This is a genomic window from Stenotrophomonas sp. YJH_SMC_130 (assembly GCF_059369035.1).
Window position 1 is genome coordinate 1 of sequence record NZ_JCAFSH010000023.1, and the last position, 42,818, is coordinate 42,818.

Sequence of the window (42,818 nt, forward strand, 5' to 3'; positions counted from 1 at the left end):
ACTACAACCAAGAGCGAATCAGATTGAAATTGAAGGGGCTAAGCCCGGTAAAGTACCGGGAACAGGCCCAAGCAGCCGCCTGACCCCACCGTCCAAGTCTCGGGGGTCACTTCATGGATGGGTTTACGGCGTGTCCTGCCCAGCCGCACCCTCCGCCTCCCAACGTATCAGGAAGGCGCTGCTTTGGCTTTGGCTGTGGCTTTGAGCTTCGAAAAGCGGACCGGCGGGCCGCAGGCCCGCCAGCGACACCCTCACCCGGCAACGATGTACTGCTGCAGTTGATCCAGCTCCCGCCGCTGCGCATCGATCACCGACTTCACCAGGTCGCCGATGGAGATCACCCCCAGCACCTGCGCGCCCTCCACGACCGGCAGATGGCGGATGCGATAATCGGTCACCAACTGCAGGCAATGCTCCACCTGCTCGCCCGGCGACACCGTCACCACCTGCGACGTCATGATCTCTGCCACCGCCGTATCGCGCGAAGAGCGATCACGCAACACGATCTTGCGCGCGTAATCACGCTCGGACAGGATTCCCACCAGCCGCGGGCCGTCCATCACCAGCACCGCACCGATGCCCTTTTCCGCCATCAACCGGATCGCATCGATCACCGCCGCATCCGGCGCGACCGCATGTACTTCAGGAGACTTGCCGTCCAACAGTTGCCGTACCGTGGTCATCTGCCTGCCCTCCCAGGGTGGGTTGCGGGACCGAGTCTGCCACGGACGATGCTAGCCAGGCGTCAACCAGGTACAACGGCCGCTGCTTGGACTCCTCGTACAGCCGCCCCAGGTACTCGCCGATCAGGCCAAGCGCGATCAGCTGCACGCCGCCCAGGAACAGGATCACCGCCATCATCGTCGGCCAGCCCGCCACCCGGTCGCCATACAGCGCCGCCTTCACGATCACCCACAGGCCGAACACGAAAGCGACGGCCGCGGTTGCCAGCCCGAGGTAGGTCGCCGCCCGCAACGGCACGGTCGAGAACCCGGTGATGCCTTCGAGGGCGAAATTCCACAGCCGCCACAGGCTGAACTTGCTGCTGCCGGCCACACGTGCGTGGCGGTGGTAGGGCACGGCGATCCGCTTGAATCCCACCCAGCTGAAAAGTCCCTTCATGAAGCGGTGGCGCTCGCGCATCCCGCGCAGGGCGTTCAGCGCGCGCGGTGACAGCAGGCGGAAGTCCCCGGTATCGGCCGGAATCGGTGTCCGCGACAGGCGGCCCATCACCCGATAGAACATCGCTGCCGTGGCCCGCTTGATCCAGGCCTCGCCATCGCGGGCCATGCGCGTGCCGTAGACGTTGTCATGCCCTTCGCGCCAGCGCGCGACGAACTGCGGCACCAGCTCCGGCGGGTCCTGGCCGTCGGCATCGAGGATCATCGCCGCACCCTCGTGCACCAGATCCAGGCCGGCGGTCAGCGCCGCTTCCTTGCCGAAGTTGCGCGACAGCTTCAGCGCCGATACGCGTGCATCGGCCTGGGCCAGCCCGGCGATCACGTCCCAGGTGCGGTCATGGCTGCCGTCGTCCACATAGAGGATGTGACCGTCGATGTCGGGCATGCCGTCGAGCACCGCGCACAGCCGTGGATGCAGCAGCGGCAGTGCCAGGGCCTCGTTGTAGGCGGCGATGACGAAGGTAAGCCGTTCGCGGGTCATGGCCGGATTGTACGTTGCCGGCAGGCGCCCGGCCCGTCGCCTGCCAATTGCAGCGCCGGGCTCAGTCCTCCGACAGATAGGACGCACCACCCAGCTGACGCGCCTGGCGTTGGATCCACGCGGCCCGCCGCTGCACATACGGCCCAGGCTTTGCCGCGTTGTAGCGACGCGGTGCCGGCAACACCGCGGCCAGGCGCGCGCTCTCGGCCGGACTCAGCCGGGCCGCGTCCTTGCCCCAGAATTTCTGCGCTGCCGCTTGCGCGCCATACACACCATCACCGAATTCGGCAATGTTGGCGTACATCTCCAGGATCCGCTCCTTTGGCCACAGCGCCTCGATCAGCACCGTGTACCAGACTTCCAGGCCCTTGCGGATCCAGCTGCGGCCCTGCCACAGGAACAGGTTCTTGGCCACCTGCTGGCTGATCGTGCTGGCGCCGCGCAGGCGCCCGCCCCTGGCGTTGTGGTCGCGCGCCTTTTCGATGGCCTGCAGGTCGAAGCCGTTGTGGTCGGGGAAGCGCTGGTCCTCGGCCGCCACCAGCGAGATCGGCAGGCTCGGTGCCATCTGGTCGAGGTCGCGCCACTGGTGATGCAGCCGATAGGACCAGTCGGCCTCGCCCAGCGCCTCGCCATAGCGCCACAGCATCACCATGGACACCGGCGGGTCGATGAACCGCAGCACCAGCACCTGCAGACAGCTGAAGGCGGCCAGCAGCACCGGCAGCCACAGCAGCCGCTTCCAGCGCCAGCGTCGCCGGCGCGGCGCGGCGACCACGGCCTCTACCTTGTGCTGCTCTCCCGCTGCCCCCATTACTGGTGCATCCTTCTTCTGTCTGGTTGTCGGCGCATTATCCGGCAACCGCCCCCGTTTACGCGCGATGTGAGCCGATGACCGCCAACCCCGATTCCCTGATCCGTTTCCTGCTCCCCGACGCCGGCGTGCGTGGCGTGCATGTGCACCTGCAGGCCACCTGGCAGGAAATCCTGTCCCATGCCGCCTACCCGGACGCCGCTGCCGAACTGCTTGGCGAGGCCTGCGCCGCCTCGGCGCTGTTCACCGGCCACACCAAGATCGACGGGCGCCTGTCGGTGCAGCTGCGCAGCAGCACCGCGCTGCGCACCCTGTTCGCCGAATGCACCGCCGCCGGCACCCTGCGCGGTATCGCCCAGCTCAGCGAGGGTGGCGACGCACCGCGTGACCTGTCCCGCCTCGGTGATGACGCAATCCTCGCCATCACCATCGAGAACCCCGGCCTGGACCCGCGCGAGCCGCAGCGCTACCAGAGCCTGGTCGCGCTGACTGCGCCGGAACTGGACGAGGCCTTCGAGGACTACTTCCGCCAGTCGGAGCAGCTGCCGACCCGCCTGCTGCTGGCGGCCGACCGCAACGGTGCCGCCGGCCTGCTGCTGCAGAAGCTGCCGGGCGACGAAGGCGACGAGGATGGCTGGGCCCGCGCCAGCGCCCTGTTCGAAACCCTGGGCAAGGCCGAACTGCTGGCGACCCCGGCCGAGCAGCTGCTGCACCGCCTGTTCCACGAGGAGCGGCCGGAACTGCTGGGCGACAAGCCGCTGTCCTTCGCCTGCTCCTGCTCGCGCGAGCGGGTGGCTGGCATGCTGCAGTCATTGGGCGAGGACGAAGCCCGCGCGGCCGCCGAGGCCACCGGCGCCGTCGAGGTGCGTTGCGAATTCTGCGGGCGTGAGTATCACTTTCCATTGACGGAGTTCGGCATACTGTTCCACGGCGCCCAGGGGGCTGTAGCGGCGCCTGAACGACTTCAGTAAACGGCAGTCTTGTACCTGGGGAGGATCAAGGCTTGTTAAGAATTCATAAACACCCTAGGATCGAGTTCCCGTCCCCACGGGAACTTCCGTTGTCCGTCCCTGTCTGAACTGGTCCGATGCGTACCTTCCTGCGTCTACCGCTGGCCCTGCTGATCGCCCTTGGCGCGATCACGGGCGTGCATGCGCAGAGCAAGGACACCCGCACCGTGTTGCCGGTATGGAACAAGGGCAGCGGCAAGGTCGAGGCGCTGCTGTACCTGGAGCCGACCGGCGAACAGGCAGCCGGCGCCCGCTGGCATTTCGGCCGCAATTCGCTGGACGCAGCCTTTGGCCTGTCCTCCGGCGATTCGCTGGGCCTGCTCTGCAACAGCAGCAGCGGCACCAGCATCAGCGGCCTGGCCAGCCATTGCATGCTGGCCAGCCTGGGCGACGAGGATGATCTGAACAGCCGTCGTTTCAGTGGTACCGCCGCGTTGAACCGGGGCAACAGCCGCTTGGGCATCACTGCCGGCACCGGCCGTGAAACCCTGCCCGCCTGGTTGTCGGGCCCGAACAAGACGCCCTCGCTGCGCGCCGAGCAGAACGATCTGACCGTGTTCGCGCAGAAGAACATTGGCCGCGAAGGCTTCGTCTCCATCGCCGGTACCTACGCCAAGGCACGCCTGGTACCGTTGGCCGACGCTTCGCCGGCCATCGTCGATCGCTGGGACAGCAAGAGCCTGAGCATCGGTGCCGGTTACGGCAACTTCACCGGCAGCATCATCGGCCGCGTGGTCGACGTGCCGGGCAAGCCCGGCAAGTTCGAAGGCCTGGGCATCGGCCTGACCTGGCGTACCCCGTGGTCCGGCCAGCTGACCGTCGGCGCCGAGAACGTGATCAGCCGCGGCAAGAATCCGTTCTCCCCGCGCAACGAAAGCAACGACGACGGCACCGTGCCGTACGTGCGTTACGAACAGGATCTCTGATCCCCTCAGTCAGGTTCAGCAACGACATTCCCGAAGGCGCCGAAAGGCGCCTTTTTGCATCTGCGTGCCAGCCTCGCACTCGCATGAGCGGTATCGACCGCAGAGCGTATCGACATATTGGGATACATATCAGTCGAAACTTTTTTCATCATTCTGCGTTAACAAACGAGGCAGATCAGCATGACCATACCAGCAACCCGTTGATTGGGCTGGAAAAAGCGCTTTTTTACCAAAATCACAGACTTCATTAACACAGCTTTAATTCTTGGCGAACGCCCGTTACTATCGGGTCAGCCTCGCGATTTGGGAGCGCTTTTTCGCTCCCCCGCCGGGCATTAACCCCAGCCAAGATTTCTTGGAGAGAGAGAGCCAATGAAACTCAAGTCCAGCCAGCTGCGTGACGCAGTTGTGATCGCGCTTGTCGCCGGTGCCACCACCGCGACGGCCCACGCCCAGGAAGCCACCAACCTCGACCGCATCGAGGTCACCGGTTCGCGCATCCGTCAGGTCGATACCGAAACCGCCCAGCCGGTGTTGAGCCTGAGCCGCGCCACCATCGAAAAGAGCGGCTTCAAGACGGTTGCTGACGTGCTGCAGAACATTTCTGCCGCCGGCAGCCCGGCCATCAGCCGTTCCGAACCGCTGTCCTCCGGTGAAATGGTCGGCGGCTACTACATCGACCTGCGCAACCTGGGTGCACAGCGCACCCTGATCCTGGTCGACGGCAAGCGCCTCGGCGCCAGCGTCAGCGGTTATCAGGACGTGTCGCAGATCCCGTCGGCGATCGTCGAGCGCATCGACGTGCTGAAGGACGGTGCTTCCTCGGTGTACGGTTCCGATGCCATGGCCGGCGTGATCAACATCATCACCCGCAAGAATTTCGAAGGCCTGGAAGTCAACGCCTACACCGGGCAGTACAGTGAAGGCGACGGCCAGAAGCAGAGCGCCGATTTCGTTGCCGGCTTCACCGGCGATCGCGGCTCGATCACCATCGGTGCCGAGTACTCCAACGAAAAGGCGGTGTGGGCAAAGGACCGCTGGTTCTCCGAATCGTCGCGCACCAATCGCCATCCGACCGCCGGCTGGACCTCGGTCAGCCAGTGGGGCTCGGTGTTCGACCCGACCGATCCGGACGCACCGTCGCTCACCCTCAACCGCGGCGGCAATCCTTACAACGCGGCGGACTTCCACGAAACCGACCTGACCCCGATCACCGGTGACGTAAGCAACTCCAACCAGCAGATGCAGCTGCTGACCCCGACAAAGCGTCGCAGCGTATTCGCCAACCTGCAGTACGACCTTACCGACAATGTCCGTTTCAGCGGTGACCTGCTGTACACCCGCCGCGAATCGGAAGCGCAGGTGGCCGGTTACCCGCTGCAGTCCGAAGCCTACGCCAACCTCGGTTCCATCTGGTCGGCCGACAGCTACTACAACCCGTTCGGCCAGGATATGGCGTATGTCCGCCGTGGCTGGGAAGTGCCGCGCGTTTCCAACAACAAGCTGACGACGTTCCGCTTCAGCGGCGCGCTGCAGGGCTCGTTCCAGTTCAATGACAAGTACTTCGACTGGGAAGCCGGCTACCTCTACCAGAACTCCGAAAACAACCAGAGCCAGACCGGCAACTACAACGTCCTGGCTGCCAACGCCGCCACCGGGGCCTCGTTCTACAACCCGGCAACCGGCCGCGTGGAGTGCGGAACCGCAGCGGGCCTGGCTGCGGGCACCAACCCGGCCTACGGCCCCGGCGCCGGCGGCTGCATCCCGTGGAACCCGGCCATTCCGTTCGGCCGCACCGGTGATGGCGGCTTGACCGGCAATCCGGACCTGCAGCAGTTCCTGTTCCCGACGACGCACAACGTCGGCGAAACCACGATGACGTCCTACTACGCCAACATTGCGGGCAGCATCCTGACCCTGCCGGCAGGCGACCTGGGCTTCGCACTGGGTTACGAGTACCGCGAGGAGAAGGGCAACTTCAATCCGGACGCGCTGTCGCAGTCGGGTTACTCCACCGACCTGGCGGCTGGCCCGACCGGCGGCAAGTACGACGTCAATGAAGTGTACCTGGAGCTGAACGTACCGATCCTGGCCGACCTGCCCGGTGCCAAGGAACTGAGCCTGAGCGCAGCCACCCGCTTCTCCGACTTCAGCACCTTCGGCAACACGACCAACAGCAAGTTCGGCCTGAAGTGGCGCCCGATCGATCAGCTGCTGGTTCGTGCGACCTACTCCGAGGGCTTCCGCGCGCCGACCATCGCCGACCTGTACGGCGGCAGCTCGCAGTCCTTCGAGTACTTCACCGATCCGTGCGATACCTCGTTCGGTCTGGCCGCAACCGACGCCGCCACGGCCCAGCGATGCGCTGCCGCCCTGGGTGCCCTGGCCCCGAACTTCCGCCAGCTGAAGCAGGGTTACGTCCCGGCTGAAGGCCCGGATGAGCAGAGCCCGGTGCCGTTCACCTCCGGCTCCAATCCGAACCTGACTCCGGAAACGTCCAAGTCCAAGACCGTTGGCCTGGTCTGGAGCCCGACCTTCGCCCCGGGCCTGAACCTGAGCCTGGACTGGTTCAACATCAAGATCGAGAACACGATCGTTTCCGATACCCCGACGGATCAGCTGAACGACTGCTACGTTCTGGGCATTGCTGAGCGCTGCAGCACCTTCACCCGTGACGCCACGCTCGGCTACGTCAACAACCTGACCTACGGCAGCCGCAATGCCGGCTTCATCGAAACCGAAGGCTTCGACTTCGATGCAAGCTACCGCTATGCGACCGACACCTGGGGCAGCTTCAACTTCAACCTGCAGAACACCTACGTCACCAAGAACGTTCTGAAGACGGCCAATGATGACTCCCCGGTGCAGATCTACAATGGCTTCGGCAGCAACTTCCGCCTGCGTTCGAACCTGACCGTTGGCTGGGAATTCGGCGACTTCGGCATCACCTGGGGCACCCGCTACTTCTCCAGCGTGAAGGAGCGTTGCTACTACGCCACCGAGTGCTCGCTGCCTGACTACGGCTCGCCGGATCCGGCTCGCAACCAGGCGCAGAACAAGCGCGGCGCCACCACCTTCCACGACGTCCAGTTCTCCTGGAACGCGCCGTGGAATGCGACCATCGCGGTCGGTGCACGCAATGTGTTCGACCACTACGGCCCGCAGATGTACTCGGCGCCGAACTCGCAGTACTCCTACTACGGCGGCTACGACATCGGTCGCCTGATCTACATGCAGTACAAGCAGAAGTTCTGATCGGGAACCCGATCAGCTGATGCAGCAACGGCCCCGAAAGGGGCCGTTGTTCTTTGCGCGCCATGGACGGGCGCTGGCCAGCGCACAACAAAAAAGGCCGCAGCATCGCTGCGGCCTTCCTTCGAGATCATTTCCGGGCGCTCATCCGTTCGGGATCAGCGTCTCGATCAGGTGCTCGACGTAGGCCTCGAAATCCTCGCGCGCCTGCTTGGGCTGCTGCAGCTGCAGCGACAACTGCAGGAAGCCGACATACGCGGCGTACGCAAGGCGTGCGCGATGACGCGCATCGGTCGAGCTGAGGCCGGCCTGGCGGAACGAGGCGACCAGATAGTCGAGGCGACGCTGCGAGACCCGGTCGATCACCGGCCGCACCATCGGATGATCCAGGGCCTTCAGCAGCTCGCTGTAGATGATGTGCGGCTGCACTTCATGCGCCACCATCTGGAACAGCTGGCGCAGGCGCACGCGCGGATCCGGTACGTCTTCCAGGCTGCCGAACACCTGTTCCTGTTCGAACAGTTCCCAGCGTTCCAGCGCCGCCTGCAGCAATGCATCGCGTGAAGGGAAATGCCAGTAGAAACTGCCCTTGGTAACGCCGAGCCGCCGTGCCAGCGGCTCTACCGCGACGGCGCCGACACCTTGTTCAGCAATCAGATCGAGGGCCGCCTGGGCCCAGTCTTCGGCACTCAGGCGGCTGTTGCGGCCGGCGCGCGGTTCGCCGGCGGAAGCGTCAGGTTGATTCATGGACTGATTTAACCATACGCCGGGGTTCGTTGCAGTACGCGGTTGCGGTCGAAACCGTCGCAGGCCCGTCGGAAGGGTCCCTCCACGCGCGTTCTGCAACGCACCATACCATGCAGTATTGACTTCCCCTCGAAGCTCTCCATACTAGCAAGTATGGTTATGTCCCCCACTCCCGCTGCGTTCCATGACCTGCGCCTGGACGCCGCCCATGGCGCCCGCCTGGCGGCGACCGTCAGCGACCATGGCCGGCGCGGCCGGGTCCTGTTTGCCCATGGCTTCGGCCAGACCCGCCACGCCTGGAATGCCACTGCCCGCGCACTGAACGCGGCCGGCCTGCAGACGCTGGCCTACGACGCCCGCGGCCATGGCGATTCCGACTGGAATGGCGCCGATCTGCCCTATCACGGCGAACAGTTCGCCGACGACCTGATCGTGTTGGCCGGCGAACAGCCGCGCCCGCCGGTACTGGTTGCCGCTTCGATGGGTGGCCTGTTCGGCCTGCTGGCCGAGTCGCGCTGGCCGGGCCTGTTCTCGGCCATGGTGCTGGTCGACATCACCCCGCGCTGGGATACCGCGGGTGTCGAGCGCATCCTCGCCTTCATGACCGCCCATCCCGACGGCTTCGCCTCGCTGACCCAGGCCGCCGACGTGATCTCGGCCTACATGCCGCACCGGCCGCGCAAATCCGAGCAGTCGCTGCGTGCGCTGCTGCGCGAGGATGGCCACGGGCGCTGGCGCTGGCATTGGGACCCGCGCCTGGTGGCCGAGCTGGCGCGCGACAGCGAGCAGCACCAGGATGCACTGGCCGAGGCCGCGCGGCAGGTGAAGTGCCCGCTGCTGCTGGTCAGCGGCGGCCGCAGCGACCTGGTCACGCCGCAGACCGTGGCCGAATTCCTGGCGTTGGCGCCGCACGCGCGCCATGTACAGCTGCCGCAGGCCACGCACATGGTCGCCGGCGATGACAACGACGCCTTTACCGCTACTGTGTTGGACTATCTGGACGTGTTGCCCGCAGCGGACGCTGCGGCTTCGTCCGCCACAAACGAGCACGTCACCGGAGCACGCTCATGAGCATCGTTCTTCCCTTCCTCGCCCTGCTGCTGGCAGGCGCGTTCGTCGCCTACCACCGCATGCGGCTGGTTACCTGGACGCTGATCAGCGTGGCCCTGCTGGCCGCCTGCTGGTTCATTCCCTACGTCAACCAGACCGCCACCATCGTCGCTGCGGCGGTGCTGGCGGTGATCGCCGTGCCGCTGCTGCTGCCGTTCATCCGCAAGCCGCTGCTGACCGGCCCGATGATGAAGGTGTTCCGCAAGGTGCTGCCGCCGTTGTCGCAGACCGAGCGCATTGCGCTGGAAACCGGCTCGGTCGGTTTCGAGGGCGAGCTGTTCACCGGTGACCCGGACTGGAACATCCTGCTCAACTATCCCAAGCCGCAGCTGACCGCTGAAGAACAGGCCTTCCTCGATGGCCCGGTGGAAGAGCTGTGCACGATGGTCAACGACTGGGAAATCACCCACGTCCACGCCGACCTGCCGCCGGAGCTGTGGGCCTTCATCAAGAAGAACAAGTTCTTCGGCATGATCATCCCGAAGGAATATGGCGGCCTGGGCTTCTCCGCGCTGGCCCACCACAAGGTGATCCAGAAGCTGGCGTCGGTGTCTTCGGTGGTCAGCTCCACCGTCGGCGTGCCCAACTCGCTGGGCCCGGGTGAACTGCTGGTGCACTACGGCACCCAGGAACAGAAGGACCAGTACCTGCCGCGCCTGGCCGATGGCCGCGAAGTGCCCTGCTTCGGCCTGACCGGTCCGTTCGCCGGCTCCGACGCCACTTCGATCCCGGACTACGGCATCGTCTGCAAGGGCGAGTGGAACGGCGAGCAGGTGCTCGGCGTCAAGCTGACCTTCGACAAGCGCTACATCACCCTGGCTCCGGTCGCTTCGCTGATCGGCCTGGCCTTCCGCATGTACGACCCGGATGGTCTGATGGGCGACACCCGCGACATCGGCATCACCCTGGGCCTGCTGCCGCGCGACACCGCCGGCGTCGAGATCGGCCGTCGCCATTTCCCGTTGAACTCGACGTTCCAGAACGGCCCGATCCGCGGCAAGGACGTGTTCATTCCGCTGACCCAGCTGATCGGCGGCGCAGCCATGGCCGGCAAGGGCTGGAACATGCTCAACGAGTGCCTGGCCGTGGGCCGCTCGATCACCCTGCCGTCCACCGCCAGCGGCGGTGCCAAGGCCGGTGCCGCCGTGACCGGCGCCTATGCGCGCATCCGCAAGCAGTTCGGCCTGTCGGTCGGCCGCTTCGAAGGCGTGGAAGAGGCGCTGGCCCGCATCGGCGGCAAGGCCTACAAGATCAGCGCGCTGTCGCAGGCCACCGCCGCGGCGGTCGATCGTGGTGACGTGCCGTCGGTGCCGTCGGCGATCGCCAAGTACCACTGCACCACCATGAGCCGCGAAGTGATCTCGGACATGATGGACGTGATCGGCGGCAAGGGCATCATCCTGGGGCCGCGCAACTTCGCCGGCCGCAGCTGGCAGGCCGCGCCGATCGCGATCACCGTGGAAGGCGCCAACATCATGACCCGCAGCCTGCTGATCTTCGGCCAGGGTGCGATCCTCTGCCACCCGTGGGTGCTCAAGGAAATGAAGGCCGCGCAGGATCCGGATACCCGTGCAGGCCTGCAGGAGTTCGACCGCAGCCTGTTCGGCCACATCCGCTTCGGCATCTCCAATGCCGTGCGTTCGTTCTGGTTCGGCCTGACCGGTGCGCGCTTCGGCGCCGCCCCGGGCGATGCCTACACCCGCCGCTACTTCCGCAAGCTGGACCGTTACTCGGCCAACCTGGCGCTGATGGCCGACATCTCGATGATGACCCTGGGCGGCAAGCTGAAGTTCAAGGAATCGCTGTCCGGCCGCCTGGGCGACGTGCTGAGCCATGTCTACATGACCAGCGCCATGCTCAAGCGCTACCACGACGAAGGTGCACCGCAGGCCGACCAGCCGCTGCTGGCCTGGGCCTTCCATGACAGCGTGCACAAGATCGAAGAGTCGCTGTCGGCCGCGCTGCGCAACTTCCCGATCCGTCCGATCGGCTGGCTGATGTGGGCGCTCATCTTCCCGTTGGGCCGTCGTGCCGAGGCTCCGGGTGATCGCCTGAGCCGCCGCGTCGCCGCCCTGCTGATGGCGCCGAATGAAGCCCGCGACCGTCTCGCCAATGGCGTGTTCCTGACCCCGTGCGAGAACAACCCGGGTGGCCGCATCAACAGTTACCTGAGCAAGGCGATCATGGCCGAGCCGGTGGAGCGCAAGTTCCTGAAGGCACTGAAGAGCAAGGGCATCGAGGCGCTGGACTTCAAGAGCCAGCTGGATGAGGCCGTGGCCGAAGGCGTGATCACCCAGGACGAGCGCAGCCTGCTGGAAGAGCTGCGTACGCTGACTCTGGACACGATCACCGTGGACGACTTCGACACCCACGAACTGCGCGCGGCCAGCTACTACGACCGCCAGCACAAGGACCCGCATTCGCAGGCGGCCTGATCGCCCGCGACACGCGTTGCCTTCGACGGCGGGCCTCGGCCCGCCGTCGCTTTATCCGCCGACCGGAATCCTCCTCATGTCCACGCCCCTGCTCTCGCTCTACAACCGCCTGCAGCGCTGGCCTGCCGGCAACTGGCTGTTCTCGCGCGCGGTGTGTTTCAAGGCGCCTTACTTCGCCAGCATCGCGCCGCGCATCACCCGCCTGGAACACGGCCGCTGCGAAGGTACGCTGGCCGACCGCCGCAGAGTACGCAACCACATCGGCACGGTGCACGCGATCGCGATGTGCAACCTGGCCGAACTGACCGCCGGGTTGATGGTCGACGCATCGCTGCCGAAGGGCATGCGCTGGATCCCGAAGGGGATGCAGGTGCAGTACCTGGCCAAGGCGCGTGGCACGCTGGAGGCGGTGGCGCTGCCGGCACAGCCGATTGTGGTCGCGGCCGAGGGCTATGCGCTACCGGTGACGGTGAGCGTGCGCGACCGCGCGGGCACGGAGGTGTTCAGCGCGGTAATCGACATGTGGTTGTCGCCGGCAAAGTAGTGTTCCGGCGAACGGCGCAGCCCCTCGTGGGTAGACGAAGCATGCGGTTTATCGGTTGGGCCGGAGGGGTGGGGCCGGGCGGGGACGCCGCAAGTACGTCCGTGTAGGCTTAGCCGCGCCATCCATGGCGCGGATACCCCGCCCGACCCCACCCCTCCGGCCTCGGACGGATCTCTGCGGCGTCTACCCACGCAAGAGAAAAAAGAAGAGCAGAAGCAGAAGCAAGAGCGGCCCACCGGCCGCTTTTTGCTGTTGCTCTTGATCTTCTCTTTCTTCTCCGTGGGCTGGCCGCACACGGAACCTGTCAGGGGTGTGGCGGGTGGGCCGTGCAGGGGCGTTGGCGCCATGGATGGCGCCATCGAGCTTACATGGACGTACTTGCAGCGTCCCCTGCACGGCCCATCCGCCACACCCAACACATGACCCGCTCTACGCGACCAACCCACGAGGGGCTGCGCCGTTGGCTGGAAACTACGCCAGCGCGCGAAACACCAGCGCCAGGATCGCAGGCACCGCCTGGATCATGAAAATGCGGCGGCTCACGCTGTAGGCGCCATAGCACCCGGCCACCACCACGCAGGCCAGCGAGAACGTCACCAGCACCGGCTGATCGATCACCAGCCCCACCACGATGCCCGCCGCCAGGAAGCCGTTGTACAGGCCCTGGTTGGCCGCCAGCACGCGCGTGATCTCTGCCTTCTCCGGCGTGTTGCGGAAGGTCTTCAGGCCCAGCGGGCGGGTCCACAGGAACATCTCAAGTGCCAGGAAATAGACGTGCAGCAGGGCCACGAGCAACGTCAGGATGAGTGCGATCCAGTACATGGGCGGTTCCTTGGACAGGGATGGGGGGTCGGAGCCCGGGAAATCATCGGTCGCGCGGCAGCTTCTTTTCTTCGCGCAGTACACCGAACGCGGCTGCGGTCATGCACGCGGCCACCAGCATGCCGCCGATGAACACTACGTGCGAGCCGAACAATGACAGGCCCTTGTGCACCCAGGCAAAGCTCAGGTCCGCACCGCGGTAGACCACGGTGTCGATCGCTGCGCCGGCCTTGTAGCGCCACTGCCGGTCCACGCGCGTGTAGATTGTCTCGCGCGCCGGCTTGGCCAGTGCGAATTCGCTGGCCCGGGTCATCACCTGCACTACCGCGACCATCAGCGGCATCGGCGAGGCCGCCAGCACCGAGAAGCCGATCAGGATCGCGAAACCGGGAATCAGCAGCGCCGGGGCGATTCCGTGCCGGGACAGCAACCAGCGGGTCAGGCCCAGCTGCATCAACAGCGCCAGCGCATTCACTGCCAAATCGATGCGCGAGAAAAACGCGGTGCTGGCTGCGGGGTCAGTGAACGCCGCACGCACGATCGCAGCCTGCTGGTTGTAGAGCAGCGTCCCCACGCCCACCCCGAACACCACCATGATCGCCAGCCAGCGCAGCAGCGGCTCGCGCACGATCAACTTCAGGCCGTCCAGCACACTGCCGCCCATCGGCTGCTCGCCGGACACCAGCTGCTGCTCGCGTTCGCGCAGCACCGCCCAGTGCCGCAGCCGCCAGATGCACAACAGGCACACGACCAGGAAAGCTGCGGAGACCAGCATCAGGTTGGCGATGCCCACGCTCTGCACCAGCGCACTGGTGATGATCGGACCAAGGAAGGCACCGACGGTGCCCGCCGCGCCAATGTATCCATAGAAGGCCCGGGCCTGCACATTGGAGAACACATCGGCCATGAAGCTCCAGAACACCGCCACCGCGAACAGGTTGAAGACGGTGATCCAGAAGAAGAAGGCCATGCCGCGGCCAGGCACGCCGCTGTCGAACATCATGTAGAAGCCCAGCAGGGTCACGATGAAGAACCCATACACCGCCGGCAGGAACACCCGTCGCGGGAAGCGGCTGACCAGCCAGCCGTACACCGGCTGCAGCACCAGCATGATCACGAACACGCAGGAGAACAGGAACTGCAGGACGAAGTCCTTCAACGCAATGCCGTGGCTGGCGAACCAGGCGATCAGCACGGGTGGGAACACCGTTTCCAGGTCTGCCGAGGCGGCCATGGCCTCACGCACCGGGCGCAGCACGTAGTAGCCGCTGAGCAGGCAGAAGAAGTACAGGAACGACCACCACAGCGCCGGCGACTCGCGCAGTGCCGACGCCAGGCCCTGCAGCGGCCCCTTCTTCCGTACCGCACTCACGCGGTGTCCCTCGCCTGAAGACGGCGGTTGGACAGCGGCATGGCAGGCTCCGGGGCGATGAAACGCGTACGTTAGCCAATGCACCGCAACATCGCCAGCGCGACGCGCCTTCCTGCGGGCGGATCGGCTCCGCTGATCGGCCCCGGATGACACGTTCCGATACATGCTTTCAGTACCTCAAATTCCAAATTTTTCAACGAGATGCGCATTCATCTTCGCTTTGTTTGTGCACAAGGGAAAAGCGGCGCTAGAATCGCCATCAGCAGTCGCGCACGGGTCCAACCGATGAAAAAGAACAGCCTGCGTCGCCCGATCCGTTCGGCGGCCACCGGTTTGCTGGGCATGCTGATGCCCGTTGCCTTGTCCACCACCGCGCAGACACCGCCGGCATTGCCGCCGATGCCGACCAACATCGAATCCGCTGCCGGTCCCACTGTCGCCCACACCCAGCCGGCGGCCTACCGCACCGGCCTGGTGCCGCGCGTGCAGGCCCCGGCGCCCGGCTTCAACGTCGCCAACATCGAATCGATGGCGCAGCAGCTCACCTATGGCGAACGCGTGCCGGGCATGGCCGTGGCGATCGTGCAGGGCGGCCGCATCCTCAGCGCGCGCGGCTATGGCGTCACCGACGTCAACAATCCGCTGCCGGTCGATGCGCACACCGTGTTCCGCCTGGCCTCGCTGTCCAAGGCCTTCGCCGGCACCATGGCCGGCCTGCTGGTCAACGACGGCACGCTGCGCTGGGACAGCAAGGTCACCGACTACGTGCCGGGCTTCCGCCTGAACTCGCCGGAAGCCACTGATCGCCTGACCGTAGCCGACGTGCTCAGCCATCGCGTCGGCCTGCCGTACAACGCCTACGACCGCGACATCGAGGGCAACGCCGAGTACTACGCGCTGACCCAGAAACTGGCCAACACCAGCCTGAAGTGCCTGCCGGGCGACTGCTATGCCTACCAGAACGTGGCCTTCAGCCTGATCGGCGATGTCGTCTACGCGGCCTCCGGCAGTTTCTACGAGCAGTCGGTCGAGCGCCGCATCTTCAAGCCGCTGGGCATGAACGATGCCAGCCTCGGCCTGGCCGGCATCCAGGCCAGCTCGCGCTGGGCGCGTCCTCACGTGCGCAGCCGCAACGGCTGGGTCTCGCTGACGCCGAAGCCGACCTACTACCGGGTGGCCCCGGCGGCCGGCGTCAATGCCAGCGCCAGCGACATGGCGCAGTGGCTGCTCGCCCACACCGGCCACCGCCCTGACGTGCTGCCGGCACCGCTGCTGGCCACCCTGCATTCGAGCCTGATCAGCACCCCCGGCGAGATGCGTTCGGGCTGGCGCCGCGAGCGCCTGCACTCGGCCGGCTACGCCCTGGGCTGGCGCACCTTCGACTACGCCGGCCACGACGTGGTGTTCCATGCCGGTGCCGTGCAGGGCTATCGCGGCCTGGTCGCGCTGGTGCCGGAACGCGATCTGGGCATCGCCATCATGTGGAATGGCGAAAGCAGCCTGCCCAGCGGCCTGCTGCCGACCGTGCTCGACTCCGCGCTCGGCCTGCCGGCGCAGCGCTGGCTGGACGTGGACACCGACTTCGGCAGCGACAACCTGATGGCCGAGGGCGCCAGCCCGGCGCAGCAGGACAAGCGCAAGGGCAAGGGCGCCTCGGGCAATCGTGCGGTGGCGTCGCCGCACTGATCAGGCGGGCTCGATCGTGTGTGCGAAGGGCGGCCTGCGGGCCGCCCTTTTTGTCGTTGTGTAGAGCCGAGCCGTGCTCGGCTGAGCGGAATTCTGGCGCAAGGCGGCCGAGCATGGGCTCGGCTCTACAGCTCCGCAGCATTAGTGCGCGAAGTAGTGCATGCCGCCGTCCACCGGAATCACCGCGCCTGTGATGTAGCCGGCCAGCGGCGAGGACAGGAACGCCACCAGTGGCGCCACCTCCTCGGGTTCACCGAAGCGTCCGATCGGGATGTTGCTGGCGATGAACGCACGCCGGCTTTCCTCGGTGGGATGCAGGCGTTCCAGGATCTGCGCGCTGTTGATGCGCCCCGGTGCAATCGCATTCACCGTAATGCCCTGCCCGGCCACCTCCGACGACAGCCCCTTGCTCCACAGATGCAGCGCCGCCTTCGCCGCAGTGGCCGCGTTCACCGCTCGCGGTTCCATCGAACCGCTGAAGTTGATCACCCGCCCCCATGCCTGCGCCTGCATGCCAGGCAACAGCGCCTGGGTCATCCGCCGCGCGGCGGAAAAGTTCAGGGCGATCGCTTCCTCCCAGACATCATCATCGGCATCGACGGTGGTCGGCCGGGAGCCCCCTGCGGCGTTGACCAGGATGTCGACGCGTTGCAATGCCTCCCGGGATGCCTGCGCGATGCACCGGACGTCACCGGCCACGGTGACATCGCCGGCCACGATGACCGGTGCCACGCCGCCTTCGGCTTCGATCCGCGCCGCCAGCGCCTGCAGGGGTGCCCGCTGCCGTGACGTGATGGCAACGCGCACGCCCTGGGCCGCCAGCTGCCTGGCGACGGCGGCACCGATGCCGCTGGCCGCGCCCGTCACCAAAGCGGTACGGCCTGCAAGATTCAAGTCCATGGTGTTCTCCTGTCCGCATGGCCGGCCAATCCAGCCCTTGCACGACATGCTGTTTGATCACCCCTGATTGATAAACTCCGCGCAGGTTTCAGCATTCAACACCCGGGGTGTCAGATGAACCTGCTGGAAAGCATGCGGGTCTACGTGCTGATCGTGGACAAGGGCAGCCTCAGTGCGGCAGCTGCGGCGATGAACATCTCCGCGACGATGGCCGGCAAGCATCTGCGTGCATTGGAAGCACGGCTGGGCATGCAGCTGTTGAGCCGAACCACCCGGCGCCAGCACACGACCCCGTTCGGCCAGGATTACTACACGCGCTGCCGGGAAATCCTGCGCCTGGTGGACGAAACCGATGCGCAGGCGCAGCACCAGCACCTGGCACCGGCGGGCACGCTGCGCATCAGTGCACCCGTGATCTTCGGTACGCATGCACTGGTACCGGCGCTGGCCGAGTACATGGCGCGCCATCCGGATGTCCGGGTCGAAGCGACGCTGACCGATCGCGTGGTCGACCTTGCCGAAGAGGGCTTCGAAGCGGCGCTGCGGATCGGCACGCTGGCCGACAGCAGCGTGCTGGTGGCACGAGCCCTGGCCCCTTATCGCCTGATGATGTGCGCCTCGCCGGCGTATCTGGCCAGGCATGGCACGCCACACAGCGTGCATGCACTTGCCGGCCATCAATGCCTGTCATTCGAACCGAGTGCACTTGCGCAGTGGCTGCAGGAGGACGCTGGCGAGCTCGACCACGTGCCCGACGGTCGACTGCAGATCAACAATGGCGAAGCGCTGCGTTCGGCGGCGCTGCATGGCCTGGGCATCGTCCTGCAGTCGACGCTGCTGCTGGCAGCCGATGTCGAGGCTGGACGACTTGTGCAGCTGCTCCCGGAGCACGGCCAGGCCGGTCGGCCGATGCACGTGGTCTATGCGCACGACCGTTACCACTCCACCCGCCTGCGCAGCTTCCTCGACTTCCTGGTGGAACGATTCCCGCCGGTAGTCACCCCACCAGGCGATCGAAGCCGCCCATAAAAAAACCCCCTCCCCGCTGGGCAGCCAGGGAAGGGGGTTTCAGGATGCGGCTATCGGGAAGTACTTAGATCAGCGGCGCCGGGGTTGCCGGCAGAGCGACCGGAGCGGCCTTCTTCTTGCGGGCGGCCGGCTTGCGCTTGGCAACCTTCTTCGCTGCCTTCTTCGGGGCGGCCTTCTTGGTAGCCTTCTTCGCGGTCTTCTTTACTGCCTTCTTGGCGGTCTTCTTGACGGCCTTCTTGGCAGTCGCCTTCTTTGCGACCTTCTTGGCCGGCTTGCGGGCCGTAGCCTTCTTGGCAGTCTTCTTGGTGGCCTTCTTGGCCGCCTTCTTCGCGGTCTTCTTGACGGCCTTCTTGGCAGTGGACTTCTTGGCGACCTTCTTCGCCGCCTTCTTCACTGCCTTCTTCGCCGTGGTCTTCTTGGCGACCTTCTTCGCCGCCTTCTTCACTGCCTTCTTGGCAGTCGCCTTCTTCGCGACCTTCTTCACTGCCTTCTTGGCAGCGGCCTTCTTCGCGACCTTCTTCACCGCTTTCTTGGCGGCGGGCTTCTTCTTCGCAGCTTTCTTGGTTGCCATGGGATGGCTCCTCGTCAGTGATAGGGAGTTGAAACGCCCAGTTGGATCAAACCCGCGGATGCTGCGTGCGGGGACCGCCGGCGCGTCAGGCGCGCCGTTACGGATGCGGCGATGCCCGCCTCGATCGGCGGAGCGGACATCGGAACGGGAGGTGCCTTGCATTTCTCCGGGGGAAGCGGGGCCGTGTCCACCGTCATCAGGGTCGCGGTGGTCTTGAAGGGGCTGCTTCGCATCGGACGATTGATTCTGCGCACTCGGTTGGGCAGGCAAGGTCTGCTGAGGCGAAACCTAATCACGGTTTTTTTTACTGTCAACAACCCCCGCGAAAAATTTTCACATCCGCGCCTTTCCGAGCGCCGTCGGCGCCACTGCTCTACGCGGCCCGCGATGGCGGTTGAAGCGTCGCGCAAGCGTGCTGCATGCACCGGCATCGATGCATACGTTGAACAAAAAACACTTGAAATAAGCACTCCGCGCATTTAGACACAGACTCGCAACGGCATCGCGCGTGCGACGTCGACGGTCACCGGCGCCGCCACCAACGCCAGCACAGCGGCGCCGCAACAGGGGGCGAAAAGTTTTCACATCCGAGTGCGTCGGCGCGGGGCTGAAACGCGGATTTGCGCAAAACTGCGCACGCCCATCGGCACCGTTCGCCTGTCGGCTGATGCCACGCCGAGGGTGCGCAGCGAACCCCGCGTCATGAGTCCGGTGCAGTCGCCAAAACAAAAACGGCCACCCGAAGGTGGCCGTTCCAGAATCCGGAAACGACGACTCAGTGGTCTTCGTTCTCCAGGGCTTCGGCGTACGCGTCCGGGTCCAGCAGCTCGTTGACCTCATCGGCGTTGGTCAGTTCGACCACGAACATCCAGCCTTCGCCGTAGGCATCTTCGTTGATGGTTTCCGGCTTGTCGGACAGGGCCGAGTTGACCTCGACGACCTTGCCGCTGATCGGGCTGTAGACGTCCGAGGCGGCCTTCACCGACTCGACGACGGCGATCTGCTCGCCGGCCTTGGCGTCGGCGCCGACTTCCGGCAGTTCGACGTAGACCAGGTCACCCAGCAGGCCCTGGGCGTGGTCGGAAATACCGACGGTGACGCGGCCATTGCCTTCGACACGGGCCCACTCATGGGACTTGAGGAACTTGAGGTCGCCGGGGATCTCGCTCATGGGACTGCTCCAGAGATATGCAGGGGTGGAAAAAACGGGGCTAGTGTAACCAACCGGCCACCACTGCTGTCAGTGACGACCGGCACGTACGGATCAGGCGTCGGCGAGCACGCCGGGCTGCGCCTGGCCTTCCCGAACGAACGGGAACTTGACCACCCGCACCGGCACCTGACGGCCGCGGATGTCGACGGTGACCTCGCCGAGTTCACCAGCCGGCACGCGGGCGAAGGCGATGCCCTTGGCCAGCGTCGGCGAGAAGGTGCCGGACAGGATCTCGCCCTGACCGCTGGCCGTGGTGACCGTCTGGCCATGGCGCAGCACGCCCTTCTCGTCCATCACCAGGCCGATCATCTGGCGCGCGGTGCCGGCGCTCTTCTGCGCCTCCAGCACGTCGCGGCCGATGAAGTCGCGGCCTTCGTCCAGCGACACGGTCCAGGCCAGCGCCGCTTCGTAGGGGCTGATCTCTTCGTCCATGTCCTGGCCGTACAGGTTCATGCCAGCTTCCAGGCGCAGGGTGTCGCGCGCGCCAAGGCCGGCCGGCTTCACACCCGCCGCCAGCAGGCGGTTCCAGAAGGCGACCACGGCGTCCTGCGGAAGCAGGATCTCGAAACCATCTTCACCGGTGTAGCCGGTGCGGGCGACGAACAGCTCGACGCCGTCATCGGACTGCACCTGCAGGGCGGCGAAGCGGCCCAGCTTGGTCAACGCTGCGCGGTCGGCTTCGCGGGCCAGGCCGATCACGATGTCGCGCGCCTGCGGGCCCTGCACGGCGAGGATGGCCAGGTCCGGGCGCTGCTCGACGGCGACGCCGAACGGCGCAGCCTGCTCGCGCAGCCAGGCCAGGTCCTTCTCGCGGGTGGAGGCATTGACCACCATGCGGAAGAAATCGTCGCCCAGGTAGTAGACGATCAGGTCGTCGATGACGCCGCCGCGCGGGTTCAGCATGCACGAGTACAGCGCCTTGCCGGTCACCTTCAGCTTGTCGATCGAGTTGGCCAGCAGGCGGCGCAGGAACGGCTTGACCTGCTCACCGCGCAGGTCGACCACCGTCATGTGGCTGACGTCGAACACACCGGACTCGCGACGCACCAGGTGGTGCTCGTCCAGCTGCGAGCCGTAGTGGATGGGCATGTCCCAACCCCCGAAATCGACCATCTTGGCGCCAAGGGCGCGGTGGGTATCGTTGAGCAGCGTCTTCTGGGTCATGACCGGGTCCGGCAGCAGAGGAAACAAGAATCCCCATTATCCCAGATCGGTCGCCCGCAGGCGTGCCGCAGCGCAGCGCCGGAGCTGTAGAGCCGAGCCCATGCCCGGCTGCTCTCCGTGTGGGAGCCGAGCGTGGGCTCGGCTCTACATGGGGCGGCCTGCGTCCTCGACCACCAGCACCGTGCCCTGCACGCTGCGCACCCGCACCCACGTACCCGCAGGCAGCTCCGGACCGCTCACCTGCCAGGACGCATCGTCAATGCTGACCCGTCCCTGGCCACCGACGATGCCCTGCTGCAGTACCACCTCGCGGCCGACCAGCTGCTCGGCGCGGCGGTTGAGCAACGGCGCATCGCTGGGCCGTGCCCGCGGCCGCCCCCAGCGCCGGTAGCACTGGATCGAGACCACACTCAGCAGAACGAAAGCGATCACCTGCCACAACAGCGGAATGTCACTGAACACCGCAACCAGTACGAACACCGCCGCCGCGCCAATGCCGATCCACAGCATGAACGCACCCGGCGCCAGCGCTTCGGCCGCGAACAGCAGCAGCGCCAACGCGCCCCAACCGACGACTTCCCAGCGCATGTCACCCTCCGAGCGGCGGCGGCCGCTTGCCGGCGACCTTGTTGTCCTGGCTGGCCAGCGCCTGCTTCGCCAGTTCGGCCACGCCCGCGATCGAACCGATCACGCCACTGGCCTCCATCGGCATCAGCACCAGCTTCTGGTTCGGCGAACTGGCCAGTTCCTTGAACGCTTCCACGTACTTCTGCGCAACAAAGTAGTTGATCGCCTGCACGTCACCCTCGGCAATCGCCGCCGACACCACCTTGGTCGCCATCGCTTCGGCCTCGGCCAGGCGCTCGCGTGCCTCGGCATCACGGAACGCAGCTTCGCGACGGCCTTCGGCCTCCAGCACGGTGGCCTGCTTTTCGCCATCAGCGCGCAGGATCTCCGACTGGCGTGAACCCTCTGCCTCGAGGATCTGCGCGCGCTTTTCGCGCTCGGCCTTCATCTGCCGCGCCATCGCGTCCAGCAGATCCCGCGGCGGCTGGATGTCGCGGATCTCGATGCGGTTGACCTTCACGCCCCAAGGATTGGTGGCATGGTCGACCACGCTCAGCAGCTGGGCATTGATCACCTCGCGCTGGCTGAGCGATTCGTCCAGGTCCATCGAACCGATCACGGTACGGATGTTGGTCTGCACCAGGGCGATCATCGCCACTTCCAGGTTGGCCACCTCATAGGCGGCCTTGGCAGCATCCAGTACCTGGAAGAACACCACGCCGTCCACGCGCACGGCGGCGTTGTCCTTGGTGATCACTTCCTGGCTGGGCACATCCAGCACCTGCTCCATCATGTTCACCTTGCGCCCCACCCCGTACACGATCGGGATCAGGAAATGCAGGCCGGGGGTCATGGTGTGCGTGTAGCGCCCGAAGCGCTCGACGGTCCACTCGTAGCCCTGGGGCACCATCCGTACGGCCTTGAACAGGATCACCACGGCCACGAAGGCCAGTACCACGGTAAAGAACATGGTCGGGAACATCTTGCTTTCCTTATCGATGACGTCCAGGCCCCAGCATAGCGCGTGAAGGCCGCATTCACAGCGGAGCTACCAGGGCACGCGCCCGCGCAGGATGTCGGCGAACATCACCCAGTCGCCCATGAACGAGTACAGCGGGTGCTGGAAGGTGGCCGGGCGGTTCTTCTCGAAGAAAAAATGGCCGACCCAGGCGAACCCGTAGCCGCAGAACAGGGCGCCGAGCAGGAACAGCGGCTGGCCGCGCAGCAAGGCAGTGGCGACCAGCAGCAGGACCCCGCAACTGCCGATGAAGTGCAGCCGCCGCGATACCGGGTGGCGGTGTTCGCTGAGATAGAACGGATAGAACTCGCGGAAGCTAGCGAAGCGGGACATGAGCAGGCTCGGGGAACCAGGGTCGCCCACATCATGCGCCATCGCTGACCTTGTAGAGCCGAGCCATGCTCGGCTTGCGCGCGCCAGCGCGGTCGGAAGGAGAGCAGCCGAGCATGGCTCGGCTCTACACCGATGAGGTGCGCGGCCCGAACATGATCACCGCCATGCCGGCCAGGCACAGCGCTGCGCCCAGCAGGTCCCAGCGGCTGGGACGAATGCCATCGACCAGCCACAGCCAGAACAGCGCGGTGCCGATGTAGACGCCACCGTAGGCGGCATAGACCCGTCCACTGGCAGTCGGGTGCAGGGTCAGCAGCCAGGCGAACAGGGCCAGGCTGGCCGCCGCCGGCAGCAGCAGCCAGACGCTGCCTCCCTTGCGCAGCCACAACCATGGCAGGTAGCAGCCAACGATCTCGGCCAGCGCGGTCAGCAGGAACAGGCCAAGCGTTTTCACGCCTTCTCTGCTGCCTTGGCCTGCTGCCACAGTGCTTCCTGCGCATCCAGGTCCAGTTCGGCCAACGCCTCACCCTGTGCGTCGGCCTGCGCTTCCATCGCGCGGAAGCGACGCTCGAACTTGTGGTTGGCACCGCGCAGTGCAGCGCCCAGATCGATATCGGCATGGCGCGCCAGGTTGGCGCAGACGAACAGCAGGTCGCCCAGTTCTTCCTGCACGCGCGCCTTGTTGCCCGCGACATCGCCGCGTTCGAACTCCTCGCGCAGCTCCTGCAGCTCCTCGGCGGCCTTGTCCAGCACCGGCAGCGGACCCAGCCAGTCGAAACCGACCTTGGCGGCGCGCGACTGCAGCTTCACCGCCCGCTGCCATTCCGGCAGGCCGCGCGAGATACCGGCCAGTGCGGAGGTGTCCTGCTCGCCCTTGGCGGCGCGCTCGGCCCGCTTGATCGCCTCCCAGTTACGCATCACCCCGTCGGCATCGTCGACGCTGGCCTCGGCGAACACGTGCGGGTGGCGGCGCTGCATCTTGTCGCTGATCGCGCGGGCCACGTCTGCGAAGGCAAACGCCCCCTGCTCCTCGGCCATGCGTGCGTGGAACACCACCTGCAGCAGCAGGTCGCCCAGCTCGTCGCAGAGATCGTCCAGGTCGCCGCGGTCGATCGCATCGGCGACCTCGTAGGCTTCTTCGATGGTGTAGGGGGCGATGGTCGCGAAGTTCTGCTCCAGATCCCACGGGCAGCCGCCCTGCGGGTCGCGCAGCCGCGCCATGATCGCCAGCAGGCGCTCCAGTTCGTTGCTTGCGGCGCTGCCGGTGGTGGGGGTGTCGTGCGCGCTCATGCGGCCTCCAGGATCAGTCGGACAACCAGTCGCGCCATGGCAGGCTGGTATCACCAAGGGCAATGAAATCGCCGTTCAACAGGGTCTCGCGGCGGTTGTAGCGGAACGGCTTGCCGGTCGCCGCCGACAGCACCGCGCCGCCGGCGGCATGCAGCACGCACTGGCCGGCGGCCGTATCCCATTCAGAGGTCGGGCCCAGCCGCGGATAGACATCCAGGCCGCCTTCGGCGATCCGGCAGAATTTCAGCGACGAGCCTTGCGCGATGGTCTCGATGCGGCCCATGCGCGCCAGCAGCGCCTCGGTTTCCGGCGAACGGTGCGAGCGGCTGGCGGCAACGCGCAGCGGAGCCGTGGCCGGCGTGCGGGTGCGCAGCACGGTGTCATGCAGGCCCTGCCGCCGATAGGCCAGTTCGCCGCGCATGGCATGCCAGACAATGCCGGTGACCGGCGCCAGCACCACGCCGAATGCCGGCGCGCCCTGGTAGATCAAGGCGATGTTGACGCTGAATTCGCCGTTGCGCTTGACGAACTCGCGGGTACCGTCGAGCGGATCCACCAGCCAGTAAGCGCCCCAATGGCGGCGCTGCTCCCAGCCCACCTGCGCCGATTCCTCGGACAGGATCGGCAGGTCCGGTGTCAGCTGCCGCAGGCCCAGCTCAATGACCTGGTTGGCCGCCAGGTCGGCCGCGGTGACCGGGCTGTTGTCGTCCTTGATCTGGACCTCGAAGCCATCGGCATACACCTGCATGATGGCTTGGCCGGCCTGCTGGGCGATGGCGATGGCGGTCTCGCGCAGGTCCGTCGTCAGCTTGATCATCGCGTTCCCTGCAGCCACTGGCGGGCAATGAACAGCGCCGCCAGCGAGCGTCCCTCGGAGAAGTCCTCGCGCAACATCAGCTGGTCCAGTTCGGCCAGCTTCCACGGCACCACTTCCAGTTCTTCCGGCTCGTCGCCGGCCAGTTTTTCCGGGTACAGGTCGCGCGCCACCACCAGCCACGACTGGTGGCTCATGTAGGTCGGGGCCAGTGTCATCGCGCGCAGCACGTCGACCCGGCGCGCACCATAACCAGCCTCTTCCTTCAGTTCGCGGTCGGCAGCCTGCTCGGGGGTCTCGCCGGCGTCGATCCTGCCCTTCACCAGCCCCAGTTCGTAACGATGCATGCCGGCGGCGTATTCACGCACCAGCAGCACGGTTTCATCGTCGAGCATCGGCACCACCACCACCGCACCGTGACCACGGCTGACCAGGCGCTCGAAACGGCGACGTTCACCGTTGGAGAACTCCAGGTCCAGATGCTGGCGCTGGAAGGGGCCGTTCTCCTCATCGGTGATCCGATGGATGATCGGCAAGCGACGGCCGGCACGGTCATCGTTCATGCGGAATCTCCGCGGCGACCGGCGGCTGCGCCGGGGCCGATAGAATGTGCAGGCAGCAACATGTTCATGAGCCCGAAATGCTAGCAGACCCGACCCCCTCCCCGCTGGCCCGCCACTGGCGGCAGCGCGACCTGCAGGTGCTGTGGCACCCGTGCACGCAGATGCGTGAGCATCCGGACACCCTGCCGCTGGTGCCGATCGCCCGTGGCGAAGGCGCGTGGCTGATCGACCACGACGGCCACCGCTATCTGGACGCCGTCAGCAGCTGGTGGACCAACCTGTTCGGTCATGCCGAACCGCGCATCGGCGGTGCCATTGCCACCCAGGCCACGCAGCTGGAACAGGTGATGCTGGCCGGCTTCAGCCATGAGCCGGCCATCACCCTGGCCGAACGCCTGCTGGCATTGGCACCACGCCAGCCCGGCCGCGAGCCGCTGGCCAAGGTGTTCTACGCCGACAACGGCTCGGCCGGCGTGGAAGTGGCGCTGAAGATGGCCTTCCAGTATTTCCAGAACCGTGGGGAGCCGCGGCGCACGCGTTTCATTGCACTGGAAAACGGCTACCACGGCGAGACCCTGGGTGCGCTGGCGCTGGGTGACATCCCGCTGTATCGCCGCGTCTATGCGCCGCTGCTGGCCGAAGCGCTGTTCGCGCCGTCGCCCGATGCCTACCTGGCCGAACCCGGCCAGAGCGCGGCCGACCGCGCGCGGCAGGCTGCCGACGGCCTGGCCACGCTGTTCGACCAGCATCCGGGCGAGATCTGCGCGGTGATCCTGGAACCGCGCCTGCAGTGTGCCGGCGGCATGCGCATGCATGACCCGGTCTATCTGCAGCGCGTGCGCGAACTGTGCGATGCCCATGGCGCGTTCATGATCGCCGACGAGATCGCCACCGGCTTCGGCCGCACCGGCACCCTGTTCGCCTGCGAGCAGGCAGGGGTGATGCCGGACCTGATGTGCCTTTCCAAGGGTCTGACCGGCGGCTTCCTGCCGCTGGCCGCCGTGCTGGCCACGCAGGCGCTGTACGACGCCTTCCTCGACGACTCGCGCGAGCGCGCCTTCCTGCATTCGCACAGCTACACCGGCAATCCGCTGGCCTGCGCGGCGGCACTGGCGACGCTGGACATCTTCCGCGACGACGATGTGATCGCCCGCAACCGGGGCATCGCGTCGGTGATGGGCACGCTGGCGGCACCGTTTGCCGACCATCCGCACGTGGCCGACGTGCGCCAGGCCGGCATGGTGGTGGCGTTCGAGCTGTCGCGCGACGGCAACAGGCGCACGCCGTTCGACCCGGGCCTGCGGCTGGGCCTGCACGCTTACAAGGCCGCCCTCAAGCGCGGCGTGGTGCTGCGCCCGCTGGGCGACGTGCTGTACTGGATGCCACCCTATTGCGTGGATGACGAACAACTGGAGCTGCTGGCACACACCACGCTGGCGGCCATCGACGAGGCGATTGCATGCGCGTGACCCGCTGCCCCATCGACCTGGCGCTGCACAGCGGCCAGACCGTGACCCTGCCGGAAGAGACGGCCAACCACCTGGTGCGGGTGATGCGCCTGCGCGAGGGAGACACCTGCGTGCTGTTCAACGGCGACGGCCATGACTACAGCGCCACGCTGACCGTGGCCGGCAAGCGCGAGGTACAGGTGCGCATCGATGCTGTGCAGGCCATCGATAATGAATCACCGCTGGCGATCACCCTGCTGCAGGGCATCGCCCGTGGCGAGAAGATGGACCTGATCCTGCAGAAGGCCACCGAACTGGGCGTGGCGGCGATCATTCCGGTCAACGCCGAGCGCACCGAGGTGAAGCTCGATGCTGCGCGCGCCGAGAAGCGCGTGGCGCACTGGAACAACGTGGTGACGTCGGCCTGCGGCCAGTCCGGGCGTGCGCGCATTCCGCGGGTGGGGCCTCCGCTGTCGCTGGCGCAGGCCGCGGCGGCGCTGCCGGCCGATACGCTGCGGCTGACCCTGGATCCGCGGGGCGCACATCGCCTGTCGACGCTGACGGCCGCTCCGGCAGGGGGCGTCGTGCTCGCGATCGGCCCGGAAGGGGGCTGGTCGCCGCGCGACCGCGACCAGCTGGCAGCGGCAGGGTTCCAGGGACTGCAGCTGGGCCCGCGGATCCTGCGCACGGAAACGGCCGGGCTGGCCGCGGTCGCGGCGTTGCAGGCGCGGTTGGGCGACCTGGGATAAGACAGGTTCGTGGTAGTGCCGGCCGCTGGCCGGCATCCACGGGATCAGGAGGTTGCCGGCCAACGGCCGGCACTACCGCGACCAACGCGTCCAGGGCAGCAGCCGAGCGCAGGCTCGGCTCTACAGGGCCCGCGCCAGATTGCAGTTTCCTTGTAGAGCCGAGCCATGCTCGGCTCGGTGCCGGTCGGCAGCCGGCACTACCGTTTGGTAGATCAGGCCGCCAGTGAATCCAGGGCGGCTTCCAGTGCGTCCAGGTTCGGCAACAGCGCGCTCTGCTCACCCAGCAGCACGCGCATGTGCACGGTCTGCGGCAGGGTTTCTTCGGAGGCGTCGGCCAGCAGGCCGTCGCGCGGCACCGAGATCAGCTGCGGGAAGTTCTGCGTCAGCAGCTCGTAGTACGGGCGCTGCGCGTTGCCGCTGAGGGACTTCAGCACCACCACCTTGTTGTGGCCGGCCACCGTCTCTTCGCCCAGCCCCGAAAGGCGTGCGAACGACACCAGCGGCACCTGCCAGCCGTGCCAGCCGATCTCGCCAACCAGCCAGCGCGGCGCATCGGAGACCGGCTGCACCGGCACGCGCGACATCATTTCGGCCACGGTGGCATTGGGCAGCAGCACGCGCTCGTTGCCGGCCTGGATCAGGACGCCGCGGATTTCGTCATTGCTGGCGTAGCTCATGGTGCGTCTCCGTTGTCGTCCTGCTCACCCCAGCGCGCGGCAATTGCCTGCGCCAGTTCCTGCGGTTCACCGGCCACCATGCCGGCAGCCACCACGGCGGTGGCCGCCGCCGGGTCATAGCAGCCCTCGCCCACCTGCCCGGCCACCCACGCACCGGCGGCAGCCAGGTCCAGCGCCGGGCCTACGTGGGCCAGGTCGGCACCGCTGAGCAGCACCAGCGCGGTGTGTTCGGCCGGCAGCGAAGCGAGCGAAATACCATTGGCATCGCTCTGGAAATGCAGGCCATCGCTGGCCGCGCGCACGCCGATATCATCGGCCAGCACGTGCACCTCGCCCGGCACCGCGTGCTGGCCGGCCTCGGCCAGCTGCACCGGCAACGGCGAAACGCGGGACATCTGCTTGACCAGGTTGCCGTAGCGGCCACCATCCAGACGCATGTGCACCAGGACCGGCACGCTCAACGACGCGGGCAGTGCGCCGAGCAGGCGACGCAACGCATCCGGGCCACCGATGCCGGCCAGCACCAGCAGCGATGCGGCACGCGCACCGGCCGGGGCGGCGGCATCCAGATCGACCAGGCTCAAATGATCGGTATCGAACGAGGGCTGCGGCGCGACGACCGGCGCCACGGCTTCTGCCGATACGGGTGCTTCGATCGATTCCTCGACCAGCGACCAGGCGGTGTGATCGAAGGAGACCGGCGGTGTCGCGGGCGCCGCCGGTTCGGCCAGTGCGTGCGGCGCCGAAGGCGGATCCAGAGGCTCGAGCACGACCGGCTGCAGCGCCGCCAGGGCCTGCTCCAGCGCGATCGGTTCGTGCAGGTCTGCCGGTGGCGAATACAGGCCGTCGGCCGGAACGTCATCGGCCCAGCTCAGCGCCTGTTCCAGGTGTGGCCGCAGGGCTTCTTCCTGCGGCGCCGGCGCGGGCGCCGGATGACCAGGCTCCAGCTGCAGGCTGGGCTCTTCTTCGGCGCCCGGCGGCAACACCTGCTGGTGGCCGTGCAGCTTGGCGGCCAGGTGGCGCCCCCAACGTTGCGCCTCCCAGCCGTCGCGGCGGGCGGCCAGCTCAGCCTCATCGAACACCAGGGTCAGCCCCGGTGCCGAGAGCGCGGATTCCAACCGTTCCAGTGCGTCCTCGATGGCAGCTTCCAGCGCGATCACCACGAACTGCGGATCCGCGGCCTGCAGGACCTGCGGCTCGAGGCCGTTCGGATCATCTTCCAGGACCAGCTGTACATCGGCATGCGCCAGCGCCTCGCGCAGGCGTTCACGCGCCGCACCGGGGCGGGCCAGCAGGGCGACGGCCGGGGCCGGATGGGTTTCACTCACGGACACGGGCGATCCCCAGCAGGTCGTACACGTTACGCATCAGGTCCAGTTCCTGGTACGGCTTGCCCAGATAACGCTGGACACCGATCTCGAAGGCACGCTGGCGGTGCTTGTCGCCGCTGCGCGAGGTGATCATCACGATCGGCACATCCCTGTATCGCGGATCGGCACGCATCACAGTGGCCAACTCGTAGCCGTCCATGCGCGGCATCTCGATGTCCAGCAACATCAGGTCCGGCACGCGCTCTTCCAACCGCTCCAGTGCTTCCACGCCATCGCGGGCGACACTGACTTCGAAGTTGTGGCGTTCGAGGATGCGGCCGGTCACCTTGCGCATGGTCAGAGAGTCATCGACCACCATCACCAGCGGCACCTGGCGTTCGTCGCGCGGCGCATTGGCCAGCACCGGTGCCGTCGGATTGGCCAGGAAGCGGCGCACCAGCGGCGCGACGTCCAGGATCACCACCACGCGGCCATCGCCGGTGATGGTGGCACCGTAGATGCCCGGTACCGATGCGATCTGCAGGCCGACCGGCTTGACCACGATTTCGCGGTTGCCCAGCACCTGGTCGATCGCCACGGCTGCACGCAGGTCACCGGCACGGACCAGCAACAGCGGCACCTGGTCCTGGCCATCGGCACGCGCCGGGGCCTGCCCGACCAGGCTGCCGAGGTCATACAACGGATAGTCTTCGCCGCTGTAGCGGTAGCTGCTGTCGGCGGCCTCGAAACGTTCGCGCGACAGGCGGCCGATACCGCTGACCGAGGCCACCGGCACGGCGAAGGTGGTCTCGCCGATCTGCACGAACACCGCCTGGGTGACGGCCAGCGTCTGCGGCAGGCGCAGGGTGAAGCGCACGCCCTGGCCGCGCACCGACTGGATGTCGACCGAGCCGCCCAGCTGGCGCACTTCGTTGCGCACCACGTCCATGCCCACGCCACGACCGGCCAGCTGGCTGACCTGGTCGGCGGTGGAGAAACCGGAGGCGAAAATCAGGTTGTCCAGTTCCTGATCGTTCGGCTGCGCGTCGGCGGCCAACAGGCCACGGTCGATGGCGCGGCGGCGGATCGCTTCGCGATCGAGGCCGGCACCGTCATCGGCCACTTCCAGCACGATTTCCGAGCCTTCACGGTGCAGGCGGATGGCAACTTCGCCCTCTTCCGGCTTGCCGGCGGCGCGGCGCTGTTCCGGCGCTTCCAGGCCATGGGCCACCGAGTTGCGCAACATGTGTTCGAGCGGCGCGACCATGCGATCGAGAACATTGCGGTCCAGTTCGCCGTGGGTGCCTTCCAGGGTCAGGTGCACCTGCTTGCCGGTATCCATGCCGGACTGCCGGACCACGCGGCGCAGGCGCGGCACCAGGCCATCGAACGGCACCATGCGCGCGCGCATCAGGCCGTCCTGCAGCTCGGAGCTGACGCGCGACTGCTGTTGCAGCAGCGAATCGTACTGGCGCGACAGATCGTCCAGCACCCCTTGCAGGCCGCCAAGGTCGGCCGCCGATTCGTTCAGCGCACGGCTGAGCTGTTGCAGCGTGGAGAAGCGGTCCAGCTCCAGCGGATCGAACTTCTGGTCTGCCTGGTCCTGCTCACGCTGGTAGCGGGCGACGATCTGCGCTTCGGTTTCCAGGTCGAGCCGGCGCAGCTGGTCGCGCAGTCGCGCGTTGGTGCGCTCCAGCTCGCCCATCGCACCACGGAACGCGCCGAGCTGCTGCTCAAGGCGCGAGCGGTAGATCGCCACTTCACCGGCATGGTTGACCAGGCGGTCGAGCAGATCCGCGCGCACGCGCACCTGTTCCTGCTGCGGGCGTGCCAGCGGATCTTCATCGACCACGCCTTCGGCCGGCAGCGGTGCCGACAGCGGCGCGTCGAGCAGTGCCGGCGCCGGACTGGCGACCGCTGCCGAAACAGTTTCCGCGACGCTCGCCACGTTGGCTACAGCTACGGCAGCCGCCGCTGCCGCAGCGAGATCGGTGGTCGTACGCACTTCGAACGCGTCGACCAGGTCCTGTGCCGGTTCCACCACGCGATGGTCGCCGGTGTGGGTGAGCAGCTGGTGCAGGCGATCGAATCCGCGCTCCAGCAACTGCACATCGCGGCGTTCGATCTCGGTGCGACCAGCGGCGACGGCTTCCAGCAACGATTCGATGCTGTGGCCAAGATCGCCGATGGCGTTGATGCCGGCCATGCGTGCGCCACCCTTCAGGGTATGCAGGTCACGCTGCAGGCCGGCCAGCACCTCGCGGTCCTGCGGCGCATCGCGCAGCTCGCTGATCAGGCCATCGCAGTGGTCGAGCAGGTCCTTGCCTTCCTCGACGAAGATGTCGACCAGCTCGCGATCGTAGACGCTGAAGTCGAGCGTATCGGCGCTGTCTTCCGGCACCGGGATGTCAAGGACGTCGGGTGCCACGGTTTCAGCCACGTCGGCGTCAGGCGCGCCAACGGCCGGGGCATCCGACACGGCATCGGCAGCTTCGGCGTGGACTTCCACCTGGCCCGGCGCGTCTTCCAGTTCGAAGAACCGGACCGGTTCGGCGGTGGCCGGCGCCGCGGCCTCCGCGATCTCCTCATTCACCGTCGCCGGGGACGGCTGATCGGCGCTCTCTCCTTCACCGATCGCCGCCTCCCCGCCGACGTCCGCATCCTCGGCAAAGGCTTCCGCCTCGCCCGGCGCGAGTTCGCTGGCCTGCAGGCCGAGCACGGACCATTGCCCGTCGTCGGCCAGGGGCTGCTCTTCGTCGATCACGTGCAGGCCGGCCTCGAGCGCGGCGTCCAGCGAGACCGGTTCTGCAAACCCCGGCGCAGCCATTTCATCCTGCAGGCTCGACAGCTCGCTGTCGAGTGGCAGTGCAGCAGGCGTCTCGAATGCCTCAGGGTCAGCGACGTGCACGTGATCGAACGAGGACGCATTCAGGTCAGATGCGACGGCTTCGACAGCATCCGGAATCTCTTCGGCATCGCGGTCGTCGACCGGCAGCGCACTGGCATCCAGGTACGGCGACAGATCGTCCACGACGGTCAAACCGGCATCGTCGGCCAACAGCGGCGCGCTTTCGGCCTCCGTCTCGACACCGTCTACCTCAACGCCCGGAACATCGTCGGCCACCTGGATCGATTCGACCACCGGTAGCGACGCCGCTCCCTCACCCGGTACCGACGGCCATCCGGCATCGAAGTAGCGCGAAAGATCGTCGCTGGCGGTCAGCTCACCAACCTCCAGCCCGCCCTCGCCCTCAATCGCCGCATCCTCGACCGGGGCTTCGGCGACATCGGCAACTGCCTGTGGTTCCTGCTCCGGCGCGACGGACGAAGGCGGTACCGCATCGGTTTCAGGCGCGATGGCTGCCGAGGCGTCCGCATCCCATTCCGCCGTCGGTTCGTCATCCAGCGCCAGCTCGGCTTCGTCGTCCTCCAGGCCCACCATCGGCCAGCGCGCTTCCGGCAACTCGCTGGCCAGCGCCTGCAGGCGCTGTGCCAGTACCTGTTGCGGTGCGATGCGCGGCTGTTCGGCCTGCAGCGCTTCCATGGTGGCGGTGATCGCCTGCGCGGTCGCATCCAGCGCGGCCACGCCTTCATAATTCGGCACCACCTCGGCGGCCAGTGCACGCTTGATGTAGGACTCGGCACCGCCGGTTACAGCCGTGATCTCGGGCACTTCGGTCATCGCGAAGGCGCCGTTCATGGTGTGCACTGCGCGCAGGAGTGCGTCGCTGACCGGCTGCGGTGCCTGCTGCGCCGAACGCAGCCAGTCCTGCAGGGTGGCCTGGTGGACTTCCACCTCGGCCTCGAGAATCTCGCGCAGCACGCTGTCGATGTTGGCCGGCGTGCCGGTGGTTTCGGCCTCCTCGGCGGTATCGGCCAGCGCCGAAGCGGCAATCTCCGCGTCGAGAATGCGGCTGATCTCGTCTTCGCCCACGGCTTCGGCCAGCGGTGCGACCGGTGCAGTGGCCCCAGGCAGGGGGACGTAGTAGGTTTCCTCGCCTGCACCGACACGATCGGCGATGGCCTGCATGGCCTGCAGGTCGACGCTGATGCGCTGGCCATGGCGCAGCGCCGCGTTCAGCTGGGGCAGCGCCGCATGCGCGTTGTCGACCATCGCCAGCACGGCGGGGGATGCAGCGCGGCTGCCATCCAGCACGCGGTTGAGCATGCCTTCGATCTTCCACGCGAACTCACCCAGGGTGCGTGCGCCGACCAGGCGGCCACTGCCCTTGAGAGTATGGAAGATGCGGCGGATCGGGCGCAGCCGGTCCATGTTGTCCGGCTGCATCCGCCATGCCGGCAGCAGCGTGCCGAGATTGGCCAGCTCATCGTCGAACTCTTCCAGGAACACCTCGCGGATGTCCTCGTCGATGTTCTCGGCATCGTCATCGAAACCGGCGTCGAAGCCCGCATTGGTGTCAGCATCGGTCCCGGCAACGGCCGAATCCACCGCCTCCGGCGCTGCCGCAGCGGCCATCGCCTGTGGATTGAAGCCGGCAGCGGCCGCACTCAACTCGGCGAAGAACTGGGCGTCGGCCTCGCTGAAATCGATCGGCGCGATGGTGTCGATATCGATCACCGACACGGCCGGCGCCGAGGTTTCCGCTGCCGGGATGGGCGCTTCGATCGACGGCGGCGTGATCAACGTTGCCGGCAGGTCATCCGGGGCCTCATCCACCTCGGCCAGCACTGCGGGCGATACATCGGCCAGCGGCGGGACGACGGCATCGACGATCTCCAGCGAAGGATGCAACGCGGCGTCATCGTCCAGCGACAGCGTTTCCATCGCATGCAGCGACAGCACGTCGTCAGCGTTGTCCAGCGCGTCGGCATCGAAGCGGAACACCACGTCGTCGGCCACGGCAGCCGCATCCTGTTCGGCCGCCACCGGGTCGAATACCGGTGCAGCATCGAAAGCGGTCGCGGAGGAATCCACCGCGTCCGTCATCTCATCGATCACAGGCGCTGCGGTGTCCTCAAGCATCTGCGGCGCCTCGGACAGCGACCACTGCGGTGCACCGGGGTGGCCGCTGTCAGCCAGTTCGAAGCTGACCGGATCGAAACTGGCGAAGGTCGGGCTGCGCTCGTCATCGGCAGGCACGATGGCGTCGGCCTCCGGATGGAACGGCGCCAGCTCCCACTGCGGGACATCCGGCGCAGGTGCGCTGGACGCCGCGAAGACCAACGATGCCTCCGCATCGTCGTGCGTCGGCGACGGCGAAGCATCGATATCAGCCTTGCTGGCGGCCACGGTGCCCAGTGCGCCGAACATCAAGCGGTTGTCGGACACCATCGGCGCCGGCGAGGCCGGCGGCGGATCGAAGGTGAAGTCCGGCAGTGGCACCGGCACGTCGCCGGCAGCGGGCGCCGCAGGCTGCACCGGAACCTCGATGCGCTCCGGCTGCAGCGGCTCGGCCTGCAACGCAACCGGCTCACGTTCGACCGGCAGCAGTGCCGGCGCTTCCGGCGCGACGGCATTGTGCTCCGGCAGCGGCCAGTAGCGCAGAGCCTCGAGGCTGCTGCGGGTGATTTCGAGGATGTCCTCGCGGCCCGGGCGGCGGTCGCGCAGGGCTTCCAGGTAGTACTCCAGGCTGGCCATGGCATCGGCCAGGGTGTCCAGCTGGCGGCCACTGGGCACGCGCTGGCGGCCGATCAGTTCGGCCTCGATGTACTGCTGCACGCCGCGCAGGTAATCGGCGGCGGTACCCAGGTCGAGCATGCGCAGCGCGCCGGACACATCGCCCAGCAGGCGTGGTACATCCTGCAGCTCGGCATGGTTCCAGCTGGTTTCGATGAAGGCGACGAAATGCTCGCGGGCAGCGGCGAAGTTGGCGATGGCTTCATGCGCCAGCACCTCCACCGTGCGCCGGTTCTCGACCGCGCTCGGATCGTCCTCGCCACTGCCGCCGGCGCCCAGATGGGCAACCTGGTCGTCCAGCGAGGCATCGACGTACAGCAGTGCACCGGCAATATCCAGCAGCAGGTTCTCGTCAATCTGCTGGCGACCTTCAACCACGCCGCGCAGCGCATCGCGCTGCTGCACGACCACGCCGCGGGCCACGCCCAGGCCCATCATGCCCAGCGTGTCGGCCACGGCGCCAAGCTCGTTGGCCTGGGTCTGCAGCTGTTCCGGCGCACCACCGGTGCGCAGGTGCAGGTCAAGCGCATCCTTGATGCGCAGCAGTTCTTCCTTCACCGCACTGCCGACCGTGTCGAGCAGCTCGCGGTTGCGTCCGCTCAGGCTGCCACGGGCATGGTCCAGCTCGGCCTCGGTGGCGGTGACGCTCTCCGGCGCAAAGGCCAGCAGCACACTGTCAGTGACGCCTTCTTCGCCGCGCGACGCACGGATCTCGTTGAGCAGCGGCATCAGCACGATCGGAATGTCGCGATGGCCGTTCTGCAGGCGTTCCAGATAGTCGGGCAGCAGCACGCTGCCACGCATCAGGGTTGCGCAGGCTTCATCACGGTCGGCCACGCGACCAGCGCCGATGGCATTGGCCAGCTGCTCCAGTTCTTCGGCCACCATCGCCGGGGCATACAGCTCGACCATGCGCAGGGTGCCCTGCACCTGGTGCAGGTAGCCGGCGCAGATGCGCATGCGGCTGGCATCGGTCGGGTCTTCGGCGTAGTACTCGACCTCGTTGCGCACCTGGCGCAGGGTCTCGTCCAGCTCGGGCTTGACCCAGCCCAGCGCTGCGTGGCTCATCGCATCGCGCAGACTGCTCATGGACGCGCTCCGTTCGCCGCCGCGCGGTGGCCGCGCGAGTTCTGGCGTGGGGAATGGAAATGCTTCATCGACTGGTTCCTTGCTCGCCGCCCTGCCCGCGTCACGCCGGCAGCTTGAAGTCGGCGACCGAACGGCGCAGGTCCGCCGCCAGCTGCGCGAGGTGGCCGATCGACTCGGCGGTCTGTCCGGCACCCTGCGAGGTCTGCCCGGTGATCTGCCGGATCACGCCCATGGTGCGGGTGATGTCCGAGGCGGCGGCCGACTGCTGCTGGGCGGCGATGGAGATGTTCTTGATGAGGGTGTTCAGCGCGTTTGACACGCGTTCGATCTCGGTCAGCGCGGTACCGGCGTCCTCGGCCAGGCGCGCACCAGACACCACTTCGGCCGTGGTCTGCTCCATCGAGGTGACCGCTTCATTGGTGTCGGCCTGAATGGCCTGGACCAGGTTTTCGATGCGTCGGGTCGCACCCGAGGTGCGTTCTGCCAGGCGCTGCACTTCGTCGGCCACGACCGCGAAACCGCGGCCCGCTTCACCGGCCGACGCGGCCTGCACCGCCGCGTTCAACGCCAGGATGTTGGTCTGCTCGGAGATGTCGTTGATCAGTTCCACGATCGAGCCGATTTCCTGCGACGACTCGCCCAGGCGCTTGATGCGCTTGGAGGTTTCCTGGATCTGGTCACGGATCTGGTCCATGCCCTGGATGGTCTCGCGCACCACGCCGGCACCTTCGGCAGCGATCACCACCGAGCGCTGTGCCACGTCGGCCGACTCGGCCGAGTTGCGCGACACCTGCTCGATGCTCGCCGCGATCTCCCCGATGCGGTCCGAAGCCGAGGTGATCTGGTTGGCCTGGTGCCCCGCGGCCTCTGCCAGCTGCATGGCGGTGGCCTGGGTTTCCTGGGTGGACATCGCGACCTTGGCCGAGGTGTCGTTGATGGTGGTCACCAGGTGGCGCAGCTCATCAACCGCGTAGTTGATCGCGTCGGCGATCGCGCCGGTCATGTCCTCGGTCACCGAGGCCTTCACCGTCAGGTCGCCCTCGCCGAGCGAGGAGATTTCGTCCAGCAGCCGCATGATCGCCTGCTGGTTGCGGCTGTTGAATTCCACCTGGGTCTGGTAGCGCAGTTCCTGCTCGCGCGAGCGGCTGCGCACGTTGGTGGAGACGAAGCCGATGATCGCGATCAGCGACAGCGCACCGGAGACCACGCCAATCCAGAAGTTCGGGAACAGGCGGGTGTCGGATACCGAGCCGAACGAGGAGAACGCGTCGAACAACTTGCGGCTGTCATCCAGCATGTGGGCCGAACCCTGGCCCAGCGCGGTGGCAGCGGACTGCGCCGCGAACAGCTGGCGCGAGCTGGCCAGGATCGCGTCGGCGTCCTGCTTCATCGCTTCCCACTTCTGCTGTGACTGTTCCAGCGCGGCCACGGCGGCGGCACCGCGCACGGCGGTGATGCCCAGTTCCTCGTTGCCGTTGCGCAGGCCGTCGAGCACCTGCGAGAACACGGTGATGTCACGTGCCAGCGCATCGCCGGAGGTCGCCGCGGCGCTGCCACCGGCACGCATTTCGGTCACGCGGCGGGCCATCGAACCGGCCACCACAACCTGCTGCAGCGCGCTGTACACCTGCGACGACGGCGCGCCGGAAGCGGACATCGCACGCACCAGCTCGTTCAGCTGGGCCTGCAGGCCCGGCACTGCGCCGGTGAAGTTGTTCGCGTTGCCGGCCAGCGCCAGCACGGCCGGTTCGCTGGCCACCAGCTGCCCGGCCTGCTTGCCCAGCGGCGCCCAGGTCTCGCCGAGGGTGGCGATGGCACCGGCTACGCCCGGCTCCTTGCCGTAGCGTCCCTGCAGGGTCGACACGTTCTGCTCGATCGCGTTGCGGGTGGCCTTGAAGGCGGTGAAGGCCTGGGCGTTGCCGCCGACCGCGTCACGTCCCTGGTTGGCCAACTGCTGCGACAGCACCTGCAGGTCGGCGGCCTTGGAGCCGGCGTCGGCAAGGCGGCTGCCCTGCCAGGTGGCGACGCCGGTGTTGACGCCGAACAGGATCATCGATGCCAGCAGCAGGAACAGCCAGAGGTTGCTGCCGCCCAGCCGCAGCTTGCCGGTCTTGGTGGCGTCCGAAGCAGTACTCATCGTTCAACCTCGATCTTCAATGCAGGGGGCGATGCCTGGCCTCAGGCCGCGGCTTGCCGGAATTCAGGGGTGCGCGACAGCAGCGAGAGCGAGAACACGCCCCAGTCATGGCCGTCGGCATGGAAAGCACGATCGACGAAATGCCCGTAGCGGCCTTCTGCCAACGTGCCCGCTTCGATCTGCTGGTCCAGCTCGAAGCTGCGCTGGCCGAACAGTTCATCGATGGTCAGTGCGACGTCGCCGCCGGCCTGGCGCATGATCAGCACGCGCTGGCCTTCCTGCTGCACGGTGCGCGTGCCTTCCAGGAAGTACTTCAGGTCGACCACCGGGAACAGGTTGCCGCGCAGGTTGCCCACGCCCAGCAGCCAGGGCTGCGCACAGGGTACCGGGGTCACCGGCGGCATCGGTACGATTTCCACCACTTCGCGGAAATCGGACACCAGCCGGCGCTGACCGACGCGGAAACCCACGCCACGCCACAGGTCCTGGGCAAACTGCTTTCCGGGCAGCTGCACCGCATGGGCCAGGCTGCGCCGTTCATAGGCTTCAAGGATGTCGAAGGGCGAGCGCATCAGGCCACCAGTTCGTTGATCCGCGCGATCAGTTCATCCTCGCGCGGCGGCTTGACGATGTAATCGGCGGCGCCCTGGCGCAGGCCCCAGGCCTTGTCGGTTTCCATCGCCTTGGTGCTGACGATGATCACCGGGATGTGCTTGATCGCCGCATCACGGGCCATCGCACGGGTCGCCTGGAAGCCGCTCATGCCGGGCAGGACCACGTCCATCAGCACCAGCTGCGGCACCTGGTCGCGGACCAGCTGCAGGCCATCCTCGGCGTTGTCCGCTTCCAGCACTTCGTGGCCGGCACGGCGCAGCCACTGGGTGAACACCGCGCGGTCGGTCGGTGAATCCTCGATCAGGACGATACGAGCCATTGTGCCTTTCCCCCCTGGTCAGGCGTTGACGTATGTGCGGATGGCACCCAGCAGTTCTTCACGCGTGAAAGGCTTGGTCAGGTACTGCTCCGAGCCGACGATGCGTCCCCGCGCCTTGTCGAACAGGCCATCCTTGGACGACAGCATGATGACCGGGGTCGCCTTGAACAGCTGGTTGCCCTTGATCAGCGCGCAGGTCTGATACCCGTCCAGGCGCGGCATCATGATGTCGACGAAGATGATCTGCGGTTGCTGGTCTGCGATCTTGGCAAGCGCTTCGAAGCCGTCGGTGGCGGTGACCACCTCGCAGCCTTCGCGCTTGAGCAGCGTTTCCGCAGTCCTGCGGATGGTCTTCGAATCATCGATGACCATTACCCGGAGTCCTGCGAGTTCCCCGCCCGCAGTCGTGTTTTCAGTCATTGCCTATCCCCAAGCGCACGGCCCGATCTCTGGCGGGGGCCGCTGCGAAAGCGTATCTATATCGCACTTTCCGCGCCCGCTTCAAGGCCGCCCCACGGCGCGGGGCATGGCCCCCTCCTGAACGTGACGGGTTTCGCAATGAGTGCGCGACCGCCGGGCGGACGCTGCGTTGCAGTATGGCAGGGAGGCGCGCGACCGGCGTTGCCGCTACCATCAACGCCTTGCCTGACAGGTGCGACCATGCCGTTGAACGTCATCGTGGTGATGGACCCCATCGCCCACATCAAGATCGCCAAGGACACCACCTTCGCCATGCTGCTGGAAGCCCAGCGCCGCGGCCATGCCCTGCACTACGTGCGGCCGGGCGGACTGGCCCTGGAAGGTGGCGTGGCGGTGGCCCAGACCGCGCCGCTGCAGGTGCGCGACGACCCGGCCGGCTGGTATGAGCTGGGTGAGTTCAGCCGTACCGAGTTCGGGCCCGGCCAGATCGTGCTGATGCGCAAGGACCCGCCGGTCGACGCCGAGTACATCTACGACACCCAGGTGCTGGACGTGGCCGCCGCTGCCGGTGCCTGCGTGGTCAACAACCCGCAGGGCCTGCGCGACTACAACGAGAAGCTGGCCGCCCTGCTGTTCCCGCAGTGCTGCCCGCCGACCCTGGTCAGCCGCGATGCCAAGGCGCTGAAGGCCTTCGCCCTCGAACACGGCCAGGCCGTGCTGAAGCCGCTGGACGGCATGGGCGGCCGCTCGATTTTCCGCAGCGGCCAGGGCGATCCGAACCTGAACGTGATCCTGGAGACACTGACCGACGGCGGCCGCAAGCTGGCGCTGGCCCAGAAGTTCATTCCCGACATCACCGCCGGCGACAAGCGCATCCTGCTGGTCGACGGCGAACCGGTCGATTACTGCCTGGCACGCATTCCCCAGGGTGACGAGTTCCGCGGCAACCTGGCGGCCGGCGGCCGTGGCGAAGGGCGCCCGCTGAGCGAGCGTGACCGCTGGATCGCCGGCCAGGTTGGCCCGGAGATGAAGCGTCGTGGCATGCGCTTCGTCGGCCTGGACGTGATCGGCGATTACCTGACCGAGGTCAACGTGACCAGCCCGACCTGCGTGCGCGAGCTCGACGCGCAGTACGGCTTGAACATTGCCGGCACCCTGTTCGACGCGCTCGAGGCCGGCCTGCGCTGATGCCGTCCGCACCCGCCGTTCTGCCCCCGCCGCCACGCGAAGCGCAACGGCTGGGGGCCACCATCGCACTGTCGGTGCTGGTCCACGCCCTGCTGATCCTGGGCGTGGGCTTCGCCGTGAAAGGCGATGCTCCGCTGGTGCCGACGCTGGAAGTGATCTTCAGCCAGACGCGCACCGCACTGACGCCAAAGCAGGCTGATTTCCTTGCCGCCGCCAACCAGGAAGGCGGTGGCGAGCACGACCGCGCACAGCGTCCGCGCGACAACCAGGCCGGCATCGTGCCGCAGGCGCAATCCGGACTCAGCCCGGTTCCCCAGCAACAGCAATCGGCCGCGCCGGTTCCGCCGCCGCAGGCACGGGTGGTCAGCAGCCGCAACGGACAGGACTCGGTGGCACAGGCGCAGGCCCAGCCAACCCCGGAACGCCCCGAGCCGGACGCGCCGTTGAGTGCACGCGAGCAGCGCGATGTGGAGATGGCGCGACTGGCTGCCGAAGTGCATCTGCGCTCGGCGCAGTATGCCAAGCGCCCGAATCGCAAGTTCGTGTCGGCCAGCACGCGTGAATATGCCTATGCCAATTACCTGCGTGCTTGGGTCGACCGTGCCGAGCGCGTCGGCAACCTGAATTATCCGGACGAGGCCCGGCAGCGACGGCTCGGCGGCCAGGTGGTGATCAGCGTGGGCGTGCGGCGCGATGGCAGCGTGGAGAGCAGCCGCATCCTGCGTTCAAGCGGGACGCCGCTGCTGGATGAAGCGGCGCTGCGGGTGGTGACGCTGGCGCAGCCGTTCCCGCCGTTGCCAAAGACCGAGGACGAGATCGACATCCTGCAGGTCACCCGTACCTGGGTGTTCCTGCCGGGCGGCACGCTGCACGACGACCGGTAAGGTTTTGGTGCCCGGGCCTGCGGCCCGGGACCCGCTGAAGGGCTAGAGCAACAGCAACAGCAGCGGTTGGTGTCCTGAAGCTTGGCGGGGCGGTGTCGGGCGGCGGGGACGCCGCAAGTACGTCCGTGTAGGCTTAGCCGCGGCATCCATGCCGCGGATACCCCGCCGCCCGACACCGCCCCGCCTCTGACAGATCGCGGCGCACCATTGCTGTTGGTAGGTGTCGACCTTGGTCGACACACATCCACGCCACGCGTGGATACGAGCGAAGCGACCCGCTTTTGATTTTGATTTTCTTTTGATTTTCCGTGGCGGACGCACACGGAAACTGTCAGAGGCCGGACGGGGTGGGTTCGCGGGGGTATCTGATCTGGCCCCCTGAAAACGGACGCCATGAAGCCGTTTCAGGCGGCAGCCCGGAGCTGCCGGGCGTAGTTGTTAGGCGAGTGGTAGCCCAGCGCCGAGTGTAGCCGGGCTGGATTGTAGAAGCCGTGGATGTAAGCAG

General features: G+C 66.8%; 38 protein-coding genes. 14 read left to right on the forward strand and 24 right to left on the reverse strand.

The genetic code is table 11. From position 1 onward, the window contains the following. Positions 1–83, forward strand: an 83-nt coding sequence (locus AC5P5V_RS16830; RefSeq protein WP_308140961.1) for an IS3 family transposase, incomplete at its 5' end; no start/stop codon positions are given. A 168-nt stretch (positions 84–251) separates the two neighbouring features. Here AC5P5V_RS16830 and AC5P5V_RS16835 read toward each other — a convergent pair. The 3 genes from AC5P5V_RS16835 to mtgA all read right to left on the reverse strand — a co-directional run bounded on the left by AC5P5V_RS16835 (position 252) and on the right by mtgA (position 2,473). Beyond that, the gene (locus tag AC5P5V_RS16835; RefSeq protein ID WP_005418405.1) at positions 252–683 is read right to left on the reverse strand and encodes a CBS domain-containing protein; all 432 of its coding nucleotides are present in this window, start codon (positions 681–683) and stop codon (positions 252–254) included. Then, entirely contained in the window at positions 643–1,662 is a 1,020-nt protein-coding gene (locus AC5P5V_RS16840) for a glycosyltransferase family 2 protein (protein WP_005418406.1), read from the reverse strand. Before AC5P5V_RS16840 ends, AC5P5V_RS16835 begins: the two co-directional genes overlap by 41 nt. 61 nt (positions 1,663–1,723) lie before the next feature. Further along, complete coding sequence (gene mtgA / locus AC5P5V_RS16845) at positions 1,724–2,473, reverse strand: monofunctional biosynthetic peptidoglycan transglycosylase (protein WP_231352255.1); 750 nt, start codon at positions 2,471–2,473, stop codon at positions 1,724–1,726. A gap of 77 nt (positions 2,474–2,550) precedes the next feature. Between mtgA and hslO the strand changes: the two genes are divergently transcribed. The 3 genes from hslO (at position 2,551) to AC5P5V_RS16860 (ending at position 7,664) form a co-directional block, all read left to right on the forward strand. Further along, entirely contained in the window at positions 2,551–3,444 is an 894-nt protein-coding gene (hslO, locus tag AC5P5V_RS16850; RefSeq protein ID WP_495215960.1) for an Hsp33 family molecular chaperone HslO, read from the forward strand. 116 nt (positions 3,445–3,560) lie between these two features. Continuing rightward, positions 3,561–4,409, forward strand: coding sequence for an XOO1806 family protein (locus AC5P5V_RS16855; RefSeq protein WP_061478882.1), 849 nt, complete (start codon positions 3,561–3,563; stop codon positions 4,407–4,409). 372 nt (positions 4,410–4,781) lie between these two features. Further along, positions 4,782–7,664 carry a TonB-dependent receptor domain-containing protein gene (locus AC5P5V_RS16860; RefSeq protein ID WP_049412226.1) on the forward strand — a complete coding sequence of 961 codons (2,883 nt, stop codon included), beginning with the start codon at positions 4,782–4,784 and terminating at the stop codon, positions 7,662–7,664. A gap of 141 nt (positions 7,665–7,805) precedes the next feature. On the opposite strand, the gene AC5P5V_RS16865 is transcribed toward AC5P5V_RS16860, so the two are convergent. Further along, positions 7,806–8,408, reverse strand: coding sequence for a TetR/AcrR family transcriptional regulator (locus AC5P5V_RS16865; RefSeq protein ID WP_005418411.1), 603 nt, complete (start codon positions 8,406–8,408; stop codon positions 7,806–7,808). A 153-nt stretch (positions 8,409–8,561) separates the two neighbouring features. On the opposite strand from AC5P5V_RS16865, the gene AC5P5V_RS16870 reads away from it, so the two are divergent. From AC5P5V_RS16870 to AC5P5V_RS16880, 3 genes are all read left to right on the forward strand, one after another. Further along, positions 8,562–9,479 (forward strand): alpha/beta fold hydrolase, encoded by a 918-nt coding sequence (locus AC5P5V_RS16870; protein ID WP_032954411.1) that lies wholly within the window; start codon positions 8,562–8,564, stop codon positions 9,477–9,479. Continuing rightward, positions 9,476–11,953, forward strand: coding sequence for an acyl-CoA dehydrogenase (locus AC5P5V_RS16875; protein WP_061478883.1), 2,478 nt, complete (start codon positions 9,476–9,478; stop codon positions 11,951–11,953). Before AC5P5V_RS16870 ends, AC5P5V_RS16875 begins: the two co-directional genes overlap by 4 nt. Positions 11,954–12,029: 76 nt before the next feature. Beyond that, on the forward strand, positions 12,030–12,497 hold the full coding sequence (locus AC5P5V_RS16880) for a hotdog fold domain-containing protein (protein WP_134968385.1): 468 nt from the start codon (positions 12,030–12,032) through the stop codon (positions 12,495–12,497). Between the two features lie 471 nt (positions 12,498–12,968). Here the strand turns inward: AC5P5V_RS16880 and AC5P5V_RS16885 are convergent, their stop codons facing one another. Continuing rightward, complete coding sequence (locus AC5P5V_RS16885) at positions 12,969–13,319, reverse strand: DUF1304 domain-containing protein (RefSeq protein WP_134968386.1); 351 nt, start codon at positions 13,317–13,319, stop codon at positions 12,969–12,971. A gap of 43 nt (positions 13,320–13,362) precedes the next feature. Further along, positions 13,363–14,691: an NTP/NDP exchange transporter gene (locus tag AC5P5V_RS16890; protein ID WP_134968387.1), complete on the reverse strand. Its 1,329-nt coding sequence runs from the start codon at positions 14,689–14,691 to the stop codon at positions 13,363–13,365. 285 nt (positions 14,692–14,976) lie between these two features. On the opposite strand from AC5P5V_RS16890, the gene AC5P5V_RS16895 reads away from it, so the two are divergent. Next, positions 14,977–16,377 (forward strand): serine hydrolase domain-containing protein, encoded by a 1,401-nt coding sequence (locus AC5P5V_RS16895; RefSeq protein WP_061478887.1) that lies wholly within the window; start codon positions 14,977–14,979, stop codon positions 16,375–16,377. 141 nt (positions 16,378–16,518) lie between these two features. On the opposite strand, the gene AC5P5V_RS16900 is transcribed toward AC5P5V_RS16895, so the two are convergent. Further along, entirely contained in the window at positions 16,519–17,277 is a 759-nt protein-coding gene (locus AC5P5V_RS16900; RefSeq protein ID WP_134968389.1) for an SDR family NAD(P)-dependent oxidoreductase, read from the reverse strand. Positions 17,278–17,391: 114 nt separating this feature from the next. Between AC5P5V_RS16900 and AC5P5V_RS16905 the strand changes: the two genes are divergently transcribed. Next, positions 17,392–18,306: a LysR family transcriptional regulator gene (locus tag AC5P5V_RS16905; protein WP_061478889.1), complete on the forward strand. Its 915-nt coding sequence runs from the start codon at positions 17,392–17,394 to the stop codon at positions 18,304–18,306. 64 nt (positions 18,307–18,370) lie between these two features. Here the strand turns inward: AC5P5V_RS16905 and AC5P5V_RS16910 are convergent, their stop codons facing one another. After that, positions 18,371–18,877: a hypothetical protein gene (locus AC5P5V_RS16910; RefSeq protein ID WP_032954412.1), complete on the reverse strand. Its 507-nt coding sequence runs from the start codon at positions 18,875–18,877 to the stop codon at positions 18,371–18,373. A 111-nt stretch (positions 18,878–18,988) separates the two neighbouring features. On the opposite strand from AC5P5V_RS16910, the gene AC5P5V_RS16915 reads away from it, so the two are divergent. Continuing rightward, positions 18,989–19,360: a hypothetical protein gene (locus AC5P5V_RS16915; RefSeq protein ID WP_134968390.1), complete on the forward strand. Its 372-nt coding sequence runs from the start codon at positions 18,989–18,991 to the stop codon at positions 19,358–19,360. A gap of 292 nt (positions 19,361–19,652) precedes the next feature. Here AC5P5V_RS16915 and gcvH read toward each other — a convergent pair whose 3' ends face one another. From gcvH to nudE, 9 genes are all read right to left on the reverse strand, one after another. Next, positions 19,653–20,048, reverse strand: a complete 396-nt coding sequence (gcvH, locus tag AC5P5V_RS16920) for a glycine cleavage system protein GcvH (RefSeq protein ID WP_005418426.1) — start codon at positions 20,046–20,048, stop codon at positions 19,653–19,655. A gap of 93 nt (positions 20,049–20,141) precedes the next feature. Beyond that, positions 20,142–21,254 carry a glycine cleavage system aminomethyltransferase GcvT gene (gene gcvT / locus AC5P5V_RS16925; protein WP_134968391.1) on the reverse strand — a complete coding sequence of 371 codons (1,113 nt, stop codon included), beginning with the start codon at positions 21,252–21,254 and terminating at the stop codon, positions 20,142–20,144. 144 nt (positions 21,255–21,398) lie between these two features. Next, positions 21,399–21,842 (reverse strand): NfeD family protein, encoded by a 444-nt coding sequence (locus AC5P5V_RS16930; protein WP_061478891.1) that lies wholly within the window; start codon positions 21,840–21,842, stop codon positions 21,399–21,401. A 1-nt stretch (position 21,843) separates the two neighbouring features. Continuing rightward, a complete protein-coding gene (locus tag AC5P5V_RS16935) occupies positions 21,844–22,803 on the reverse strand; it encodes an SPFH domain-containing protein (protein ID WP_049410653.1) in 960 nt (319 codons plus the stop codon). Positions 22,804–22,869: 66 nt separating this feature from the next. Continuing rightward, complete coding sequence (locus tag AC5P5V_RS16940; RefSeq protein ID WP_134968392.1) at positions 22,870–23,172, reverse strand: Mpo1-like protein; 303 nt, start codon at positions 23,170–23,172, stop codon at positions 22,870–22,872. 124 nt (positions 23,173–23,296) lie between these two features. Then, complete coding sequence (locus tag AC5P5V_RS16945; protein WP_072168556.1) at positions 23,297–23,626, reverse strand: YnfA family protein; 330 nt, start codon at positions 23,624–23,626, stop codon at positions 23,297–23,299. After that, a complete protein-coding gene (gene mazG, locus AC5P5V_RS16950) occupies positions 23,623–24,462 on the reverse strand; it encodes a nucleoside triphosphate pyrophosphohydrolase (protein WP_134968393.1) in 840 nt (279 codons plus the stop codon). Before mazG ends, AC5P5V_RS16945 begins: the two co-directional genes overlap by 4 nt. A 13-nt stretch (positions 24,463–24,475) precedes the next feature. Continuing rightward, the gene (gene cysQ, locus AC5P5V_RS16955) at positions 24,476–25,279 is read right to left on the reverse strand and encodes a 3'(2'),5'-bisphosphate nucleotidase CysQ (RefSeq protein WP_053499520.1); all 804 of its coding nucleotides are present in this window, start codon (positions 25,277–25,279) and stop codon (positions 24,476–24,478) included. Beyond that, positions 25,276–25,839: an ADP compounds hydrolase NudE gene (gene nudE, locus AC5P5V_RS16960; protein WP_005418435.1), complete on the reverse strand. Its 564-nt coding sequence runs from the start codon at positions 25,837–25,839 to the stop codon at positions 25,276–25,278. Before nudE ends, cysQ begins: the two co-directional genes overlap by 4 nt. Before the next feature lie 77 nt (positions 25,840–25,916). On the opposite strand from nudE, the gene bioA reads away from it, so the two are divergent. Together bioA and AC5P5V_RS16970 are read left to right on the forward strand one after the other, a co-directional pair. Next, complete coding sequence (gene bioA / locus AC5P5V_RS16965; protein ID WP_061478895.1) at positions 25,917–27,308, forward strand: adenosylmethionine--8-amino-7-oxononanoate transaminase; 1,392 nt, start codon at positions 25,917–25,919, stop codon at positions 27,306–27,308. Further along, a complete protein-coding gene (locus tag AC5P5V_RS16970; protein ID WP_180870121.1) occupies positions 27,299–28,036 on the forward strand; it encodes a 16S rRNA (uracil(1498)-N(3))-methyltransferase in 738 nt (245 codons plus the stop codon). Before bioA ends, AC5P5V_RS16970 begins: the two co-directional genes overlap by 10 nt. Before the next feature lie 212 nt (positions 28,037–28,248). Here AC5P5V_RS16970 and AC5P5V_RS16975 read toward each other — a convergent pair whose 3' ends face one another. From AC5P5V_RS16975 to pilG, 7 genes are all read right to left on the reverse strand, one after another. After that, positions 28,249–28,713: a chemotaxis protein CheW gene (locus AC5P5V_RS16975; protein WP_495215962.1), complete on the reverse strand. Its 465-nt coding sequence runs from the start codon at positions 28,711–28,713 to the stop codon at positions 28,249–28,251. After that, positions 28,710–30,047, reverse strand: coding sequence for a chemotaxis protein CheB (locus AC5P5V_RS16980; protein WP_231352256.1), 1,338 nt, complete (start codon positions 30,045–30,047; stop codon positions 28,710–28,712). Before AC5P5V_RS16980 ends, AC5P5V_RS16975 begins: the two co-directional genes overlap by 4 nt. Beyond that, entirely contained in the window at positions 30,034–36,750 is a 6,717-nt protein-coding gene (locus AC5P5V_RS16985) for an Hpt domain-containing protein (RefSeq protein ID WP_134968905.1), read from the reverse strand. Before AC5P5V_RS16985 ends, AC5P5V_RS16980 begins: the two co-directional genes overlap by 14 nt. Positions 36,751–36,850: 100 nt before the next feature. Further along, entirely contained in the window at positions 36,851–38,887 is a 2,037-nt protein-coding gene (locus AC5P5V_RS16990) for a methyl-accepting chemotaxis protein (protein WP_049415562.1), read from the reverse strand. A gap of 41 nt (positions 38,888–38,928) precedes the next feature. Next, entirely contained in the window at positions 38,929–39,459 is a 531-nt protein-coding gene (locus AC5P5V_RS16995) for a chemotaxis protein CheW (RefSeq protein ID WP_005418454.1), read from the reverse strand. Then, complete coding sequence (locus AC5P5V_RS17000; RefSeq protein ID WP_005410717.1) at positions 39,459–39,821, reverse strand: response regulator; 363 nt, start codon at positions 39,819–39,821, stop codon at positions 39,459–39,461. Before AC5P5V_RS17000 ends, AC5P5V_RS16995 begins: the two co-directional genes overlap by 1 nt. An 18-nt stretch (positions 39,822–39,839) precedes the next feature. Next, entirely contained in the window at positions 39,840–40,241 is a 402-nt protein-coding gene (gene pilG / locus AC5P5V_RS17005; RefSeq protein ID WP_005418455.1) for a twitching motility response regulator PilG, read from the reverse strand. A gap of 240 nt (positions 40,242–40,481) precedes the next feature. Here pilG and gshB point away from each other — a divergent pair, with 240 nt between their 5' ends. Both gshB and AC5P5V_RS17015 read left to right on the forward strand, forming a co-directional pair. Then, entirely contained in the window at positions 40,482–41,429 is a 948-nt protein-coding gene (gene gshB / locus AC5P5V_RS17010; RefSeq protein ID WP_061478899.1) for a glutathione synthase, read from the forward strand. Continuing rightward, a complete protein-coding gene (locus tag AC5P5V_RS17015; protein ID WP_134968907.1) occupies positions 41,429–42,313 on the forward strand; it encodes an energy transducer TonB in 885 nt (294 codons plus the stop codon). Before gshB ends, AC5P5V_RS17015 begins: the two co-directional genes overlap by 1 nt. Positions 42,314–42,818 lie beyond the last annotated feature (505 nt).

Excerpts from the sequence above, each read along its gene's own strand:
- AC5P5V_RS17015 (WP_134968907.1), top strand. The coding sequence starts at position 41,429 with ATGCCGTCCGCACCCGCCGTTCTGCCCCCGCCGCCACGCGAAGCGCAA.
- pilG (WP_005418455.1), bottom strand. The coding sequence starts at position 40,241 with ATGACTGAAAACACGACTGCGGGCGGGGAACTCGCAGGACTCCGGGTA.
- AC5P5V_RS16915 (WP_134968390.1), top strand. The coding sequence starts at position 18,989 with ATGCCCGCCTCGATCGGCGGAGCGGACATCGGAACGGGAGGTGCCTTG.
- gcvT (WP_134968391.1), bottom strand. The coding sequence starts at position 21,254 with ATGACCCAGAAGACGCTGCTCAACGATACCCACCGCGCCCTTGGCGCC.
- mazG (WP_134968393.1), bottom strand. The coding sequence starts at position 24,462 with ATGAGCGCGCACGACACCCCCACCACCGGCAGCGCCGCAAGCAACGAA.
- AC5P5V_RS16895 (WP_061478887.1), top strand. The coding sequence starts at position 14,977 with ATGAAAAAGAACAGCCTGCGTCGCCCGATCCGTTCGGCGGCCACCGGT.
- AC5P5V_RS16985 (WP_134968905.1), bottom strand. The coding sequence starts at position 36,750 with ATGAGCAGTCTGCGCGATGCGATGAGCCACGCAGCGCTGGGCTGGGTC.
- AC5P5V_RS16855 (WP_061478882.1), top strand. The coding sequence starts at position 3,561 with ATGCGTACCTTCCTGCGTCTACCGCTGGCCCTGCTGATCGCCCTTGGC.
- AC5P5V_RS16935 (WP_049410653.1), bottom strand. The coding sequence starts at position 22,803 with ATGTTCCCGACCATGTTCTTTACCGTGGTACTGGCCTTCGTGGCCGTG.
- AC5P5V_RS16875 (WP_061478883.1), top strand. The coding sequence starts at position 9,476 with ATGAGCATCGTTCTTCCCTTCCTCGCCCTGCTGCTGGCAGGCGCGTTC.
- mtgA (WP_231352255.1), bottom strand. The coding sequence starts at position 2,473 with ATGGGGGCAGCGGGAGAGCAGCACAAGGTAGAGGCCGTGGTCGCCGCG.
- AC5P5V_RS16870 (WP_032954411.1), top strand. The coding sequence starts at position 8,562 with ATGGTTATGTCCCCCACTCCCGCTGCGTTCCATGACCTGCGCCTGGAC.
- AC5P5V_RS16900 (WP_134968389.1), bottom strand. The coding sequence starts at position 17,277 with ATGGACTTGAATCTTGCAGGCCGTACCGCTTTGGTGACGGGCGCGGCC.
- AC5P5V_RS16995 (WP_005418454.1), bottom strand. The coding sequence starts at position 39,459 with ATGCGCTCGCCCTTCGACATCCTTGAAGCCTATGAACGGCGCAGCCTG.
- AC5P5V_RS16880 (WP_134968385.1), top strand. The coding sequence starts at position 12,030 with ATGTCCACGCCCCTGCTCTCGCTCTACAACCGCCTGCAGCGCTGGCCT.
- AC5P5V_RS16910 (WP_032954412.1), bottom strand. The coding sequence starts at position 18,877 with ATGGCAACCAAGAAAGCTGCGAAGAAGAAGCCCGCCGCCAAGAAAGCG.
- AC5P5V_RS16840 (WP_005418406.1), bottom strand. The coding sequence starts at position 1,662 with ATGACCCGCGAACGGCTTACCTTCGTCATCGCCGCCTACAACGAGGCC.
- nudE (WP_005418435.1), bottom strand. The coding sequence starts at position 25,839 with ATGAACGATGACCGTGCCGGCCGTCGCTTGCCGATCATCCATCGGATC.
- AC5P5V_RS16865 (WP_005418411.1), bottom strand. The coding sequence starts at position 8,408 with ATGAATCAACCTGACGCTTCCGCCGGCGAACCGCGCGCCGGCCGCAAC.
- AC5P5V_RS16970 (WP_180870121.1), top strand. The coding sequence starts at position 27,299 with ATGCGCGTGACCCGCTGCCCCATCGACCTGGCGCTGCACAGCGGCCAG.
- AC5P5V_RS16940 (WP_134968392.1), bottom strand. The coding sequence starts at position 23,172 with ATGTCCCGCTTCGCTAGCTTCCGCGAGTTCTATCCGTTCTATCTCAGC.
- bioA (WP_061478895.1), top strand. The coding sequence starts at position 25,917 with ATGCTAGCAGACCCGACCCCCTCCCCGCTGGCCCGCCACTGGCGGCAG.
- AC5P5V_RS16885 (WP_134968386.1), bottom strand. The coding sequence starts at position 13,319 with ATGTACTGGATCGCACTCATCCTGACGTTGCTCGTGGCCCTGCTGCAC.
- cysQ (WP_053499520.1), bottom strand. The coding sequence starts at position 25,279 with ATGATCAAGCTGACGACGGACCTGCGCGAGACCGCCATCGCCATCGCC.
- AC5P5V_RS16905 (WP_061478889.1), top strand. The coding sequence starts at position 17,392 with ATGAACCTGCTGGAAAGCATGCGGGTCTACGTGCTGATCGTGGACAAG.
- hslO (WP_495215960.1), top strand. The coding sequence starts at position 2,551 with ATGACCGCCAACCCCGATTCCCTGATCCGTTTCCTGCTCCCCGACGCC.
- AC5P5V_RS16975 (WP_495215962.1), bottom strand. The coding sequence starts at position 28,713 with ATGAGCTACGCCAGCAATGACGAAATCCGCGGCGTCCTGATCCAGGCC.
- gcvH (WP_005418426.1), bottom strand. The coding sequence starts at position 20,048 with ATGAGCGAGATCCCCGGCGACCTCAAGTTCCTCAAGTCCCATGAGTGG.
- AC5P5V_RS16990 (WP_049415562.1), bottom strand. The coding sequence starts at position 38,887 with ATGAGTACTGCTTCGGACGCCACCAAGACCGGCAAGCTGCGGCTGGGC.
- AC5P5V_RS16930 (WP_061478891.1), bottom strand. The coding sequence starts at position 21,842 with ATGCGCTGGGAAGTCGTCGGTTGGGGCGCGTTGGCGCTGCTGCTGTTC.
- AC5P5V_RS16860 (WP_049412226.1), top strand. The coding sequence starts at position 4,782 with ATGAAACTCAAGTCCAGCCAGCTGCGTGACGCAGTTGTGATCGCGCTT.
- AC5P5V_RS17000 (WP_005410717.1), bottom strand. The coding sequence starts at position 39,821 with ATGGCTCGTATCGTCCTGATCGAGGATTCACCGACCGACCGCGCGGTG.
- gshB (WP_061478899.1), top strand. The coding sequence starts at position 40,482 with ATGCCGTTGAACGTCATCGTGGTGATGGACCCCATCGCCCACATCAAG.
- AC5P5V_RS16835 (WP_005418405.1), bottom strand. The coding sequence starts at position 683 with ATGACCACGGTACGGCAACTGTTGGACGGCAAGTCTCCTGAAGTACAT.